Below are 57671 nucleotides of genomic sequence, written 5' to 3' on the forward strand. Positions count from 1 at the left end.
TTTAAATCACTTAGTCCAAACATAGCTTCAATTTCCTCGCGACTTTTCTGGGGGAAGTAGTAGGGTTAATTCATGAATTAACCCTACCGGCTCTTCTAGGTTCTGTGTGATAAGTTTAACTTACAATATGATCGATCTTTGTGTCCTCTGTGTCTGGAGTGGTTCCCTCCACTCCCTCGCCAGCAGGACTGTATCTCAGAATACATTTTACCCACCAAATCCAAAAGAGCCAATCTAGGGGACATGGCTCTTTTCCTGTATAATCAAGTCTTAATTTTATGACTTGCCATTATATTTGAGGAAAATCTATGAATTGGACAGAGGGATATGTATTGGAAGTTAACTACACTAGCGGCTTTTACGGCGAGTTAAGTCCCCTAAAATTAGGTTTAGCCACTCTGATTAAATCCATTCAACCCCCCGATTCTAGCCAAGAATTTACCTATTGTGAATTGGCCTGTGGTCAGGGTTTTACCACGAATATTTTAGCGGCAACCTATCCCCACGCCCAATTTTATGCCAATGATTTCAATCCTAGTCATATCGCCACGGCTAGAGATTTAGCGGCCAAGGCGGGGATGAAGAATATTCTTTTCTTTGATGATAGTTTTGAGGAATTTTTAGAGCGAGATTTACCTCAATTTGACTTCATCAGTCTGCACGGAATTTATAGCTGGATTAGTGCCATAAATCGCCAAGCAATAGTTAATTTTATTCGCCGCAATCTCAAGGTGGGGGGATTAGTTTATATCTCCTATAATGCCCTTCCGGGTTGGTCAGCAGCGATGCCGATGCAGGCTTTAATGTTGCGTCATGGTCAACACAGTTCCGAACCAATTTTAACCCGCATTGAACAGGCTCTTAATTTTACAGGAGAATTATTAGAAGCTAATGCTAGTTATTTTGCCCAAAATCCAATTTTAAAAAGTCGTTACGAGCGCCTAAAGGAACAAAATCGTTATTATTTAGCTCACGAGTATTTCAATCAGGAATGGAATTCTTTTTACTTCGATGAAGTGGCGAAAGAATTAGAGGATGCTAAACTTAAATATGTGGGTTCTGCCCATATTAATGACCATATTGATACAGTCAATCTCTCCCCAGTTGCCCAAGAAAAATTAGCCAAAATCAGCGACCCAATCTATCGGGAAGTGGTGCGAGATTTCTTTCTTAATAGCCAATTCCGTCGTGATATTTTTAGTCGAGGCTCCTTAGGTTTAACCCTCCAAGAACAGGTTAAACAACTAGAAGAAACTCGGTTTGCCATGATTGTTAATCCCGCAATTATCAAGTTCGAGCATCAGTTTCCCGTGGGAGAAGTTAAGTTACAGGAGACAGTTTATCAGCCAATTTGTGAAGTTTTGGCGGAATCTCCCCAAACTTTACTGCAACTAAAAAATCACCCCAAAACCTCAAATATTAACTTAAATGGTCTTTCCCAAGCTCTGATGATTTTAACTGGTATTGGCTATATTCATCCTGCTGTGGATGAGCAAACTTGCCAACAACGGAAACCATCTACTGATGCTTTTAATAATGCAGTGAAAGCGAAAGCAGTCTATAGTGAGGAATTAAGCTTTTTAGCTTCTCCTTTGATTGGGACTGGAGTAGTGGTCAATCGTTTAGAACAATTATTCCTCTTGGCTAAATCCTATAACCAAGATGCAGTACAATTTGTTTGGCAAAATTTGGCAAGTCAAGGCAAAAAAGTGGTTAAAGATGGGAAACCTTTGGAAACAGAGGAGGAAAATATTACGGTTCTTCCGAACTTACACTGTGGAAAATTCCCCAAGCTCCCTCTCTGTCCAGCAATGCTCTAAAGTTGATAAATATCAATCTAACAAAAACTCAAAGCCCTATTATACAAGCTTTACAAGTATGAGTTGTTGATAGTTTGACATGACAGGTTCGGTAGAGCCAATATTACTCATCTGAAAACAGTGTACGAGGAGTTTAGTCAAGGACGTTTACTAACATTGCAAAAACTGGGTATTGAGTAAATACTAAGTAAGTAATCTCATTGTAATCGGCTACTTAGATAGGTGGTGCGTTACGACGGATTGTTACTTTCAAGTCAAAGCAGTAATTTTTGCCGTTACGTTTTACTACTTAGTGGTGCGTTACGACGGTTTGTTACTTTCAAGTCAAAGCAGTAATTTTTGCCGTTACGTTTTACTACTTAGTGGTGCGTTACGACGGTTTGTTACTTTCAAGTCAAAGCAGTAATTTTTGCCGTTACGTTTTACTACTTAGTGGTGCGTTACGACGGTTTGTTACTTTCAAGTCAAAGCAGTAATTTTTGCCGTTACGTTTTACTACTTAGTGGTGCGTTACGACGGTTTGTTACTTTCAAGTCAAAGCAGTAATTTTTGCCGTTACGTTTTACTACTTAGTGGTGCGTTACGACGGATTGTTACTTTCAAGTCAAAGCAGTAATTTTTGCCGTTACGTTTTACTACTTAGTGGTGCGTTACGACGGTTTGTTACTTTCAAGTCAAAGCAGTAATTTTTGCCGTCTAACTACGTTTTACTACTTAGTTGATGATAGGTGGTGCGTTACGACGGATTGTTACTTTCAAGTCAAAGCAGTAATTTTTGCCGTCTAACGCACCCTACGTTTTGCTACTCTAAGCTGAAAAGGTCATGGACAGAGTAACATCTACTAACTGCCTTGTCTTCACTAGCGGGGAATATTTGCCTCGACAATTGCCACTTTCTGGGGTATCGGGGGAAGTCCCCACAATCTGAGCTGCTTCCCCTATCTTGACTAATCTCTGTGCCTTAACAAAACCTAGTTAAAAACCCCCACCCTAGCTAGGTTGGACGAGATTATTTAAGCCATAAACCACTTTAGCGGTGATAATCTTATCCTGATCGGTAAGTTCTTCTAACACCTCTTTTCCCTGGACTAAATAGCCAACAACCGAATAACGACCATCCATGAGATTAAACCCCGGAGGAGTTAATTCATTGGGAATAGAGCGATATTGCTTAGTTTTCGGGTCAATAAACCCCTCTTCTGCACCGACGGGATCCCCAGTTTGCACAAAGAAATTATCTTCGCTGCGAATGAAGGGTAAACCGTCATAAAAACCCCGTTGGACTAAATCCACAAAGTTACCCCCATTAATCGGAGCGCTGTAACCATCCACAACGATACCTATCTAAAATACTTGTAGGCTTTTAGGGGAACCCTTGTCAATAGGTGAGAAAACCGATCAAAGCCATTATCAGTTATCAGTTATCAGTTATCAGTTATCAGTTATCAGATGTGAGTTATCAGTTCACCCATTACTGTTTACTGAAAAAAGGCTCCCCAATTCCCCAATTCCCCACTTCCCCAATTCCCCACCTCCCCACTTCCCCACCTCCCCAATTCCCCATCTCCCCAATTCATAATTTATAATTTATAATTCCCACTCCCTTTTTCACCTTTTGACTTCTTATGACTATTATCGTCGATTATCGCTTTCCGCCCGCTATTAATGCCGAAAAACAGGCAAAAACGATCGCTATCGGTCAAACCGCCGGCACTTGGAGCGAGCGCCACAGTCATCGTCAAGAGCAGCTGCAACAACACCTAGCGGAAGTGGTGGGGATCAGGGAGGAAGCCGACGGTTATAAGGTGGCTAGGGTGCGTTTTCCCCAGATAAACGTTGAAAATGACATCGCCAGTCTTTTAACCATGATTTTCGGCAAATATTCCATGGCTGGAGCAGGAAAAGTGGTGGGGGTGTATCTCCCCGAAAGCTACGGCACAAAAGCCAAGCTGGGAATCACAGGAATTAGGCAACGTTTGGGGGTTTATGATCGACCTCTAGTCATGGCAATTTTTAAACCCGCTTTAGGACTATCGGCCCAAGATCACGCCGATATCCTGCGAGAAGTGGCTTTTGCTGGCTTAGACGTGATTAAAGATGATGAAATCATGGCGGATCTTCCCGTGGCTCCCACCCACGAGCGCCTAGATTGTTGTCGCCGAGTTTTGGAGGAAGTGCGGCAGCAAACCGGTAGAAATGTTCTCTATGCGGTCAATGTCACTGGAAAAGCGGACGAATTGCAGAGAAAAGCCCGTTTATTAGTGAAACATGGGGCTAATGCCCTATTATTAAACGTTCTTACCTACGGTTTTTCCGTTTTAGAAGCTTTAGCCAGTGATCCGGCGATCGATGTTCCTATTTTCGCCCATCCTGCCTTTGCCGGAGCGATGTGTGCCGGTAGCGATACGGGATTAGCCTATTCTGTGGTTTTGGGGACGATGATGGCCCACGCAGGAGCCGATGCGGTGCTATATCCCGCCGCCTACGGTAGTTTACCCTTCGATCCGCAGGAGGAGGGCAAAATTCGCGATATTTTGCGCGATAGAAACGTTTTTCCGGTTCCCTCGGCCGGCATTCGTCCAGGTATTGTTCCCCAGGTCCTTGGGGATTACGGACGTAATGTTATCCTCAATGCGGGAACTGGAATTATGGACCACCCATCGGGACCGGCCAGTGGTGTGAGGGCTTTTTTTGAAGCTTTAGCCAGAATAGAAGCGGGTGAGTCCTTTGATCCGGCCAATTTGCCAGAAGGAGCCTTAAAACAGGCAATTCTAGAGTGGGGTTAAGCGCAACTTTTTCAAATGCACTATAGACACATTTTGTCAAGCATTTTTAGAAAATTTAACAAATAACTTCCCGTTTTAGATAGGGTTGCAGCACTTCCGGCACTTTTACTGTCCCGTCCGGCTGTTGATAATTTTCTAGGACAGCGGCCATAGTACGACCGATCGCTAATCCCGAACCGTTGAGGGTGTGGACAAAATTAGTGCCTTTTTGTCCTTTTTCTTTAAAGCGAATATTTGCCCGTCGTGCCTGAAAGTCTCTAAAATTAGAACAACTGGAAATTTCCCGATAGGTATTAGCCGAAGGTAGCCACACTTCTAAGTCATAACATTTGGCTGCCGAAAAACCCAAGTCACCGCTACACAATTCAATCACCCGATAGGGCAACTGTAAAGCTTGCAGGATTGCCTCCGCATTAGCGACTAAACTTTCGTGTTCCCCAGCAGAAGCGTCAGGATGGACGATTTTGACCATTTCCACCTTATTAAATTGATGCAAACGGATCAAGCCCCTCGTATCTTTGCCATAGCTGCCCGCTTCTCGACGAAAACAAGGGGTATAGGCACAGTGTTTGATCGGTAATTGCTCCGATGAGAGGATTTCATCGCGATAAAGGTTAGTTACGGGTACTTCTGCCGTTGGTGCTAACCAAAGCTCATCATCTCGACATTTAAAGCTTTCTTCCGCAAATTTCGGCAGTTGTCCCGTCCCGCGCAGGGAGTCACTATTAATCAAAATTGGCGGTAAAACTTCTGTATAACCGGCGACAATATGGCGATCGAGCATAAAATTAATTAAAGCTCTTTCTAGGGCTGCCCCGAGGGCGATAAGATTAACAAAACGACTCTGGGCGATCTTTACTGCCCGTTCAAAGTCTAAAATGCCCAATTTTTCCCCAATTTCCCAGTGAGGCAAAATATTCGGGTTGGTGGGTTTATATTCCTCTCCCCAGCGTCTGACTTCGACATTTTCCCGTTCATCCTTACCGATGGGAGTGGTTTCACTGGGTAAATTGGGTAAATCTAAGATTTTTTGGTCAATGGCCGCTTTAATGGCTTTTTCCTGCGGTTCTAATTGAGCTAGTTTACTTTTAATCTCGTTTCCTTCTGTTTTCATTGCCAAAATTTCGGGACTGTTGACATCGCTGCCACTTTTCACTTTTTGTCCCACCAGTTTACCGATTTCGTTACCCCGGGCCTGTAAACTGCTGCGTTCTAACTCTAAAGCCTTTTGTTGTTGATTTAACTGGAGAATAGGGGCAATATCATAACTACCTCCCCGACTATCTAAGCGTTTCTGCACTTCCTCTGGATTTTCTCTAATTTGCTTTAGGTCTAACATGGTACGAGTCAGTAAAAAGTAAAAATTAAGTGGGGGAGTCGGAGAATCGGCAGCCCGAGGGGAAATGTTGTCAACCGCTAACCAAAGGTCAATAATAACTCAAAACTTAACTAAAATATCGGTTAAAAGCCGCCGGTAAAATTAGCGGTATATTTAATTGTGGTGTCTGGAGTTAAGTCTCATGCTAAAGTATCTGCCTGTTAAATTACTGCGTTTTTTAGCGATTAGCTGTCTTGTAACGTTAATTTCTCTAGGATTTGACCGTTTACACCCCGTTAAAGCTAATCCCACCCTCATAGCTCAAAATGCTTGGGCCGGGGCCTCCTTCCCCGTGGAAAACTTCCAAACCTACACCTCTGGTTTCGGTTATCGTTTCTCTCCCATGGATGGCAGTCAACAATTTCATGCCGGTTTAGATATGGCCGCACCCTTAGGCAGTTATATTCGCAATTGGTGGACCGGCAGAATCGTCGAATTATCCGATAATACAGGCTGTGGCACCATGATTAAGATGCAATCGGGTCAATGGACGCATATTTATTGTCATCTCATGGGTTCGGTTCAATCCGATAGCCGCGGTACTTTTTTGATTGACAGGTCAGGAGGAATCGTCCTTACTCTCGGTCAGGATATACCAGCAGGGGCCCGCATGGCTAGAGTGGGAATGACCGGACGCACCACCGGACCACACCTGCACTGGGGACTGATGTACGGCAATCAATACGTTGACCCCGCTTTGGTTTTAAATGCTATGTACGGATCTAATCCTTCCGGTAATACTTAAGAGAATCTGCGATCGCATTCTGTTGAGAAAAAACATCGCTGCCCGGATTTAGTGAATAACGAGGGACACTGCTAAAATTAAGCTGATCGATTCAGGTATATCCAGATAAAATGCGAATATTAACCCTTGTACCGGGAGGAATTAGCAATCAACTGCTGTTTTTTCCCACTCTAGAAACCCTCCGGCAAACTTACCCCCAAAGCAGCATTGATGTTTTGGTCGAACCTAGGGCAAAGGCTGCCTATCGTCTCTGTCCCCAGGTTAAGGAAGTGCTTTTATTTGACTATCGAGATCAGTACGGATTAGCGGATTATTTAAATATTTTGGGAGTAATTCGGGACCGGGAGTACGAAATCGCCATTAGTCTCACCAATCGTCCTGCTATCAATCTTTTACTCTGGTTAAATGGTGTTCCCAACCGTATAGGCTATGAAAATAATGGCAGCTGGTTCTTATCGGAACAAGTACCCCGGCCAACGGAAGGCTATCTAGCGGATAATTATCACGCACTGGTCAAAGGGTTAAAGATTGCCCCACCCTGTCCACCTTTAAAACTAACCTTGAATCGCGATGATATCGATTGGGCCGAAATGGAGCAGCAACGCCTCAACATCAAGGATAGCGGCTATATTCTCCTCTACGCCGGCGGTAGCGATCTGAGCATCAGCCAAGGACTGGAAACGCTTTATCCCCTGGAGAGTTGGCTAGAAATTATCCAAGGCATTCGCCATCAACAACCGGATTTACCAATTGTCGCGATCCAGGGAGAATTGGATGAAGCTTGGGTTTTAGCACTCAAAGCCATGGATAATAACTTAAAAGTGTCCAGAACGGCCGATATCGGTAAAATGGCCGCTATGATCGCCGGGGCTAATTTATTGTTAGCTACCGAAAGTGTCCCTTTACAGTTAGCCGTGGCCGTGGGAACCTATACCCTATCTCTGCTGGTTCCTTCGTTGTCTAAGAGAGTTTTACCGAGCGGGGGAGAGCTGCATCGATATATTGAGGCTAATACGGGAAAAGTCGCCGATATTACTCCCGAAACTGTCCTGAAAAAGATTTGGGGCAGGTAAATAATCGGGTTTCGATCGCTTTTCTTGTGGCTCGAAACCCGAAAAAAATCGGCATCAAGGCTCAATTTTGCGATTGAGATAACTGACTTTTCAAGGATTCTAGGGAGGCCCAACGACCATCGATGGCAGTATTTTCCGGAAGCAGAAAATCGGGTGGTTGACAATTGGCTCCGCAGAGTTGACGGGGGGGCAAAGTTAGACACAACTGCTCGTATAACCACATTTGCGGGTCAAAATCCCCGTTAGGATCGAGGGTTTCCGAGAGGTCTTCGTAGGCTATTTCTCGCTCTAGAGGATAGGAGCTATCGTAGTCTTTATTTTTGTCTAGCCAGATTAATTCGGAAGTGTTTAATTGCAGACGATGATTATATTGTTGTAAACAGCGATCGCAGGTTAAGGTGACGATGGTTTCTGCTTTCACCGATACTTCCAAAAAATTGCCCCCATGTCTAACCAGCAAGGTCCCCCGCACCGGTGTCAAGGTTTCTAGACCAGGGATAAAATTATCGATGATGATCACTCTTTGTCGATCAGGAGATTTGAGGAGGTGGGGGATAAAAATAGTTTCCATAGATAACTCCTGTATCATTTATCGGTTATCAACTGCGTTAGCGAGTAACGCCATCATAATTGCTCGGTGACAATCTTTCTTTTATTAGTTTATCGCAGCCCCGACCTCTAGAGACATAGACCAGTCCTAGACTGTGGGGTGTAGGGTGTATTTTCAGTGAACAGTGAACAGTAAACAGTAATCAGTGAACTGAAAACTCACATCTGATAACTGATAACTGATAACTGATAACTGATAACTGACTCCTGGATTTGACAGGCTGTCTGTTGATCGATCGAGAAAGTTTCCTCAGAATTGGGAGTATATGCACAAAGATACTCCTATGTCAACGGTTTTGAAAAATTTTCTTCCTCGCCTCGGTGGATTGGTTATTGTTGCACTGCTCTGCTCGCTTGTGCTGGGGGGATTGCCTCGGCAGGGAAAAGCAGCTCAATCAGTACATTTATCCTACTGGTTGCGATCGGGAATTGAACAACTAGAGGCGGGTAATTATCAGCAAGCTTTGCAGGATTTCAATCAGTCGGTCGAACAGGAAAATAACTTGGCCCTAGCCTACAGTAATCGCTGTTTAACTGAGATTTATTTACAGGATTATCTGCACGCGTGGCAAGACTGCACTCGCTCTTTACAACAGCAATCCGATAATTATCTAGCCTATTTCCATCGGGGTTTAGCTTTTTATCGTTTGGGAGATTATCCACAGGCGCTGACCGATTATAACCAGACTATCCGACTAAAACCCACCTATTATCAAGCCTACTATAATCGGGGTTTAGTTCAGGCGGCCATGAAAAATTATCCCCTTGCCCTAGCCGATTTTAATCAATCCTTGCGTCAAATTACTAACCAGCAACCCGACACTTTAGCCACTATTTATAATGATCGAGGTTTATCTCATTTAGCCCTCCATAATTTTACCTCAGCCAAGGCGGATTTTAATCAAGCTCTCCGGTTAAATAAAAATAACGCCTCAGCCTACTATAATCTAGCTTGTACCGCTCACCAATTAGGTGAATACGACCGATCGATCGCCGATTTAAATCGGGCGATTGCCATCGATCCTTTTTATGCCGATGCCTATATTAGAAGGGGATTACTGCGGCATCAATTGGGTTATTATCAATCGGCTTTAGCGGATTTAAATCAAGGAGCAAATCACCTCTATCACCAGGGATTGCACCAAAATTATCAGCAAATCCTCGCCCTAATTGAGCAGATTCACCAACAGTTACTTTCCCTACCATCTCCCATTGTTTAAAAGAGAGATCAATATTATAAAGGAAAGCGCTTCATGGCTGTGACGGCGAGACGGGCATTATCTTTAAGGACTTGGGAAACCCGGGGAATTTGGGGAATTTGCCAGAGAACATCAACGGTGCGCCGCAATAATCGCACTAGATCTCCCTCATCGAGGCTAGTATTTTCGCACAATTCTGGCCAGGATGTCCCCTGGGCCCAACGGGAGGCAATCCCCATCAGTTGGGTTTCTAACCAGACGGGAATAGTGATATCGTAGCGAGATTGAGCTTGATAGAGTAAACGGCGAACTTCTCGCAGACCGGGGGAATTTCCCTCTCCTTGTCGCAAAATATCGATAACTTCTGGCACAGGCGGGTAATTGCACCAAGTATCGGGGCGAGGGGGTTCCGTAATCATGGCGCTGATGGCGGCGGCTAGTTGGCTAGGAGTCAATCTGTCCAAATCTCCCGACATCATCGCTAATCCTAACCAGAGTTCATTTTCCCCGCGAATAGTGGCCGCCGCTTCTCCGAGGGGGGTGGGCAAATAACCCTCTAATGCCTGAAATTCTCGCAAAATCTCGATTAGATTCAGAAATTCTTCCCAGTAGTAGGATTTACGCGATTGTTGTTTTTGGTATTTAATCTGGGTCTTGTGTAACTTATCGCGAGCAAGCTCTCGATCGTAGTATAATTTCATCAATCGCCCCGGATTTTTGCGTTTTTGCAGGGGATGAGCGGCAATTTGACTATTGACAATTTCAAGTCTTTGTGCTTGGGTTTCCAGTTCCGCCACTGGTGGGATGCCCTGTACTTGTTGGGGGATTAAATCGGCGATCGCCTGAGTATTTTCCTCACCCTTGCGCCACCCCCCTAGGGAAACTGCTTCTAGGGAAGGGGGTATCAGTTCGCCTAATGCCGCAGGAGCGAGAAAACCTTGATCGATCTCGCTAATATCGGCATAGGCGGCTAAATACCAGCGATTATCACTGCCTAAACAAACAAGGGTTCGCACTTGACCGGCTCCGTGCAGGGTGTTGACAAAGATAGCGGGGACGGGGACGGGAACCTTAATATGTTTGCCCTTGAGATGGAGGATAGTTCCGACGGGAATATTCGGCAATTTTAGATGTATTTCCTGTCTTTTCTGGGCTTCTGACTGACTAGCGATGATTTTATACAGTCTTTCTTCTTCCCGCAGTCTTTCCCGTAGCTTTTCGTAACTAAAGACCTGCTCTCGTTCGATTCCGGCTAACTCCATATCCAACTTAGCTAATTCGGTGGTTAAGGCGGTAATCTGTTGTCGTTCGGGGCTTAACTTCAAACGAGCGAGATATTCGGCGAAACTGCGCTCTAAGAGGTCTTTTACCTCCTCTAGACTGTGTTTTTGCAGGAGATTTAAGACCATGCCGTAACTGGGCGCAAAACAGCTTTGCAGGGGTTCCGGTTGGGCGGTGGCCAGAAAAGCCGCTTCTTTTGCCCCTTCAAAGGGCGTTTGTACTGTCACCACATGGCCGACTGCGTCCATTCCCCGGCGACCGGCCCGGCCGGCAATCTGGACAAATTCCGAGGGAGTCAGCATACTATGACCATCATCGGTGCGCTTGGAGAGGGCCGAGATAACGGTGGTGCGGGCGGGCATATTAATCCCGGCCGAGAGGGTAGCGGTGGCAAAAACCACCTTAATTAAACCGGCTTCAAAAAGTTGTTCGACTAATTCTTTCCAGAGGGGTAAAATCCCAGCATGGTGAACACCACAGCCCCGGGTGAGGGGTTCCACTTGGTCGGCGCGCACCAGTTGGGAAGCACTGGCTAGGAATTCAAACAGTTGATTTTTCGTCTCGGGGTCGGCGGTTAAGAGGCTGAGGAGTTGCTCGTCAGACTGGGGGTTATTAGCGAAAAAAGCCAGTAATTTTTGCTGTAGGGGCGGATTTTCGACGGCAAAGAAGGAAAGGGCCAGTTCTTGCAGATTGGGATTATCTTCCAGAAAGAAAATGAGTAAACGGTAGTAAATGGCTCTTGCTTCTTCTTGATTAACGAGATTGAGGTTTTTTAGCTCTCGAATCGCCTGATCGCAACCTTTACGGCTGAAAATGACGTAAATGGCTGGGAGCATATCCTTGTCCCGCAGAGTGGTGACAATCGAGGCAATGGTGGGACAATCTTCTCGTTTTAAGCGTCGGGAGCTGCCCCGAGGGGCTTTAGGACGCAGTTTCGGGTTAACTTTGCTCTGTTTTGGGTCGAGCAGCGGGAATAATCCCTCTTTATTGACGAAATAAAAGCGCAGGGGGACGGGACGAAAATCGGAGTTAATTAGCTCGCAGCTGGAGGTCTGTTTATTGTCGCCGGATTGGGGCAGTTGCCGCACCCAGTTAATCCAGTCGGTGAGTTCTCCCGGGTTGCCGATGGTGGCGGAGAGGGCTACTAATTGGATACTAGGGGGACAGTAGATAATTGATTCTTCCCAAACGGTGCCGCGACCTCGATCACTGATATAGTGACATTCATCGAGAACCAGGGTTTCCACGTTTTCTAGGGAAGTGCCTACCTGACCAATCGGGGTTTGGTACAGCATATTGCGAAAAATTTCTGTAGTCATGACTACAATTAATGCTGAAGGATTGATCACCACATCGCCGGTAATTAATCCCACTTCCGCAAACAGCAGCGGGGAATCCTCATCGCCATCGGTGGGGGTACGACCGAATTTTTCTTGAAAATCCCGGAATTTTTGGTTAGAAAGAGCTTTCAGGGGAGTGGTGTAGAAAACCCGTTTGCCCCTTTCTAGGGCGCGATAGATAGCGTATTCTCCGATTAAAGTTTTGCCGGAACCCGTGGGAGCGCAGACAACCACTGATTTACCGGCAGCAAGAGCAGCGATCGCCGATTGCTGGAAGTCGTCGAGTTTAAAGGGAAAAATGGTTTTGAGATCCAAAGAAGTAGGGTTTAGGGACTCTTTCACGTCAAGTCTAAGAGGAGAAATTTTTTTAATTGTGGCTATTCTGACTGGCTTTTTTTATTCTAGTCGAAAAAAGCAGACTTCTAGAAACTAGGGATAAGCTTAACCTTTGGGGGTGATGCCCAATCCCATCATACTTCATCTGTATAAGAAATGCTGTAAGCTAAGAGGTATTTAAACCGCTTATTCTTAGATTAGCAGGATCTCTCCCAATCCCTTTGCTGTTGACTCTTGCCTCTTGCCTCTTGCCTCGTCTCAACAAAAAATTTAAATTACGAACAGCTTATCACTAATAATTGTCTCTCTATTTTGTCCTTAGCTTGATTAATTATACTTACTGATCATGATTAAGTTTCGTCCTCAAGACTGTCTAGTTTTAGTGGTTGATGATGTCAGTAAAAATCTAGAATTGGCTGTGGAGATTCTTGATTCTGCTGGTTATGAAACTGCTTGCGCTAGTAGTTTTCAACAGGCAATAGAACGAGTAAAAACTGCTAATCCTGACCTAATTCTTCTTGACTTAATAATGCCAAAAAAGCGGGGGCTAGAACTTTGCCGAAGACTAAAAAGCGATAATTTATACGCTCATATACCGATTATTTTTGTAACAGATAGTAAAGAAAAAGAAGATATTATCAATGCTTTTAATTCTGGGGCTTTGGACTATATAACTAAACCCTTTCATAGTTGGGAACTGTTAGCCAGAGTTAAAATTCATTTAGAACTAAAAAAAACTCAAGAAGAATTAAAAAATATCAATTCTCAACTAGAAAAGCTAGTCAGAACTGATAGCCTAACTGGGGTAAATAATCGTCGAGAGATTCTCGCCTTGGGCGAGAAAGAATGGCAACGATGTCATCGTTATCATCGTTATTTTTCGGTTTTAGTCATCGATATAGACCATTTTAAACATATTAACGATACCTTTGGTCATGTCCTGGGAGATAAAACTTTAATTACTATCGCTGGGGCAATTAAAAACTGTCTGCGTCAAGTGGATAGTTTTGGGCGCTTTGGGGGCGAGGAATTTGTCGCTATTCTCCCAGAAACTAATCTTGAGGATGCTGGAACCTTAGCCCGGCGCATTTGTCAAGTAATTAACCAGCTAAATCTTGAAATTGATCGACAAAAAGTGCGAGTTACTGCTAGTATTGGTGTGGCAACATTTAGCCCCCAAGATAATAATCTAGAAACGGTGATCGAGCGGGCGGATCGTGCTATGTTCGCCGCTAAAAATCAAGGTAGAAATCGAGTTAGTCTAGGTAAAACAGTATGAAAAATTTGTTATTTATTCTTGGTTTTTTGCTCTTAGGTGTAGCCCCAAGTTTTAGCGCCGATCTCGATACAATTATACGCCGGGGAAAATTAATTGTCGCTGTCAAAAATAATCTCCCTCCCCTCGCTTTCCTTGATTCCCAGGGCAATCTGCAAGGATTGGAAATCGACATCGCTAAACGTCTAGCGGCAGAAATTCTCGGTTCTGACAGTGCTATTATTCTTAAACCCGTTAGTAATCAAGAACGTTTACAGGTGGTGATTGATGATCGAGTAGATTTCGCGATCGCTCGTGTGGCGATTACTCCTGCACGTCAGCGCTTAGTGGATTTTAGCCCCTTTTATTACCTCGATAGCAGCGGTTTTGTGACAAAAAACCCGCAATTGCAGCGTTTAGAAGACTTAGCTAACTCTAGAATCGCCGTACTCAACGGCTCGACGACAATCGCCCTTGTGCGTTCCAATTTACCTAACGCTACCCTGCGCGGGGTTGCTTCCTATCAAGAAGCTTTTAATTTACTGGAAACGGGGGAAATAGACGCTTTTGCGGCTGATAATAGCCTTTTAACTGGTTGGGTGCAGCAATTCCCCAATTATCGTCAATTACCGATCCAGTTGGGGGCGATCGCTCTAGGAGTGGTTCTCCCTAAAGGTTTACAGTACCAAAGTCTCCGAGAACGCGTCAACCAAGCGATCGAGCGGCTAGAATCCTCTGGCTGGTTAGTAGAACGGGTGAACTATTGGGGACTCCCCCAGAGAATTCGCGAAATGGGGAGATAGGGTGATGGGGTGTGGGAAGTGGGGTGTGAGGAGTGGGGTGTGGGGAGAAGGGAGTTTTTTGCTGTGAATAGTGAACAGTGAACTGAAAACTCACATCTGATCACTGATTACTGATCACTGATCACTGATCACTGATAACTGACTAAATCCTGCTATAATCTGATGGAATAAGTATAAAAATATTAATTGCTCGATCGCTAATTATGGAAGATACCCTACCGCTTATTTACGTTTCTGGATTGCTAATTTTCGTGATTGGTTTAGGAATTTTTGTCATCGTGCAAATCTTTAAAACCCGTCGAGTGGAAGGAACCTTTAACAAGCTACAAAAGAAATTGCAAAAAGAAAAAGGTACAGCTAAAGAATACTATGAATTAGGGAGCCTTTATCTGGATAAAAAACTCTATGTTCAAGCCTTGAGTTTACTACAAAAGGCTTTAAAAATGTCTGAAGAAGAAAGCATCGAACCAGAAAATCAAGCCCTAATCTATAATGCGATCGGTTTTTCCTATTTTGCCCAAGAACAATTAGAATTAGCGATTCGTAACTACAAAGAGGCAATTAAACTTTATCCTCAATACTCGATCGCTCTCAATAATCTTGGCAATGTTTACGAAAAGAAACAAATGGCTAAGAAAGCTCTCGAAACCTACGAAGAAACTCTCAAATTTGATCCTAATAATACCGTAGCGAAAAAGCGCGCCGAATCCCTGCGTAAACGCTTCGCCGAATCGAAATAGTTTTGACTACTGATCAAATTCTTTTTAGAGATCGAAGAATCTTCGATCTCTTTCTTTATTTCAAGCCATAAAACACCACGATTAAAACTGGGGTTAAAATCGTCAAAATTAAATTTAGGGGCGCACCCAAACGGGTAAAATCGAGGAATTTATAGCCGCCTGGTGCATAAACCATGGTGTTAGTTTGATAGCCAATCGGTGTTAGATAACTATTAGAAGCAGCAAAGGTGACAGCATACATAAAAGCCAAAGGATTTAAACCCAAAGTTTTCGCCACTTCCACGGCGACGGGAATCATTAACACCACGGCGGCGTTATTAGAGAGGATTTCAGTTAAAACTGAGGTAATTAGATAGAAGAAAACTAATATCCAAAACCCCGAAAGATGGCCGCCGATAGCCACTAAATTATCTGCTAACCATTTAGTCGTTCCCGAGTTATCCATGGCAGTACCCAGGGGAATTAAACCCGCTAATAAAAAGATAATATCCCAACGAATGGAACCATAGACTTCCCCCGGTTTTAGACAGCCAGTAATTACCATTAAAACCACCCCAACTAAACTGGTGACGAGAATTGGTTGAATATCAAAAGCAGCAATAATAATCACCGACAAAGTAATTATTAAAGCAATCATGCCTTTATCCTTTCGCAGGGATTCGATATCTTTTTCTTCTAAGACTAATAATTCTCGCGTGGTTTGTAACCCAATAAAACTCTGTTTTGGTCCCTGAACTAAGAGCAAATCGCCAAACTTTAAAGGAATTTTCCCCAATCTTCCTTGTAGTAATTCCGAACCACGCCGAATCGCCAAAACCGTGGCATTATAACGCTGACGGAATTTTAGATCTTTTAAAGTTGTCCCAATTAAACGGGAATTAGAGAGAATCAAAACCTCGGCTAATTTTTCCTCACCTGTAGTAATTACCGATTCAATATCTCCTTTCTGAAATTTGACATCGGCAAAGATTTCTAAACCCCGTTCATCTTTGATTTTTAATAGTTCTTCCCGACTACTGTGAACGATTAAAATATCGCCAGCATTGAGAACTTTATCGGCTAAAGGTTGGGGTAAATGTACCTTATTTCTGATTAATTCCAACACATCAAAATCAAACTTTCTTTGTAGTCCACTTTGGTATAAAGTTTGACCGATAAGATTAGAACGAGGGCTAATAATTACCTCACTCAGATATACTTTAGAACCGTAATCATCGTCTAAAAATTCCCCTGTGGAAGATTTGCGATCGGGTAGTAATTTCGGGGCAAAAATTGTTAAATAAATCAACCCTGCTAAAAAAGTTACTAATCCTAAAGCAGTGAATTGAAATAAGCTAAATTCCCCATAACCCAGCTTGGCAGAAATACCACTAGCGAGAATGTTAGTAGAAGTTCCTACCACGGTAATCATCCCCGCTAAAACCGTGGCGTAGGAAAGGGGAATTAATAACTTAGAAGGAGAAATTTTTTGTTTTTTACACCAATCTTCGACGATGGGTAAAAAGATCGCCACCACTGCCGTGTTATTAATAAAAGCACTAATCGGCCCCACTAATGCTCCTAGGACAAATACCTGTTGGTGGGGACTTTTGCCACCCCAAACCAGCAAGCGATCGCGAATTACTTGAATCACTCCCGTGCGGGTAATTCCGGCACTAAGCACAAACATCGCCATCACTGTTACCGTGGCAGAATTACTAAACCCGGCGATACCTTCTTCGGGAGTAACTAAACCCAAAAGAATCAGGACAATCGCCACGCATAAAGCGGTTAAATCTACCGGTAGCCATTCCGCCACGAAAGCGACTAAAGCAACGACTAAAACCGTTAAAGTCAGAATAATTGGTGTTGGCATTGATTTATTTTTTCGTCATGAACCAGCGAATAAATAACTTCTCCAACTCGATCCAAACAAACATTAAGGCACTAAATCCAAAACAGATTAATAATTCCGTGCCACTAATCCATTGAGTGCCGAAGAAGCTTTGTAGAGGAGGAGCATAAATTAACAACAATTGTAGGATCGTTGTCAAGCCCACGGCGGCGATAATGTAAGGATTAGAGAAGGGATTCATTTGCACAGCTAACTGGGTATGGGAACGCACCGCTAAAGCGTGACCCATTTGTGCTAAACAGAGGGTAGTAAATACCATGGTTTTCCAGCGTCCGGGATCTCCGATTTCGGGGGTTGCCTGAGTATATTGGTAAGCCCAGTACATCATAATAATGGTGAGAATGGCAAAGACGATGCCGATGCGAATCATATACCAACCCAACCCGCGAGCGAAAATGCTTTCCCGGGGGCTAAAAGGTGGACGTTTCATCACATTAGGTTCGGCGGGTTCCATTGCCAGAGCAAGAGCCGGTAAACCGTCAGTAACAAGGTTCATCCAGAGGATTTGCAAGGGAGAAAGGGGTACACCGCCTAAACCGAGCAGAGGAGCCGCTGCAATGGTTAAAACCTCGCCAATATTACTGCCGAGAATGTATTTAATAAAGCGCCGAATGTTACTGTAAACCACGCGCCCTTCTTCAGTGGCAGCGACGATGGTGGCAAAATTATCATCCAGCAAAATCATATCGCTGGCTTCTTTGCTGACATCGGTTCCCGTAATGCCCATGGCGATGCCGATATCCGCTTGTTTTAGTGCCGGAGCATCATTGACTCCGTCCCCCGTCATGGCGACGAATTTGCCCCGTTTTTGCAAAGCTTGGACGATTCTCAGCTTATGTTCGGGAGAAACGCGAGCATAGACGCTCACACCATCTACCTCTGCCTCTAGGTCATTCTGAGACATTTTTTCTAATTCTTTACCCGTGATTACTCGCTCCCCGGCAGCAGCAATGCCCAATTCACTGGCGATCGCCTTGGCGGTTAATTGGTGATCCCCGGTAATCATAATCGGACGAATTCCCGCTTGACGACAGAGGGCAACCGCTTCTTTAACTTCTTTGCGGGGTGCATCGAGCATTCCCACCAATCCCAACCAAACCAAGGATTGTTCTTCACTATCTTCTCTTTCCGCTTCCGGCACTTCTGTCATCGGTTTATAGGAAAAACCTAAGACTCGTAGGCCATTACCCGCCATTTCGTCATTTTGTGCCAAAATACGGCTTCTTTGTTCAGCTGTTAAGGGTTGACTTTCCGCCCCAACTTGGATCAGAGAACAGCGTTCGAGAATTAATTCCGGTGAGCCTTTGGTAAACATTAAATAGGCAGAATCCCCCAAACCTAACTGGGCATTCTCACAGATTACTGACATTCTCTTTCGTTCGGAAGAAAAGGGAAATTCGCCTAAACGAGGGCTTTTTGGTTCCAATGCTTCCCGATATAGTCCTCCTTTACCCGCCAACGTCAGTAAAGCTCCTTCGGTGGGATCGCCTAAAATTGACCATTCTTGCGCTTTATTTTGCAAAAGTGCATCATTACACAGCACACAAGCCGTTAAAATTGCCTGTAGTTCGGGATCACTTTCACTCGCGCCACTAAACTCCCCGATGGGCGCGTAACCTTCCCCCGTGACAGTAATGACATGGTGGGAAGTATTGACTTTCTGCACCACCATTTTATTTTGAGTTAAAGTTCCAGTTTTATCGGAGCAAATCGTCGTTACCGAGCCTAAAGTTTCCACTGCCGGCAATTTACGGATTAAAGCTTGTCTTCTCACCATTCTCTGGGTTCCAATTGCCAAAGTCACCGTCACCACTGCCGGTAAACCTTCGGGAACAACGGCCACAGCCATACTGAGGGAAGTTTCGAGGAATGATTCAAAAAACTGCCAACCAAAGCGAATTACACCGCCAATGACAACTATAGCCACTAAAGCTAGGGAACTACTCACTAAAACGTTACCTAACTGCGACATTCGCTGCTGTAGGGGAGTTGGTTCACTTTCTACTCCTTGCAACAAAGCGGCGATTTTACCGATTTCCGTGTCCATTCCCGTCTTGGTAATCGCCACTTTCCCTCGCCCTTGTACTACTTCTGTACCCTGATAGACGAGGTTAATGCGATCGCCTAAAGAGGCATCTTCAGGTAAAACCTTCTGTGCTTGTTTATTCACCGATTCCGCTTCACCCGTGAGGGCAGCTTCGCGAATTTGCAGGTTTTGTGCTTCTAATAATCTGCCATCGGCGGCAATTTGTACCCCCGCTTCCAGTAACATGATATCCCCGGGGACAAGTTCCTTGGCCGCCACTTCAAAGGTGCTACCATTACGGATAACCCTGACTTTCGGCGAGGATAACTGCTTAAGGGCGGCTAATGCCTTTTCTGCCCGACTTTCCTGTAAATATCCTAAAATACCGTTTAAAATAACAATCGTAAAAATAGCGATCGCATCTTTGGGAAATTCCCCTTTTTTCAGATCCAAAACTGCCGAAACCACCGCCACGGCAATCAGCATCACTAACATGATGTTAGTAAACTGTTCCCAGAGAATCATTAACGGGCTACGTCCCCCCGTTTCTTTTAGTTCATTTAACCCGAAAATATCCTTTCTTTTAACAATTTCGTCCTCGATTAAGCCGGTTTCCCCATTGGTTCTCAGTATTTCTAGGGTTTGTTCGCCAGTTAAATTATGCCAAGCACGATTATTCTCTATTTCCGAGACTTGAGGTGACGTAGTGGGAAAAGTCATAGCGATCGATTGAAGAGGGTGTACGCGTGAACTAAAAAGGTAAGCGAATTAAGCTAATTACATATCACAATATCAGTTATCAGTTATCAGTGACCAGTAAGCAGTTATCAGTAAGCAGTCAGCAGTTATCAAGGAAGTGGGAAGATAGGGAGAAGGGGGAAAAAGCTGAAAAGCTGAAAAGCTGAAAAAAATGTAACGAAATGTGAAGTATAATAGCGAATGTGATAAAGACAAGACATTAGAGAGTAGATAGGAAACGATGCGAGTTGCGATCGCTGGTGCGGGACTAGCCGGATTATCTTGTGCGAAATACCTTGTCGATGCGGGACATACGCCCATCGTACTGGAACGTCGCGATGTATTAGGGGGAAAAATTGCCGCTTGGAAAGATGCCGATGGGGACTGGTACGAAACCGGTTTACATATCTTCTTTGGCGCTTATCCCAATATGCTGCAATTATTCAAAGAATTGGGCATAGAAGATCGCCTACAGTGGAAAGAACACTCGATGATCTTCAATCAGCCGGAAAAACCGGGGACTTATTCGCGGTTTGACTTCCCAGATATTCCCGCCCCAATTAACGGTATTGTTGCCATTCTCCGCAATAACGATATGTTAACTTGGGAGGAAAAAATTAAATTTGGACTCGGTTTAATCCCTGCCATTGTTAAAGGCCAAAGTTACGTCGAGGAGATGGATAAATATTCTTGGTCGGAATGGTTAGAGAAGCAAAACATCCCGTCTAGGGTAGAAAAAGAAGTGTTTATCGCTATGTCGAAAGCCCTAAACTTTATCGATCCTAACGAGATTTCCGCCACGATTCTACTAACAGCCCTCAACCGCTTTTTACAGGAGAAAAACGGCTCAAAAATGGCTTTTCTCGACGGTTCACCCACGGAAAGACTCTGCCAACCTTTAGTCGATTACATCACCGCTAGAGGTGGCGAAGTGCGCTTGAATGCCCCTTTAAAAGAAATTCTGTTAAATGGAGATGGCACGGTTAAAGCCTTCTTAATGCGCGGTTTAGACGGTGGGGAAGATTATCTTTTTGAAGCCGATCTTTATGTGTCGGCAATGCCTGTAGATCCTTTAAAAGTTTTACTACCTAAACCTTGGCAAGAAGATAAATTCTTTCAAAAATTAGAAGGATTAGAAGGGGTTCCCGTTATTAATTTACACCTTTGGTTTGATCGCAAACTAACCGACATCGATCATTTATTATTCTCCCGTTCACCTTTACTCAGTGTTTATGCTGACATGAGCAACACCTGTAAAGAATACGCCAACCCCGATCGCTCGATGTTAGAATTAGTTCTCGCTCCCGCTCAGGATTGGATTACTAAATCCGATGAGGAAATTATCGCCGCGACGATGAAAGAATTAGAAAAACTCTTTCCTCAACATTTTACTGGCGATAATCCCAGTCAATTGTTAAAATATCATCTGGTGAAAACTCCCCGATCAGTTTATAAAGCCACCCCCGGCCGACAAGCTTATCGACCTTCTCAGAAAACTCCGATCGAGAATTTTTATCTCGCCGGTGACTATACCATGCAAAAATATTTAGGAAGCATGGAAGGAGCGGTTTTATCAGGGAAATTAGCGGCAGCAGTGATCAGCAAAGATCACCCCGCAGCACCGCTAAACCCGAATAAAATCCAATCTACACCAGTGTCCAGCGCTCGTTAATTCTCTGGCTAGGGACTAATGACGAAAATGGCCTTGAGTGAGACAATGCTATATCATTAGCCACAGTTCGCCGTTAATCTAAGTCAATCATTCCGCCCCAGCAGAATGCTCCAATTGCCAAAACCGACCCACCCCACCAAACCCCTCGTCTCCCTTGCGGAGTCCTACGAACTCTGTCGCCAGATTACAGAGAAGTATTCCAAAACGTTTTATCTCGGTACTCTCCTGATGCCGAAAGCAAAACGTCAAGCGATCTGGGCAATTTATGTCTGGTGTCGTCGTACCGATGAACTGGTCGATGGCCCCCAAGCCCGGTTAACTACCTCTGAAACCCTCGATTTATGGGAAAAACAGCTAGAAACCGTCTTTTCTGGGGTTGCCCTCGAGGATGCCGATGTCGCTCTCGTGGATACTCTAGAAAAGTTCCCCATGGATATCCAACCCTTTCGGGATATGATCGCCGGCCAACAGATGGATCTCTATCGCAGTCGTTATCAAACCTTTGATGAACTAAAACTGTACTGCTATCGGGTGGCGGGAACGGTGGGGTTAATGTCCAGCGCGGTGTTAGGATTGGAGGATGGCGATCGCTCTGCTCCTTGGCGACGCCATCAAAGCGTCTATATTCCCCAAGAAGAAGCGATCGATCTCGGTATTGCCAATCAATTAACCAATATTTTGCGGGATGTGGGGGAAGATGTCCATCGTGGCCGGATTTATCTACCTTTAGAGGATTTAGAGCGTTTTAACTACAGCGAAGACGATTTACTCAAAGGGGTTAATGATGACCGTTGGAAGGCGTTAATGCGCTTCCAAATTGAGCGGGCCCGTTATTACTACGATTCCGCCGAAAGGGGGATCCGCGCCCTTAATCCCGATTCCCGTTGGCCGGTTTGGGCGGCTTTACTGCTTTATCAAGGCATTTTAGACGTAATTGAAGCAAATAATTATGATGTCTTCGCCCGTCGTGCCTTCGTGCCTTTACCCAAGAAAATGCTCTATCTACCCGTGGCTTGGTTGCGATCGCAGGCGTTGTAAAAATGCGACGGGTTTTGTCGCTTACCGACTCCACCCGTCAAATCTTACCTAGGGTTTGGTTTTTCAGCGCGATTTAGGAGTCACCCACCAGAAAGGTCCGGTTTCTGTGCAGGGAACATCTCGATCGGTGTCGTAAACCACAAGGCCATCTTGCCGATCCAAAACCAAGGCTTCCCCTAGACGGACGTAGGAGATAAACGGTCCAAGATAGCGGACAACAGGCTCATCGCTACAGGCCGGCAACACCCTCTCGTTAAAATACTCCCATCCCACATCCTCGACGCTTTCATAGTAGCGGATGCCGAGATCATCGATCGCTTTCCCCGGAAAACGTTCTCGGATAGCTGACCAGAGAAATTCTGGCAGCGGTCGATCGGGCGATAATAATGTGGCAGATTTCATGGCTTTTCCCCCTAAAACTAAAGGAAGCGGGAAACTCTGACAAATGCCTATCCTCTCGGGACTATTCGCTTCCGCTCCCCACCTGGCCAATTTTTTGCTCGGGATGGTATCTAAAGCAGAGAGTTCCCTTGTATTCATTGTAACAAATTTCCCCAGAAGGGTTCGTGGCGATACCCTGAGAACAGGTTCTCTTGATTTTTCGTTACAAAGATTGACAAATTTATCCTTTTATTTTGGCGATAATAATAATTACCAGGCGACAAGCCAGAACAAATAGGGACAATAGGGAAAGACGGACGAGGGTGAGACTAACTAACCGGCAATAATGATAGCGAGAAAAGAAGTGGTTTAGTAGTGCCGAATTCTCGTTCCCAATCATTTAGGAGGTAGGAAAGATGACAATTTATGTCACCCGCGAGGGAGATAAACTGGTGGCCGATTCCCCACTGGAATTGGTGGAAAAATTACAACAATGTCAGGGTAAAATGACGGAAACAAGACAGGACTTCATGACTCGGATGGCTGCACAGATGGTGGCCAGCCAAGGCGTTACCGTTCCTATCACCGATCCAGAGAATTTTATCGCCGAGCTAATCCATAACGATTTTCTCAGCGTGGTGGACAGTATTGATGGCTGAAAGTCGGCCGGCAATTGGCGGCAAAACTTAGCCCCTAGGGTCCCTAACACTCAACCCCACTACCCTAGGTCAAAAAGCAAAATTTCCGAGTCTTCTAGAGATTGAATAGCCAAAGAGGTTTCGTCTCTAATTGCCGCTCCATCCCCCGCTCGTAAATGCACGCCATTCAGGGTTATTTGCCCTCTAGCCACCTGTAACCATCCATAACGACCGGTTACTAAGAAATGGGTGAGGGACTGGCCTAGGGGCAAAATTCCCGCGTAGAGATTAACGTCTTGATGGACTTTAACCGCGTTGCCGGCACCGGTGGGAGAGGCGATTAATTGTAGGGTATGGGGAGAAAATTCGATCGCTTTTTGTTCATAACTGGGTTCTAGATTTTTTTGGTCGGGAATAATCCAAATTTGCAGAAGATGGAGGGGATTAGTGGCAGAATGATTAAATTCACTGTGTTTTATCCCTGTTCCCGCGCTCATCCGTTGAATTTCACCGTGTCGAATCAGGGAACCTGTGCCGAGACTGTCTTGGTGTTCTAGTTCTCCCTCCAAAACATAGGTTAAAATCTCCATATCCTGGTGTCCGTGGGTGTGAAATCCTTTTCCCCCAATCACTTTATCCTCGTTAATAACTCTGAGACTCCTAAAATTAATCTGTTGGGGATCATAATATTGGGCAAAAGAAAAAGTATGATAGGTATCTAACCAACCATAGTTAGCGTGGCCTCTTTCCTCCGCTTTGCGTATAGTAATCATCAGTTTTCCTTTTTTTTATCTCTATATTCCCAGTCTATAAAATATTGCCAAAGTTGCATATTCTTTAACCGCTTTTGCAGAAACCCTGAAACCGATTATTCTGCCAATGCACCAATTAGGAATTGAGAAAAATACCAGACTTTAAGGTTTTAAATTTCCTCCTCGAATAAACCAAGTAATTGTGGCGCTGGTAAAAGCAGTGATAGCGACAATAGCTATTTGTTTCCAGTTTTTTAATTCCCCAACTTTCTCGATTAAATCGGGAATTTTTTGGGTTAATACTGCTTGGGATTGAATTGTTCCTTCAATTTTAGCCGTGATAATTTTGACTTCCGTGATTTCTTTGTGTAGGTTAATAAATTGCTTGTTATTTTCTTCTCTCAGGGTTTCTATTTGTTGGCGATTATCTTCCTTTAGCGTATCAATTTGCTCGCGGGTTTCTTCTCGCAGGGAAATCATTTGCTCGCGGTTTTCTTCTCGCAGAGAAATCATTTGCTCGCGGTTTTCCTGTCGCATTGCCGAGAGTAAGTCTTTCAATTCTTGAATATCATTGCTGGTAACAGTAGTCATAGAATTAACCCCAAGAGAATCTATTTAACCGGCACTCTTTGATTTTATTATATTTCACCTACGCTAAAAAGGTCAAATTCATCAAATTTAATTACCTCGGAGTCAGGATAACGAGTATCAAAACGATAACTGCTCACGGTTCCTTTTTCTGTATCTAAAATGCTAAAAACCGTCAGATCATTACTGGCAATATAGGATAAAGGTTGATTAACCCAATCCACTAGAGGAGCAATATTCGGGATAATTGGTGGTAATCCATTGGGATTACCGATGGCCGCATAATTTCTATCGAGAGGTACAGGACGTTTTTTATCACCTAAATGAGCGCCATAACTATTACCAACGTTAGAAGATTCGAGAAAATTCATACCCTTAGAACTAAGAAAACGATTCCATAAATGGGAATGACCATAAAAAACCAAATCAACCTTGGCTGATTCTAATAAGGGAATGAGATCACGAATAATATAATCATTTTCTTGGGGATAATCATAACGTACTGATCTAACTTTTCCCGTGGCATCCCGTTCAATTGTCGGCACAGGATTGGTGTAGGGTGGCACGATATTTCCTCCTAGGGTATGGGGAGGATGATGAAACATGACTACTTTATATTTAGCCTCTTGAAATGCTGGACTATTTAACTCTTTTTCTAACCATTGATATTGAGGACTACCCTGAGCAATTGGCTCAAAAATATGCTGACCATAACCCCAGCGTTCGGGTCTATCTAAATCTCTTTGATTTTCGTAATATCTTCCCCTTGCACTGGGTTCTAAATTGGGATTTCTCCAGATATTAGTAACATATAAAACCACTAAACGAATATCGCCAAAGGTGAGAGAATAATATTTATTTTGAGGCAAAGAAAAAATTTCTTCGTAGGTTTCTGTGTTGAAAGAATTATTTTTTAACCATTTTTCATTAATTGCTGCTGTATCCTCTGCTAGTTGTTTAGCAATAAATTGAGGAATAGCATCTTCAAACTGTTCATTTAAACCTCTGGAATTAGAAAATCTGCCCATAACTTCATGATTACCAATCGCAGGAAATAAGGGGGCATTTTGAATAATTTCTCCCCCTTTATAAATAGTCTGAATACCATTCTTGGTAAGAGTATAATTAGCACGACCTTGTAAACAGGGAAAAAATGCCCCACCGCGACTATCATCAAACCATTCGGAAGCTCGATCGGGTATATTAACTAAATCTCCTGCTAAAAAAACTGCATCTACCTGTCCAATAGTTTCAATAACTTTTTGTAAATTAGCGGCAGTCATGGGCATTAATTGATGATCGGAAGTGAGCAAAATTTTGAGATTAGTTCCTTTTTTGGGTCTTGGGGTAAGAGTATAAATATCACTTCTAATCGCCCTATTTTCCTGAAAACTGGTGACTTGATAGGGAATCCTTTCCCCCGGATTTAAATCAGTAATTTCGGCCTGATGTCGCCAGATTTCTCGATCGGTTAAAGATTGATAAGCTTCAACGGTTCTCGATTGAGCATCTTCTCTGACTCTAGTTAATTTGCTAGTGCGAGCGGGGGCTATTTTCTCTAGTTTTTCCCCGTAGCGCACCTGATGACCAGTGCCAAAAAATTCCGTAAACCAAATCACTTGTATTGATGTTTCGGTGGGTAATTGTAAAAAAGGTTCGGTTAAAAGTTGATCCTTGTTCATTGTCGCTAAAAGATAACTGCTGTACTGCATTTAAACAGTCTTAAGGAGTAATTGAGATAGTCCCCAGCTTAACCGGCAATAACTAGCAGATTCCCTATTTTATCGGCTAATCTAAAACCTTAGACTCTAACTGCTGCCGTTGCCAGAGATTTTGATAGACTCCGGGGACTGCGATTAACTCCTCGTGGGTTCCCATTTGGACAATTTCTCCGCGATCCATGACAAAAATCCGATCAGCAGTGGCAGCGGCCAATAATTGATGGGAGATAAAAATCACGGTTTTTTGGCTTTCTTGGCTGAGATTTTCCAAAATAGCCGTGGCCGTTTGATTATCGACGCTAGATAGGGCATCATCAAGGATTAAAATCGGTGCTTGGATGGCTAAAGCTCGCGCTAAAGAGACCCGTTGACGTTGACCCCCGGAAAGAGTAATCCCACGTTCTCCCACTAAAGTTCCGTATTTTTGCGGGAAATTCTCGATTTCCTCCTGAATTCTCGCTTGTTTGGCTGCCGATTTCACTGCTGGAAAATTCAGCAGCGGATCGCCGTAACGGATATTATCTTCGATGGTGGTACTAAATAAAAAACTTTCTTGGGGAACATAAGCGATCGCTTTTCGCAGCTCTTCAAGGGCAATTCCCGTGACATCTTGATCATCAATAAATAACTGTCCTTCCGCAATATCCAAAAGACGGGGAATAGCGTTAGCAAGGGTAGATTTTCCCGACCTGATCGCACCGACTACCGCTACCATTTCCCCCGGATTAATGGTAAAAGAAAGAGATTTTAAGGCCGGTTCCCTAGCATCAGGATAGGAAAAAGTCAAGGCTTTGGCGGTAATTTTTCCTTGAATATTTTTTAAGTGAATACAATCGGCATTGTCTTTAATTTTAGCCTCGGCTAATAGGATAGTTTCCAGGCGATCAATACTCACTTCTCCCTGTTGGTAGGCCGTAATAGTGAAACCTAATAAAGTAGTAGGAAAAACTAATCTTTCCGCCAAAATTAACAGAGCAATAAAGTCCCCGATGGTGATATTACCCGCTATAATTTGTCTAGTACCGAGGGAAAGCAAGGCCAATAAACTTACATAGGCTAAAGCTTCGACCAGGGGAAAAAGAAAATTACGAGTCTGGACTAAATCTAAATTAGCCTGTAATAATTCGCGATTTCTTTGCTTAAATGCTAGGCGCTCGTTAACTTCTTGGGCATAGATTTTAATCAGGGTAATACCACTCATATCCTCTTGAATTAAATCGCTCAGATGCGATAGTTTTGCCTGTACTTTTTGTTGTTGCCGCTGGAGACGACCACTAAATAACTGCACGGCAATTAACATCAAAGGATAGACAGAAATAGCGGCGACTGAAAGGGGAATATGAATCGCTAACATCACGGGCAAAGTTAACCCATAGGCAAAAAAAGTATTAGCCAAACTAAGCAAAGCAAAACCCACCAGACGACGAATATTATCCACATCGCTAGTGGCACGGTTGATTAAATCTCCTGAAGTTTGCCGAGAAAAATAGGCAGGTTCAAGGGTTAATAAATGCTGAAAGATTTTTTGTTTAAGATCGAACTCTACCTGACGACCGATCCCGAATAATAACACTCTGGATATCATGCGGATAAACCACATAATCGAGGCTAAAGCGACAATGACAATCACATAGTAAATGATTTTTTGGAAGTCAAAAGATTTACTTAAATCATCGATGCTATCCCGGATTAAAAGCGGTATATAAACACCCAAAAGATTAACAATCAGCAAAGCAACTACCCCCCCAGTTACCATTTGCCAATGGGGACGTAGATAATTTGCTAGTTTTTTAATGCGAGAATAAGCCATATTCAGTTATCAGTTATCAGTTATCAGTTAGAACAGGGAACAGGTAAAAGGGGGCATAGATAATCAGTGGGTTATTTTTCTCCTTGTCCTGATTTAGTGGCGGTTTAACATTAGAACCACCCTGGGGCGGTTTACCCGGGGGTTGATCAATTTTAGCTTGATAGCCGCGCTTAAATTTATCATATCGTCTTTCTTGTTTGTCCGACATTTAAGTTACCTCTGTTTGATGCTGCCAAAATTCAATATAGCGAATTTCCTCTGCATTAATCAAAATAAGCCGCCCGCGCATCTAAATTAGTCTAGATCGATAGGGCAACACCAGAATACTGGAACACTGGAACAGCAAGGGTTATCTGCTTTTTAGCTAACTTAATAATGCCCAGTTTAAATTCGTCTTAGCTTATCTTCAATAGTTAAAACTACCCCTTCTAATTCGGCGAACTCATCTAATAAAAGGGAAGCATCGATCGATAATAATATGCTTTTGCCCTTGGCAAGTTCCAAAGCATAACAGAGATTGTCTCAAGCTGCTGGCATCGCTAATACTTGCGGGGATTTTTCCGTAATCGGTAAATAGTAACCGGTAATCAGTGAACTGCAAACTCAAACCCGATAACTGAGTCAAGATAGCTAAAAACCCCCATCGCTCTGCCATGCGTTTCAGACAAATTTTTATGCTTTTATTACATGGCTGGCAATATTTTGTAACAATCTATACGAATTTTCCTGTTGAAGACTGTAAATTTAAGTTAATTGCTTCGGTAATAACCCTGAAATAAACTGATCTTTCTAGCCCAGATGACCAAAAACCGCCCCTATCTATCTATCGACTCCTCAAAACTGTTATGCTTCTAGAAAAAATCTCTTAGACAAAAACTACTGCTAAATCTCCCCAGATGGAGAAGCAAAAGCGATCGAGAGATAAAAATAGTCAAAGCCTCCTTACTGAATCAACAGTTACTTTCCAGAAATTTTCTCGGTTATCACCGCAGTCAGTTAGGGGAAATAATGAGAATTTTTCACCGTTTCATCACCTTTGTTTAGTTTCTAATCACGATTTTTTAGTCCATGAGTAAACTTTCTAGACGTAGATTTATCTTCACTGCCGGGGCAACTGCCGTAGGAACAGCAATTCTCCACGGTTGCGCCACTCCCAATAATACCGCGACCAGTCCCTCCCCGGCCGGCAGTCCTGCCGCTTCCCCCGCTGCCGGTGGAGAAACTCCCGAAGTCACCACCGCCAAACTAGGTTTTATTGCCCTCACCGACGCTGCCCCCTTAATTATCGCCAAGGAAAAAGGTTTATTCGCTAAACACGGGATGCCCGATGTGCAAGTGATGAAACAAGCTTCTTGGGCTGCAACCCGGGATAACCTCGAATTAGGTTCGGCGGGGAATGGCATCGACGGGTCCCACATCCTCAGCCCCATGCCCTACCTAATGACCTTGGGCAAAATCACCAAACAGCCCGTACCGATGTATATTCTGGCACGTTTGAATACCAACGGTCAAGCGATATCGATCTCCAAATCCCACGCGGATTTAAAACTCGACCTCGACAGTTCTAAACTCAAAGAAACCCTCACCAAAGCGAAATCTGCCGGCAAAGAAATGAAAGCTGCCGTCACCTTTCCGGGGGGCAACCACGACCTGTTCATGCGTTACTGGCTATCTGCGGGCGGCATCGATCCCAATAATGACATCTCCCTCATCGTCGTTCCCCCGCCGCAGATGGTGGCCAATATGAAAGTCGGCACCATGGACGCGTTCTGTGTCGGCGAACCGTGGAACGCCCAAATCGTCTCCAAAGGCCTCGGGTACACTGCGCTGATCACTGGAGAATTCTGGAAGGATCACCCCGAAAAAGCTTTCGCCATGCGCGCCGATTGGGTGGATAAAAATCCCAAAGCGGCAAAAGCTTTAACTATGGCTGTTCTGGAGGCGCAGCAATGGTGCAACGATCCCGCTAATGTTAAGGAAATGTGCGAGATTATTTCAGGACGGGAATGGCTGAAAATTGACCCCGCCGATATCTTGGGAAGAATGCAGGGTAATATCGATTTCGGTGATGGTCGCAAAATCGAAAATAGCCCCGTAGCCATGAAATTCTGGGCTGATAACGCTTCCTATCCCTACAAGAGTCATGATACTTGGTTTGTGACTGAAGACATCCGTTGGGGCTATATTCCCGCCGATACGGACATCAAAGCTTTAGTTGATAAGGTTAACCGGGAAGATATCTGGAGAGAAGCCGCCACAGCCCTCAATGTTCCGGCTGATCAAATTCCCACCTCTACCTCTCGCGGTGTGGAAACTTTCTTTGATGGCGTGAAATTTGATCCCGAAAATCCCCAAGCTTACCTGAAATCTCTCAAGATTAAAAAGGTTTAAATCAGTGTTCAGTGATCAGTAACCAGTCAACAGTTAAAGATGATTTGCTCATAACTGGTAATTAATAACTGATAACTGATCACTGATGCTGATCACTGAACCACTGATAACTGATAACTGATAACTGATAACTGATAACTGATTATGGCTGTTTCTATTTCTCGTCGTTCTCAAGGTCCAAAATGGTTAAAAGACCTCAAAAAAAAATTACCCAAACTAGCAACTTCGGCGATTGCTTTATTAATTTTCCTCGTCATCTGGCAAATACTCTGTTTTAGTCCCGATGCTCCCCTCCCTAGTCCCACCAAAGTGGTTAGCGATACCTGGGAATTAATTATTAATCCCTTCTTCAATAATGGTGGCACGGATGTGGGGTTATTCTGGCAAATTTTCGCCAGTTTACAACGGGTGGCCGTCGGTTTTACCCTTGCCGCTATTGTTGGCATCGCTGCGGGTATTTTAATCGGTAGCAGCGCCCTAATTTATGATGCGATCGATCCGATTTTCCAAATCCTGCGTACCGTTCCCCCCCTAGCTTGGCTACCCATATCCCTAGCGGCTTTTCGCAATAACGAACCTAGTGCCATATTTGTAATTTTTATTACAGCAATTTGGCCAATTATTATTAACACGGCTGTGGGAGTCCAGCAGGTTCCCCAAGACTATAAAAACGTCTCTAGAGTGTTAAAATTATCCAAAGTAGAATATTTTTTTAATATTCTTTTTCCCGCCACCGTTCCCTACGTTTTCACGGGATTAAGAATCGGTATCGGTTTATCTTGGTTGGCAATTGTAGCGGCGGAAATGCTGATCGGTGGCGTGGGAATTGGCTTCTTTATCTGGGATGCTTGGAATAGTTCCATGATCAGTGAAATTATCCTCGCTCTGATTTATGTGGGTATTGTTGGTTTCCTACTCGATCGCCTCATGGCCTACATCGCTAAATTAGTTGTACCCGAAGAAAATAAATAAGGCTCTCTTGAGGTTATGGTGATCGGCAAATCTTGTCGAAAAAAGAGCCACACCAAGCGCAATGTATGGTGAACATTTTTCAGCCAATCTCCAAGAGAGCCTAAACAGTTATCAGTAAACAGTGAAAAGACAGTAGTAAACTGCTATTTAATACTGCACACTTAAAAACTCAAATCTGATAACTGATAACTAATAACTGATAACTGATAACTGATAACTGATAACTGAAAATGTCTGCATTTATTGAAGTCGATCACATTGATAAGGTTTTCCCTCTCCCCGATGGCCGTCAATATATCGCCCTAAAAAATATCGATCTCAGCGTTACTCAAGGGGAATTTATCTCTTTAATCGGTCACTCCGGTTGCGGGAAATCCACCCTCTTAAATATGGTCGCCGGACTCGATCGCCCGACGGTGGGAGGGGTGATTTTAGAGGGAAGAGAAATTAAAGGCCCCGGCCCCGATCGCATGGTGGTGTTCCAGAATTATTCGCTGCTGCCCTGGTTAACCGTCCGGGAAAATATCGCCCTAGGAGTTAACCGCGTGCTGCGTCATCTACCGGCTGCTGAACGCAAAAGTGTCATCGAACATAGTATCGATATGGTACACCTGCGCCATGCCGCCAACAAACGACCGGGAGAATTATCGGGAGGCATGAAACAACGGGTAGCGATCGCCCGCGCCTTAGCCCTACGGCCAAAAGTCCTGCTACTCGATGAACCCTTTGGGGCGCTGGATGCGTTAACCAGAGGCAATTTACAGGAACGTTTGATGGAAATCGTCGAAGAAAGCCACGTTACCTGTATCATGGTCACGCACGATGTGGATGAAGCCCTATTACTATCCGATCGAGTGGTGATGTTAACCACCGGTCCGGAGGCCCATATCGGTCAGATTCTCGATGTTCCCATTCCCCGGCCCCGGCATCGTTTAGAAGTAGTTAACCACCCCAGTTACTACTCCCTCCGTAACGAGATCGTTTATTTCCTCAACCAACAGAAGCGATCGAAGAAAGTCGGTCAACCCACCGGTCCAGTGACGGTGATCGGCCAAGCTACCCGACTGAAAACCAATCCCACCATCGGTTTTATCCCCCTCACCGATTGCGCCCCGATTATTATCGCCAAAGAGAAAGGCTTCTTCGCCGAGGAAGGATTAGAGGATGTTATCCTGCAACGGGAACCCAACTGGAAAGCACTCGCCCAAGGAGTAGCCACCGGTCGTCTCGATGCAGCCCAGATGGTGGCGGGAATGCCCCTCAGCATGACCATTGGGGCCGGCAATAAGCCCTCTGTCCCCGTCATTAGTGCTTTGGTACTCAGTCGCAACGGTAACGCCATCACCCTCAGCAATAAATACAGGGAATTGGGGGTAGAAAAACTGGAGGACTTAAAGGGGGCCCTCCTGCAAAGTCCCGACCAAATCGCCACTTTCGGCATGGTTCACCCCGCCTCCATGCACAATCTACTGTTACGCTACTGGTTAGCTAGTGGCGGCATCGATCCCGATAGTGATGTCAATTTAGCCGTAATTCCGCCGCCTCAGATGGTTTCCCTGCTAAAAGCGGGTAATATCGACGGTTATTGTGTGGGGGAACCCTGGAACTCCTACGCCGTTCAGGAAAAATTAGGCTACGTTATCGCCACCGATCTCGATATTTGGCCCGGACACCAGGAAAAAGTCCTCGGAGTCAAGGAAACTTGGGCGGCGAAACATCCCGAAACCCATATCGCCATGGTGAAAGCTTTAATTAAAGCCTGTGAATACTGCGATGATCGGCGTAATCGAGAAGAAATCGTTAATATTCTCAGTCAGTCCCAGTATGTGGGCGTGGATAGCGCAATTATTCGCCCCGGTTTCCTCGATGGTTATGATCGCGGTTTAGGAACTGCCCCCGAAGCCCTATTCCGATTTAATCAGTTTTACGTCGATCAAGCTAACTGTCCGGGCCGGAGTGAGGCCCTATGGACCCTAACTCAGCTTGCCCGTTGGGGTTACGCGCCTTTCCCCCGCAACTGGGTAGAAGTGATTGAACGCGTCCGTCGTCCCGATCTGTTTGGTGAAGCTTGCCGGTCCCTGGGTCTTCCCGATTTGGAACCCGATCGCCACAGTTTCGCCCTCTTTGATCATCTTATTTTCAATCCCGACGATCCGATCGGCTATCTGGAACGTTTCTCGATCCGTCGCGATTATCGCGTCTCGGAAGTTCTCCTCGATGATCCCGTCGCTAATTAATGGTTGTGGTGGGCTTTGCCCACCTTAAAATAAATCTAGGACGAATATGCAAACTTTTACCGATAAGACCGTGAATTCCAGCACCACCACCCAGCCTTTTTTATTAGTTAGTAATGTTGCCAAAGAATACCCCTCTCCCGAAGGGGTTTACACCGTTTTAGACGGTGTGGAGCTGCAAGTCAATGAGGGGGAATTTGTCTGCATTATCGGTCACTCCGGCTGCGGTAAATCGACCCTTTTAAATATGGTGGCGGGGTTTTCTTCTCCTAGTCGTGGGCAAGTGCTGCTACAGGATAAAGAGGTTAAGGAACCAGGACCAGACCGGATGATGGTATTCCAAAATTATTCGCTTCTGCCCTGGAAAACTGCCTTTGAGAACGTTTATATCGGGGTTAATTCCGTTTATCCCGAAAAATCTCAGGCTGAGAAGGTGAAGATCGTGGAAGAAAATCTATCCTTAGTGGGATTGACAGAAGCAGCCCAGAAAAAACCCCCCCAATTATCGGGAGGTATGAAACAACGGGTAGCGATCGCCCGCGCCCTGGCCATTCGTCCCCAAGTTCTCATCCTCGATGAACCCTTTGGGGCCTTAGATGCGATCACTAAAGAGGAATTACAGGAAGAATTGCTGAAAATCTGGCAAGAAAACCAGTTAACCGTGTTGATGATTACCCACGATATCGATGAGGCTTTGTTCTTGTGCGATCGCTTGGTGATGATGACCAACGGCCCAAGCGCCAAAATCGGTGAGGTGTTAAAGATGCCTTTTGCCCGTCCCCGGGTTCGTTCCCAAATTACCGAGGATCCCCGTTACTACGAACTTCGCAATGAAGCTCTCGATTTCCTCTACAATCGTTTTGCCCATTCGGAGGATCCCAACGAGGATGCCCCCGAACAACCCCCAACAGAAAATCTCGTGGGTAAAATTGTTACTACTATCGGTGGCATAGCTTTACTCGCTTTTGTCGGTTTTAGTCTAATACAAATGTTCACTAGCAAGACTGCCAATACTACTAATCCGGCTACCATCGAGGACTCCAGATAAGTAACAGTTATCAGTTATCAGTTATCAGTTATCAGTTATCAGTTATCAGTTATCAGTTATCAGATTTGAGTTTTAAGTGACAGTATTAAATAGAAGTTTCCTACTGTCTTTTCACTGATTACTGTTTACTGATTACTGACCAAGGATAAACCAGAAAGAGACAAAGAACAAAAAGGTGAAACCCGATCAGTTTAACTTATATAGTAGTGATCGATCTTTGTGTCTCCGTGGTTCGTTCCACTCACCCGCCCGCAAGACTGTATCTTAGAATAGATTTTAATCTCTGGAGAGTTAGTCAATGATTAAGATGTTCAAAGACGGATTTATCACCGATATCGTTGGGGATAGGTTGGCTTAACTTTCCCAGAGCAAAGATAACAAATAAAGTCGCCCAGAGAATTAATAGCCCCTTTTCCCAATTTAAGGGCAATATCCCCAAAAGATGACCGAGTAAAAGGGTGGGAACTAGAGGGGTTAAAAACTTGGTTTCTAGACGATTAAAACAAAAAGCTTCTTTGAAATAAATCCCCGTGAGACTAGCAAAAATAAAGCCCACACCCAATAAACTCACCGGATGGTTATAGACAAATTCTAGGGGAGAAAGGTGAGAATAGAGGCTGAAAATTAGGGAAGTAATCGCCCCGATTAGCCAAAAAACTTGCAGGAGACGATGGAGGGGAATTAAATAAATATGGATAGTCAATAAACTGATGCCTAACCCCAGACAAAAACCAATGTATAAAAGGTTAGTCAGGGGCAGTAATTGCGGTCGGCTGAGAACTATAATTGTAGCGACAGCGAAACTAAAAGCCGCTAAATTTAACCCCAGACGGTAGAGACGCACACCTAGGCGATCGCTATCCGTAATCGTAAACTCTCCGAATTGACCTTGATAAACTCGATCGACAGCAGGGGAAGTCATAATGCTCTAAAGAAAAAGGGAAGCTTAGAAAAGATTGACTACAAATCATCTTAATCTTGAATTATGCCAGTAGCCTCACTTCTCCCTCCTCTCGGCTGACTAATTGCGAGTTAGGATCAAGGTTACATTTCCTTTAGATTTTTAAGCCATGTCGTTGAACCAAGAATCCCTCGCTTTTAGCCATGGGAGGGTCAAGAACTCAACTAGCGAAATTTTGATCCTAGGCGGTGGTATCATCGGATTAGCGATCGCCGTCGATTTGCAATTGCGCGGGGCAAAAGTTACCCTCCTAGTTCGAGATATAGCTCAGGCCGCTAGTCGTGCGGCTGCGGGAATGTTGGCCCCCCACGCGGAGGGGATTCCCCCGGGTCCGTTTCTCGATCTTTGTCTGCGATCGCGCTGGCTATATCCGGAGTGGAGCCGCAAAATCGAGGATTTAACGGGGATAAACAGCGGTTACTATCCCTGTGGTATTCTTGCTCCCGTTTACGAGCTAGAGCAGCCCGTTACTACCGAGGAAGTTAATAAAATTTGGTTAGACAGCAATGCAGTTCACCTCTACCAACCCGGACTAGGTAAAGATGTGGTCGGTGGTTGGTGGTATCCCGACGATGGACAAGTGGACAACCGGCAGCTAGTGACTGCGCTGCAACAAGCGGCCGAAAATTTAGGGGTAGAAATTCGCCAAGGGGTAGAAGTCCACGCTATACAACAAAAGCAGGGAAAAGTCAAGAGTATTTATACCTCAATTGGGGAATTAGAAGCAAAAATTTACATTTTAGCGGCGGGATCTTGGACGAGTCAACTTTTACCCCTCCCTATCCATCCCGTCAAAGGTCAAATGGCCGCGGTAAAAATGCCCCCTAACCAGACCTTAGCTAGGGTTTTATTCGGTCCGCAAACCTATCTGGTTCCCCGTCGCCATGGTCGTTTAATTATCGGGGCCACTTCCGAAAAAGTGGCCTGGCAAACTGGCAATACACCCCAAGGACTGCAAACCCTTTTTGAACGTGCCACCCGTCTCTATCCCCCTTTAGCTGACTGGGAAATCGAGGAAATGTGGTGGGGATTCCGTCCAGGTACAGCCGATGAATTGCCCATTTTAGGCCGCAGTAGCTGTGATAACCTGATTTTAGCCACCGGTCACTATCGCAATGGCATTTTACTCGCCCCTGTCACTGCTTCCTTGATCGCTGACCTGGTGATTAATGACAAAGTTAATCCCATTTTGACCCATTTTAGCTGCGATCGCTTTAAGCGACCATCACCCCTTACTATTCCACCTATGTCCTTAACTATTATTGAGAATAAACCCCAAGCACTTTTATCGCCCCAGAATGATAGTCTCACCATTGCCGGGAAAACCTTTCACTCCCGCTTGATGACTGGGACTGGCAAATATGCCAATCTGACCACTATGCAGGAAAGTATTAGTGCCAGTGAATGTCAGATTGTCACCGTCGCCGTTAGACGAGTACAAACGAACGCACCCGGCCATGAGGGATTAGCAGAGGCGATCGATTGGTCGAAAATCTGGATGTTGCCCAACACTGCCGGTTGTCAAACGGCCGAAGAAGCGATTCGGGTGGCCCGTTTAGGGCGAGAAATGGCCAAATTATTGGGACAGGAAGACAATAACTTTATTAAACTCGAAGTTATTCCCGATCCTAAATATTTATTACCCGATCCGATCGGAACTTTGCAAGCGGCGGAACAATTAGTTAAAGAAGGTTTTGCCGTACTGCCCTATATTAACGCCGATCCTCTCTTAGCCAAACATTTAGAGGAGGCTGGCTGCGCCACGGTTATGCCCCTAGGATCGCCGATTGGGTCGGGACAGGGGCTGAAAAATGAGGCAAATATCGCGATTATCATCGAATCGGCCAAAATTCCCGTGGTGGTAGATGCCGGGATCGGTACAGCCTCAGAAGCGGCCCGGGCCATGGAAATGGGGGCCGATGCTTTATTAATTAACAGTGCGATCGCTATGGCGGCCAATCCAGCTATGATGGCGCAAGCCATGGCAATGGCGGCAAAAGCGGGACGTTTAGCCTATTTAGCGGGAAGAATGCCGATTAAGTCATCTGCTAGTCCTAGTTCCCCCTTGACGGGAACGATCGCCTAATCCAGGGATCTATCGAAACTCCTTAAAATAGGGGAGATAGGCAAATCTCCCCCCACACCACACATCAATAAATCCCACAATTAACGCACTTCAAACAAACGATTGTCCGGTAAGTTACTAATGGATCGCTGGAGACTATTCAAGGATCTATTGTAATCGACGATCGCCTGTAGATAACGGCTTCTGGCATCGGTTAAATCCCGTTGGGAGTTGATAACGTCCGTTTGGGTTCCCACACCCGCCTGAAAGCGTAAACGGGCTAATCGCAGACTTTCCGTGGCGGATTCAATGCTTTTTTGCGAAGTTTTGATGTTTTCTTGGTTAGAAATCAAACTATAGTAGGATTCCTCCACCTGAAGGCGAATTTCATTGCGACGGAGGGAGAATTCCGTATCGGCGCGATCGATATTTCTTTCCGCTTGACGAGCGCGAGCAAAAGCAGTGCCACCATCAAAAAAAGTCCAGCGAATCCGGCCGCCAACACTAAAACCATCGCCAAAACCAGCATCATCACTGAGATCGTTGAGGACATTATACTCGCCCAAAAGGTCCACTTGGGGAATCACAGCCGAAATGGCGATCGAGCGATCCTGTTGGCTAATTTCCCGTTGTAAGAGTTGTTGTTCTAATTCCGCACGATTTTTATAGGCTAAAACGATACTGTCATCAAGACTTAAGCCCCAAGTTCCCGCCTCGCGAATCTCATCAGCAGCGGTTAACTCGATGTGCTGACCGACACTCAATACCTGTGCCAGTCGCCGTCGGGAAATACGCTGGTTAGAAATCGCCTGGGTTAAGTCTTGGTTAGCGTTAGCGAGGTCAACTTCCGCCTGTAGGACAGCAAATCGGGTTCCTAGTCCCGCTTGCTCCAATAATAGAGCATCGCGTAAACTTTGACTAGCATCCTCGATCGAGGCTTGGGCGATCGCTACCTGGGCATCACCCCTCTGTAATTCATAATAGGCATCGGTGGCATCAAAACGAGTTTGTTCCGAGACTCTTTCCACCTCTAATTCCCGTTGCCGGATGACCTTTTCGGCCCTTTTGATCTGGGCTGACCGTTCACCCCCTGTATAAACCCCATAGACAATCCGAACACTACCCTGAAGGTTGGTACTATCTTCCGGTGTAGTGGCTGGGATTCCCTGTTGACGAGCCAAGTTATTCTGTCTTTGGGCAACTGCCGATTGATCTTGAGTGAGACTGGTTTCCGCTTGGGCCGTGGGTAATAAAGCCGCCTGTTGTTCCTTTAATTGGGCGCGAGCGATTTCTAAATCGACCCGGGCTGTCTGTAAGGTCTGATTATTTTTTAAAGCTAATTCGATCGCTTGATTTAAGGTGATCGGTTGTACTACCCTAATATTCACCTCATCCGGTTTGGTGGGAAAAATTAGGGGATTGCCACTAGGATTAAGATAATTGGGGGCTTTGGGATCCGCTTCCGTGGTTGCCGGTGCCGCCGATGGACCGGGTAATTGAGAAACGGGATTGGCAGTAGGTTGGGGTTTCTTCAATAAATCGGCAGCGGACTGAGTTTGTGCCTTAACCGAGGATTCAGCCAAGAAAATCAACCCAAGCACCGCACTCACGGTAATACCATAACGCAAGAGCAACATGAGTATCTCGAAAGTAAACAGTAAACGATAAGAAGTAAACAAGCTCACACCACTATGTTGGCCGATTACTAATTACTAATCAATAATCCTACTCCATCCCGACGCGGATCGCCCGTAGCGGTTAATTCCCCCCGCTCATTCACTGCCACCCCATGCACACCCCCAAAAAACATATTTTGTTCTTGCCAACGGGTTACTTGAGTATTTGCGGGTAAAACCAGATTTTCGAGCAGATTTTCCCGATCTTCTAAAGGTTCAATTCCTAATTGTTGATTTTCCCAATGTATGCGCGAGGCCCCGATCGCATCGGCTAAAGATTGCCGAAAATCGATTAAATTGCTAATAACCTGCAAAATAGCGGTGCGAATGCGATTGGAACCCCCAGAACCGAGAACAAATCGCGGCTTTCCTTCTTCTAAAATCATCGTCGGCGACATCATTGAGGATAAACGACGATCAACGGGCCAATTGTGAAAACCAAAGGGATTTAAGTCCGCTTCCCCGATCATATTATTGAGCATAATTCCCGTCCCCGGCACGGTATAAGCTGATCCTTCGCCGTTGGAAAAGGTGGCACTGGCGGCATTACCCTCCCCATCGATAATGCTAATATGGGTGGTACTGCCCCATTTATTGGCATATTTGCCTAAAAATTGCGGCGAGAGGAACTGCTCTGCGATTCCCTCCTGATGGATAAAATCATCGTAGCCTTGAGCGCGAGCTTGATTGGTTAAGGCCATCACTTCTGTTAAAATTTGCAGATGTTTGTTCCCTAGATGCTCTAAAGCCGATAAATTGACTGTTTCCAGTAATTTTAGGGCAAAAGCCAGGAGAATTCCCCCAGAACTAGGCGGCGGATTAGTCAGTATTTCGTACCCCCGATATTCGGTTTTTAGGGGTTTTCTCTCAAGGACTTGGTAATGATTTAAATCCTCTAGGGTAAGATAACCGCCCTCCTGCATATCCCTGGCGATTTGGTGGGCGATTTCTCCCTCATAAAAGTCTTTTACGCCTTTTTTGCTTAATTCCTCTAAGCTGTTGGCAAAATCCCTCATCACACAGCGATCGCCAGCTTGGAGGAGTTTTCCTTGCGGGGCATAGACTTTTAAACCCTCTCTATCTTTGAGCAGGATCGAAGCGAGTAAACCCAGGCAAAAGCCGTTATATTGGCTCAAAATGTAGCCTTGACGAGCATATTCGATCGCTGGTTCTGCTACCACGGCAAAGGGCAATTTTCCCAGTTTTTTCTGCACTGTTTCCAGTCCCCGTAATGCCCCAGTCGTAGCGATCGCACCTCGGCCAATGTGAAAATCTTGACTAGCACCACCAAAATTGATCGCCACTGGGTAAAAGTCGATCTTTGTCAAGGGTTTTTTATATTTTGGAGTTTGACAAAAAAAATCAAAAAGGGTATTGACTTTTTCTTTGGTATGTGCTAGTAAAAAACCGCCGCCCCCCGCCGAAGCGAGGGTGAATTCGACCACGAAAGCCGCTAAAATCGAGCCAACAATCCCATCGAAGGCATTGCCGCCCATTTCTAAGATTAATTGTCCAGCTTCGGCAGTTTTTGGATGTCCTGCGGCGATAGCGCCCTTGCTTTTGCCAGTCACGATGATTCAGTTATCAGTAAACAGTAAACAGTTATCAGTGGTTAGTGGGAATTATCAATTATCAATTATGAATTGGCAAGTGGGGAAGTGGGGAGATTCAGTTATCATTAAACAGTAAACAGTTATCAGTGGTTAGTGGGAATTATCAATTATCAATTATGAATTGGCAAGTGGGGAAGTGGGGAGATTCAGTTATCATTAAACAGTAAACAGTTATCAGTGGTTAGTGGGAATTATCAATTATCAATTATGAATTGGCAAGTGGGGAAGTGGGGAGAAAAAAGCTGCCTCCTGTCTCCTGTCTCCTGCCTCCTGAATAGGGCTATTTTTTCAACTGCTTAACCGCTTGATAGATTTCGGGTAAACGCTTGTAAGCGGCCGCTGCCTTGAGGAATAGTTTATGGGGGATAGCGGGAGAGCCAGAAACCACTTCTCCTGCCCCGATATCGTTGTGAATGCCAGCTTGGGCAGATGCGATCGCACCGTCACCGATTACTGCTTGATTGGCAATGCCCACCTGTCCCGCTAAAATAACGCGATTGCCCACTTTTACGCCTCCTGCCATGCCCACCTGTCCTGCTAGGGCGCAAGCTTGGCCAATTTGGCAATTATGGGCAATATGGACGAGATTATCGATCTTAGTCTGGCTACCGATGCGGGTTTCTCCCACTGCCGGACGATCCACGGCGCTATTACAGCCAATTTCTACGCCATCTTCTAAGACCACGATACCGGATTGTTCCATCTTAAACCAGCCTTCGGGAACCGGCACAAAACCGAAGCCCTCGGCACCGATAACAGCGCCACTGTGGATAACGCAATCATTGCCGATTTGTACCCGTTCATGGATGGTACAGTTAGCGTGGAGAATTGTGCGATCGCCAATATGCACCCCGGGGTAAACAACGGCGTTAGGATGAATGCACACGCCATCACCGAGGGTGACATTGGCTTCTACCACCGCATGGGCCCCGATGGCGACTTTATGGCCGATTTTAGCCGATGGATGCACCACGGCGGTGGCGTGAATGTAGGGTTGGGGCTGAAAGGGTTGATAGAATAATTTGATGGCGTGGGCGAATAAAAGTCGGGGATTGGCACTAGCTAACCAAGCGATGCCGCGTTCGTCGGCCTGTTGTTGTAGATTGCTATCCAGGGGCAGAATTAGGGCAGTAGCCTCAGTTTTGGCGACAAAGGAAGCAAATTTTCCCCCTTCGATATAGCTAATCGTATCGACTAGGGCGGTTTCGATGGGAGTTATGGCTTTAATTTGGGGATTTCTGTCGGGATAGGCAGTTAAACTGTGAGCAGAGACTAAAGGGCTTAATTTTTGGGCAATTTCACTAAATTTCATAAATATATACTGCGATCGAGATAGGGCTGATGATAGGATGGTCTAACAGTCTAAAACTATACTGATAATCTTGTCGTTATTATAGTCAAAAAAGTTGCTAGTTTTTTAGGGAATAATCCCTGTTTTCCATTTCAACAAAGCCGATCTCGATCTAGAGCGGTTTTGGAGATAAGTTGGCTCTCTCCAAAACCGATTGGTTTTAGTTTTTACTGCTCGATCGAGTTAATAAAATTGATCCGAACAGTATTAAGGCGATCAGAGTTGATGGTTCGGGAACTGTTTGAAAATCTAGGTTAAAAATTCCTGACTCTCCCCAAGAAAGGCTAAGATCTACCAGCTTAAAACTGGCTGAATATTTTCCCGGTCGAGATGCAAGAAACTTCGGTAAAAAGGAGAAGTTATCACCAGTACCGATCGCATAGATATCGCCGGCATTAGCTAAAATTGTCTGTCCTAAAGAGTTAGCTACTGTTAATCCATCACTAATCTCTAACAGTTGTAAGGATAGGTTGGCATTACCTAAAGACCGATTCCACCGTCCCCCAGAACTGTTAAAAAGAGCTTGTTCTCCCAAGTCAGAGGAATTATTAATAGTTGCCACTGATTGCATCAGTAGATTGCTATATTCCTCCCCAGTGGCAGCACTAACAAAACTATTCTGAAAAATTCCTTGTCCTGCAATTAAGGAGAGAGGAGGCAATCCTGTAGAAGTCTCAGGAATGCGATTATTGGTGTTAGTCGGATTAACTACCGGATTACCAGACGGGCCGGAATAACTGTAAGTGCCGATACCGTGAAAATGAGGGTTTCCCTCTCGGTGAGCAACCAGAAGAGTTAACCGGTTATAGTTAGGATTGGCTAATCCCTCATAGATGCCCCGAGTTAAGGTGATTTGATTATCCACCCCGATATAAAATTCGGGCAAACTCTGACCAATGGCAGGCTCTTCAGCCTTAGCCACCGTTACCAGGGCGAAAGAAAGCGATAAAATGAAGCTAACAGCGATAAATGGAGATTTATGGCTTTTTTCGCTGATTTTCTTCCCAGCACAAACTAATCCTACCCCAGAGACCTGTAGAACCATGATTTCTCTCGTTAATTAGAATGATAATCATTATCACATTAACGAAAAACCCTTGTTCTGATTCACTTTTGCCAACAAAGTTAATTTAAGTTAACATGAACCATGCTGTCGGAATAAGTTGCCCGGGCCAACAGGCAACGCCGGAACAGCAGCAGGTTATCTGGGGATGAGGCCAAATCCCGTCAAAGTTTATCTTGATCAGAAAAGATAAACAAGGCTGTACTAGATTTTGCAGTGGGGAATCTGGGTTAAAATAGACCGAGAAAGTTAACAAAAAAATTGTCTCGCTCAAGTGGGCGAAAATCAGCTTATGACCCTTGCGGTGGCGATCGAAAAGTTAAAAAAATCCTACGGTCAGACAGCAGCGGTTAAAGATATCTCCTTTACCGTGGCAGCGGCAGAAATCTTCGGTTTACTCGGTCCCAATGGTGCGGGGAAAACCACCACGATTCGCTGTCTTTGTACCCTTGCTAAACCCGATGGCGGCAAAATCGAGGTGGGGGGTGTCGATGCCCTGAATAACCCCAAATCCGCCCGTAAACGCCTGGGTTACGTTGCCCAAGAAGTCGCCCTCGATAAAATGCTCACGGGCCGGGAACTGTTGCAACTACAAGCGGCTCTCTATCACATTCCTGCTCAAAAGTCAAGAGAGCGCATCAAAGAATTAATAAATCTTTTAGGATTAGAGGAATACGCCGACAAAAAAACAGGAACCTATTCCGGCGGCATCAAAAAACGGCTGGATTTAGCGGCGGGATTACTGCATCAGCCGGAAGTTTTAGTGCTGGATGAACCGACTGTGGGCCTCGATATCGAAAGTCGTTTGATTGTCTGGGATTTTCTGCGACAATTGCGGGCGGCTGGAACCAGTGTATTAATTACCAGCCATTATCTCGAAGAAATCGACGCTTTGGCCGATAACTTAGCAATTATCGACAATGGTATCGTCATCGCTCGCGGTACCCCCTCACAACTGAAGGAGCAGCTGGGTGGCGATCGCATAACCCTAAAAGTGCGGGAATTTTCCCCAGAGGAAGAGGCCTTAAAAGCGAAAGAGTTGTTATCTCGTCTGCCTTTTGTCGAGGAAGTGATCGTTAATACCGCCCAGGGTAACTCCCTTAATCTTATCGTCACGGCCAATAGCAATCCTTTAAGCAAAATTGAACAAACCCTAGCCGAATCGGGATTACCCGTGTTTAGCATGGCCCAATCCCGTCCTAGTCTCGATGATGTCTATCTAGCGGCCACCGGACGCACCCTGATGGATGCGGAAATTGCCGCCGCCAGCAGTCGCGACCTGAAGGCGGAGAAAAAACAAGCGATGAAGGAATCCTAACCCGGCGAGAAAGGCTGTAATATTGCCCAATTGCCCGGTTAAATCGCCTATAATTGGAGCGATCGACTATCTAGGGCTTGCTGAAAAAGTTTTTCGTGGGGGTAGGGTGTGGGGTGTGGGGTGTGGGGTGTAGGGTTTTACCGATTTTGAGGGGGTCAATTACCTAATTTTCAGGGAAAAAGTCCCTGAATTTTCCACCCGATCACTCCCATATTTGGTACTTTTTGATTGACAAAAAGTCTAAAAGTCTTACCCAACAAGGTTTTTAGATTTATTCAGCAAGCTCTATCTATCAATCAATATGAAAGATAAACGGGTATTGCTGACCGGCGGTACGGGAGGACTGGGTTTAGGAGTCACTCCGGCGGTTTTACACCATGGCGGTCATCTAACCATGACCTATCGGGAGGAAAGGGAGGTAGGTCGTCTGAAATCTCGGCTGAGTGCGGCGGAATTTGAGCGTATTCGCTTTGTCAGGGTGGATTTAACCCAAGAAACTGCCGTGGCTAGATTAATTGATGATCTCGGTCGGGTCGATGTTTTAATTCATCTAGTCGAGGGGCGAAAGACTTGCGCGGAGCGGCAATTCCCGTCTATGGTTCCCTGTGAGTGGTTTTTTGTCTTCAGGCTGATACACTGATAACGGCGCTCGCTCTTGCTAAAAATTGGGGTTAATTTATGCTTATTCCGATTCTTATCAGTCTTACTATCTTACTTTTATCCTATCTGTTCGGTTCGATTCCCACGGGTTATTTAATCGGTAAATACAGCAAAGGTATCGATATTCGTGACTATGGTTCCGGTTCCACCGGGGCCACCAATGTGCTGAGAACTCTGGGAAAAACTGCCGGGGCGACGGTGTTATTAATTGATATGTTAAAAGGAATGGCGGCGGTGGCCCTGGTACGAGTACTATATTTTATGGATGTCAATCCTCTCCCAGAAAGTTGGTATTATTGGTTAATTATCGGGGCAGGATTGGGGGCAATCATTGGTCATAGTAAATCGATTTTCTTGAATTTTAGTGGTGGTAAATCCGTCGCCACCAGTTTAGGGGTTTTATTAGTGATGAATCCCCTAGTGGCTTGCGGAACTTTGGCGAGTTTTTTAGTTATTCTCGCACTTTTCCGGATTGTTTCTTTAGGTTCGATTCTCGGGGCGCTGGTGGTGAATATTTTAATGGTTATTTTAGGTCAACCTCTCCCCTATATTTTATTTAGTTTGATGGGGGGAATCTATGTGATTGTTCGTCATCAGGGTAATATTAAAAGATTGTTGGCAGGGACGGAACCAAAAATAGGTCAGAAAGTACAGCAATCATCGGAATTAGGTTACAGCGTTTCTCCTACAGATGAAGTGTAACCTAATTTGCTATCATCCCCAGACGACTGGCTAATGTTCCCTGTTGCCCGTTCCCTGTTCCCTAAAACCAGAGACTTTGTACCTCACCCTTAAGATAACTGCTATAAATCCGTTGAGTATAGGCTACATATCAGGAGAGGCAATAGGCAATAGGAGCAATAAATAATCAGTCTTTAATAACCGGATTTAGTATCACTCCTAATTATTATTTTCCTACGCCCAGTTTTCTGGTTACTTTTTGCCAAAAGGTTGGGGTCGGTGGTTGATAGGGTTTGGGACTATCGGTAAATATAGGACGTTGACTAGGTTGGTAGAGATAACGATAGTGTAAGAAAATATCTCGATAGGGAAAATCGAGATTTTCACCGCTACAAAGTCGAGTGAACAGAGAGGAAGATAAACCAATGTAGTGAAGGTATGTTAAGCGGTTGCCCTTATCGTAAAGAATATTATCTAAAGCCTGAAAATGGGGAGAGGTGACACAGCAGCCGGTGCGTTCTTCTTTCGGCAATTGAAGGGCTAGATTATATATAGAAAAATTTGAGCGCATCATCATATAATTGACGATAGTTTGATCGGGAGCCATCGGATAGAGAATTTCCGCTTCTCCTGCTCGCAATTGTTCTACTAGCCAATCTCGCTGATTTTCATCGAATAAACCAATTTTAGAAGCATAGAAACCCGCACAAAAAATCTCCTTTTCGATACGATCACGGGAAAAAACCTCGAATAATTTTGGTCGAGAAACTTCGTACACATGAGTGGGATCTTTGTGCTGAAAGTCATAAACAACACAATCGTGCCTGTCTAGGATAGCGAAGATTTTATCAACGGCATCGAGTAGCAAGGTGTCCCCATCCATGTAGATAAAACGATCAAAGGGACTATCAAAAGCAATAAAACGGTGGTGCATTCCCATACGATAATATCGGTCAGTGCAACCCGATTTCAACCAACGTTCGCGGGCTTGCGGGTGGCTATCCCAAATCGACTTGGCGAAATTTTCCCAGCGTTCGATAATTTCCTGATTATCAAACAACTGTACGTTAGGACGTTGAGCGATTTCCGCTTTGATACGTTCGGTGTTGTCATCGTAGGGATAGACACAAACAGGAAGATCTTTTCCTCCATTTACTTCGATGCTATTGAGTAGAGCGATTAATTGATCGTAAACCCGATCATTAGCTAGGGTACAGATACCGTCCATAAGTAATGCTAAGGAAAAAATCAAAACATATTATCTTTGCCGTTAGTTTAGCTTATTTTTGTCGATAAATTATGGTCTCAAGTTTCTGACAACAGAAGGACTACCCGATCGGCTATACCCAAAACCGATCGATTTAGCGTTTGCGTTTGAGTAATTTAGAAATGCGTCGATCGTATCGCAACCAACGCCAAATTTTAATGACTAATTCCTCCACCCATAAAATAATCGCGTCCAATCCCTCTAAAATCCGTTCTAAGGGGTGTTTAACGTAGCCGACGGGGGTTGATTCGGTTTCTAACCATTCTTCGTTAATTGGTTGAATTATCTCCTTGGCATAGCGGGGATCTAATTGGGTTGTGGGGGGGGATTCTCTAGGGGTAATTTCAGCGGCGGCCGGGGGGATTTTTTGTAAAGATTTATTTTGTTTTTCTTGACTAAAAGCTTTTTCTGTGCTGCGAGGACGGGCTGGGGTGACTGGGGACTGGGGAAGGGGATGAGCGGGGTTAAGGCGCGGTTTTTCGGAGTCTTGGGGAGAAATAGCCAAGATATCGGCGGATTCTAGCCATGATTGCTCGCTGACGGCGGAAAATGTCAGGGATTGGCCAGAGGCAAAGAAGTGATCGATCGCCGCTTGGATGAGTTTGCCGATCGTGAAGGGATCCGCTTGGGTTTGTTTTTCTAGCCAATCCTGGAGACGTTGCTTGAAGGTGATCAGCAGAGAATTAGGCAGACTTAGGGGATATTTTGCCGATAAAGCGGGTGAATCAGCACTATATTCTAAATTATTCTTCTCTTTTGCCCAGAAATGCTCGATCGCCGCATAAATTAACCAATAAAGTCGCCAGAGATAGGAGGAATTTTTCTCCAGAGTCGGGGACTGGTTAATGAGATCGGAAGGTAGGTTAGAGGTGTGGCTCAAACTGCTGGGGATTGCGGGGGAGATAGCGAGAAATTTAGCCTCGAAAATTGCTAATTTTTCGTCAATAACTTGTAAAATCGCTTGAGAATTTAAATTAGGCAGTGGTAAGGAGAGTGGTGTCGGGGTTTTGACGAGATGGGATTCTTGGAATAGATTTATGGCGATCGCTATTTGTCCCTGTTGTTCCCAGCGTAGTAGGTTCCAAAACCAACGGATCGGAGGCAAGACAGGATTTTTATCGGTAAAATTCGGTAATAAAGGTGGATATTGAGGATTTAATCGCTTAATTCTCCGTTTTTCGAGGGCGTAGTTAGCCAGTGCCGTCCTAATTTGTTTTTCTATTTGTCTTTGGGTTTGATTATCGGTGATTTTAACGGTCTGGTGATCGTTAGTGACGAAAACTAAAGCTTGATCCTCTAGATCGGCTGCTATGCCAATAAATGGCGTTTCTCGGTCGGATAAGCTCTGGAGAAGTTCTGCGATCGCATCGGTTCCATCCTTGCCGGGGGGTGATAATTGTTTCTGGAGGCTGTTCCCCAATTGATTAGCCGTCATCCGCAGGGATTGTACCAGCAAATAGACGGGATAGAGGGCTATTTGCAAGGCAATAGCGATCGCATTTTGACCGCGACGGGAGACGCGGCCGAGGTTATCTTTCAGACGGATCAAACGACGGTTGATCAGGTTGAACAGTCGGCTTTTATAGGGATCGGCAGCCATGGATTTTGGGCGATAACATCTTCATTTAGACTATCCTATTGTGCAAGGACGGGATAAAAAAATTTTTTGCCAAAACCCTTGACTCCCAGAAAAATTATTGTTATATTTAAAAAGGTCTGAAATCCACGCCCCCATCGTCTAGTGGCCTAGGACACCTCCCTTTCACGGAGGCGACAGGGATTCGAATTCCCTTGGGGGTATGAAAAGAAGTCAGAGGTGTCAAGCTTCTGACTTTTCGGTTTTTTTCTCCCGTTGATGGCTTTTTGGTAAGCTGACGGTGAAAATTGTTCCTCGATCGATCTGACTTTCAACGCTAATTTGTCCATGATGACTGAGGGTAATCGCTAAAGCGATCGCTAATCCTAATCCTGTTCCCCCGGAAGTGGCAGAATTTTGTCGTGCGGGATCGAGACGATAAAAGCGATCGAAAATATGGGACAAAGCAGCCTCGGGAATACCGATTCCGTTATCTTTGACGCGTACCAGTAACACCGATTGTCGATCGCGTTTACTTTTCTCCAATTCCACAGCCACATTTTTAGGCTCAGATTCGGGTAAAAAAGCGTGTTTTAGGGCATTATAGATTAAATTTGTGAATAAACGGGCTAATTGATCCCAATCTCCCTGCATAGTAAACATTTCATCGCTGTAGGAAAAATCCTCTTGGTCCGGTTCCACAATCGACAAAGAGAGGGAAATTCCCTGCTTATCGGCGATTAAACGCTGTTCTTCCACCACTTCCATCAATAAAGCATCCAAAGGTACAGCTTGCTCGATCGGTTGGACGATGCCACTATCGGAACGGGCTAAAAAAAGCAGATCATTGACTAAATTGCCCAATCTTTCCGTTAAACGCTCGATCACTTGCAAGCGTTGATGACGAGTTTGGGGATAGGCGATCGCCATTTGCACGTTAGTTTGGATAGTGGCGATCGGATTGCGTAATTCATGGGAAGCATCGGCGGTAAATTGTTTTAAACTCTGATAGGACTCTTTTACCGGTTGAATGGCTAAACCGGACAAAAACCAACCAATCCAGGCGACACTGGCAATCATCAGGCAAATTCCGACGATTAAATCCCATAATAGCTGTCTAATCGGTTTTGTCACCTCAAACCAAGGATGACTTACCCGCAGATATCCCAAAACATAATGACCGATTTCCACCCTTTCGGTTACTTGTCGCAGCAGACGATTATCGGATAAGCGAATAGTTTCCCCTTGACGGTGGGGATGGAGGGGAATATCTAAGGATTCAGCCAAAGTTGACCAAACTAGATTACCTTGGGGATCAAACCATTCCAAATCTATATGATCGTCTTCCACGGATTTACCCTGACTGGGAAAACTTGCTAGGGGATCGACGCGATAACGTCCTTGATCCGGGGGAATCGATTCGATCACGAGGGAACGATTTACCACCTCAATGATGTGTTTGAGGGTATCATCAATGCGATCTACTAGGGTATGGCGCACATAAAAATACATTCCCGTAGCGAGAAAAAGCAGTAGTATGGCAGTGACAACAGTGTACCATAAGGCTAAACGGCGGCGAGTGGCTTGGAACACCGATAATCTATGGATTGGCTAGAGATTTTTAGAGCAATGTATCTTATTTTACAGCTTATTTGAGCGATTTAATGCTGGAGAATAAATTATTTTTAGCTATAGGGAAAAACTGACGGTTGCCAAGAATAGCTAGACTTGAAGGCTCATAGTTCTTAAAAATTGCCGCTAACAAAAGTATTTTTAGATACATTCTTCTCAATAATTGTTTGAGTAGCTCTGCAAAAGCAGCCAAAGTGAATTATATTTAACCCTATGGTGATAGGGCTGACAGGAACGGCTAAAAATTTTTTTGAGCTTATTTGAATTAATAACAAGTATAAATGATGAATTTAAATTATTGGTTAATGAAATCGGAACCCGATGTCTATAGTATCGAGGATTTAAAAAAAGATGGTCAAACTATTTGGGAGGGAGTGCGAAATTATCAGGCCCGCAATTTTCTCCGTCAGATGAAACGGGGAGATTTGGCCTTTTTTTATCATTCTAATACGACCCCGCCGGGGATTGTCGGCTTAATGCGAGTAGTGCAAACCGATAGGATCGATCCCACACAATTCGATCCCGATAGTCCCTACTATGATCCTAAATCCTCTCCAGATTCCCCGCGCTGGTGGACGGTTAAAGTTGAGTTTGAGCGCCTTTTTCCCCAACTGCTGCCCCTAGGAATTTTAAAACAAAATTTTACCGCCGATGAATTATTATTAGTAAGGACAGGAAATCGTCTGTCAGTGATGCCTGTCAATCAAGCGATCGCAGTAAAAATTCTCGCTTTAGTCGCTCGTCAAGGAGTATAAACTATGAACCAAAAAGATGCTATTAATTTACTTTCCCTGATCGGGGGATTATTAGCTGCTATTGTCATTTTAGCGGCCTTTAATGCCTATGTAATTATCACCCCCGGACAAGCGGGGGTTTTAAGTGTTTTAGGAAAGGCTAAGGACGGGGTTTTATTGGAGGGATTGCACTTTAAACCTCCCTTTGTTTCTAGTGTCGATATCTACGATGTTACGGTGCAAAAATTTGAAGTTCCCGCCCAAAGTTCTACTAAAGATTTACAGGATTTATCCGCTAGTTTTGCGATTAATTTTCGTCTCGATCCGACTCAAGTAGTGGCAATCAGAAGAACCCAAGGCACCCTACAAAATATTGTCGCTAAAATTATCGCCCCTCAAACCCAAGAATCCTTTAAAATTGCCGCCGCTAAAAGAACCGTAGAGGAGGCAATTACTCGACGCAGTGAGTTAAAAGAAGACTTTGATAATGCCCTATCGACTCGATTAGAAAAGTATGGTATTCTAGTTTTAGATACCAGTGTGGTAGATTTGAATTTTTCTCCAGAATTTGCTCGGGCTGTCGAAGATAAACAAATCGCGGAACAACGCGCCCAAAGAGCCGTTTATATCACCCAAGAAGCGGAACAACAGGCCCAAGCAGAAGTTAATCGTGCTAAAGGGAAAGCTGAGGCACAAAGACTATTAGCAGAAACTTTAAAAGAACAGGGGGGAGGATTGGTTTTACAGAAAGAAGCGATCGAAGCTTGGCGCGAAGGTGGGGCGCAAATGCCCCGGGTTTTAGTCATGGATGGATCGGGAAAAAATAGCGTACCATTTTTATTTAATTATAGTGATTCTTTTCCAGAAAATACCCCCTAAATTCCTGTCCAAGCTCAGAGGCATTTTCAAAGAAACCTTGCCAACTTCTCAAAATTACCCGGTGATATTATCGACAAATGGCCTTTAAAACAATCTCTAGCTCCTTGACTCTTTGAGGATGAAGAAGTTGAACGGTGAATATTTTTGATCATCCCCTGGCGAGTCTATTTAGCGTTTTTGGACAAACTGGCGCGATGATGAAAAACAGCCTAGAGCAGTTGCTCTCGTCGGGGAGTCAATGCTATGATTAGGGATGGTTTTGCGGGTATAGTTCAGTGGTAGAACGTCACCTTCCCAAGGTGAATGTCGCGCGTTCGAGTCGCGTTACCCGCTTCTGACGACAATGGGAATCTTCCCTAACATTCCCCAACTGGGCCTACCAGAGCGGCATCGCACTACAATTGCTCCAGCAGCATATCGTACTCTGCATGGGAACCAACCCAGAACCAAATCACCGTATCATCCTCTAATTGACCGACAGCACGATAATCCCTATTGATGCGTGCAGAATAGATGGGCAGCTGTGGATGGACTTTCTTGAATCGCAAGCTGGGATAGCTTGGGTCTTCTTTGAATTGCCGATACGCTTTACGGGTCTGCTCTTGAATCGGTTTTGGAAGATCTGCAAACATCTCCCGAAAACGAGCAGTGGTACAAGACTTCACAACGTTTCTGGGTCTAATTCTTGAGTCTTGCCCAATCGATGTTCTGCCATTGCTTCGGCTGCTAGTTTAGCCAGCAAGTTTGGTGAGCGGGTAAAGGAGTCATTCCATCGCTTTTCTTCTTCGAGTTCTGCCAAAATTAGGGTTGCGATCGCGTCCTGTTGATCGGTTGACAAGGTTTGTAATTGGGCGATCGCCTGCTCAAGTCGTTCAGTCATAGACAACATCTAACGTATAGGGCTTAATATATTCTAGCCTCCACGTTGCTACAGCGATGGCGTACTGCTACCCAGTGCCTTCAGCATCGCACTTAAACTCACAGCTTTAATACATGGGCATGGTGCGTTCCCCAAAAATCGATCGGTGGATCAGTAAGACCCCCATTAGGGAACGCACCCTACAAGATCGGTGATCGCACTTATTACTTAATTACTGTTTATTTTGTAATTTTATCACTAATTCTTGGAAAGGTTGCCAATCATCTTTATAGGTAATGGCTTCCCAGACCGATTCGATTAGCGGTCTAAGTAAAGCGGTTTTAGGATTATAATGCTTTAAAGTGTCGTCAATTTCAGACAAGGAATCTAGGGGTAATTGATTTAAGATCAAACTATATAACTCTCGCCAACGTTGCCAATCAGCTTTCGGTAAATCCATATTTTCAAGAATTAGAGAACTATTTTCTCGCCAACCGTAATTAAATTGTTCACTTAATTGATAGAAAAAGTCGTGATAACCCAGGCCAGTTTCTTGGAGAACTTCCACAGTTTTGCTGACCAGTAAAGCGGATTCGGGAGTAAAAATATCCTCAAAACCTAACTTTTTGAGCATCATTTTTTGATAATAAAAATTGTAATGCTGGTCATAGTTAGCCAAAGCCATATCTAACTCTAACAAGGAGACAACCATGGCCAGGGGAGATTGTAGTAACTCTAGATTTAAACGACAGATAAAAGGCTGATTGCCATAACTATAACGGCCGCCGTAGTCGAAATAGGCCGCCGTAAATTGGGGGTTATAGGAAGGAATAAAAGCGTAGGGACCATAATCGAAACTTTCCCCAGTAATTGACATATTATCGGTATTAAGAACCCCATGACAAAAACCTGCGGCCATCCATTGGGCTGCTAATTTAGCGGTTCTTTCAATCAAAGTGGCGTAAAATTTTAAATAGCGATCGCTATCTTGGGGATTGATTTCAGGATAATAATAAATAATCACATGATCGAGGAGTCTTTTAATTAAATCGCTACGTTTAATATGAAATAAACGCTCAAAAGTCCCGAAACGAATATGAGAATTACTAACTCGAATCATCACCGAAGATCGCGTCGGGGAAGGTTCATCGCCGCGCCAGAGAGCTTCCCCCGTTTCCACCAAACTCAGACAGCGAGAGGTATTCACCCCTAAACCGCGTAAAGCTTCCGCGGCTAAGACTTCTCTGACTCCACCCTTGAGAGTTAACCTACCGTCCGCATGACGGGAATAGGGGGTCCGTCCCGATCCTTTCGTACCAAAATCGTATAATTTGCCATCAATACCCCTAACTTGACCGTAGAGAAAACCGCGACCATCTCCCAAAAAAGGATTATACTCGCCAAATTGATAACCGTGGTAACGCAGGGACAAAAAAGGGGTCAGGGATTGAAATTTACCAAAAGCCTCGATAAAATGCTCATCTAAGGTTAATTCTGGCTGAATTCCCACCAAAGGTAATAAAGCATCATTGCGAAAACGAAGGATATGACGGGGAAAATCTGCGGCTGCAACTTGATCATAGTATTGGTCCCCCAAGTCCTGCATGGCGCTTTCGTAAGGGAGACTGAGAAAGGGATTGGTGAGATGGTCTGTCATAGTGGTGGTGTCGATCGAGCTTTGAGGCGATAAAGTGATAAAGATAGCCAAAAAATTTTCCTACTGAGACTATCAAACAGCGATGCCCGATTCTATTATGTATCAAGGGGACTATTTTCTTGTCCTTGAGGCCGATCAACCTGAACAATTCCAGACTCCCGACCAGTTGCGGGATAAGTTAAAAGATTTAATCAGCGCAAAACCGGAGATTTGTCCCCGACAATTGGCGAAATTCTCTAGTTTTGAGGAAAAAGCTCTCTATCTGCGCGATAATTACTGCGAGTTGGACCTGGGTGAGGAGGGTTATTTACAATGGTATCTAGTGCGTTTGGAAAAATAAGGAAACCCATTATTAAGTAGTTAGGTGTTAAAAACTGTCAGACACCCCCCTTATCAAGGGGGGATTAAGGGGGGATCCATCTTCAATTTAATTATAACCAGCTACTTAGTTATTAAGGCAGAGGCAATCAGAGCAATTATCTTTTTAACTTTTTACTTTCTAATTTGATCATTATGGGAGAAATAGAAGATTTACTGGCACAAATGAAGGCAGAATACCAGAAACGGGATCAGGAAAAACCGATGCCGTCCCCTTCTTCTCACCAAGAAAAAGATCGTTACCCAGACGAATTTAAGGTTAATTATGCTGGCGATTCTGCTACCGATGCGCTTTTAAAAGCTTTAGCCTTAGAAAACCAAGAAAGGCAACAACAGGAGGCAGCGGAAAAAGAAAAAGCAGCGGCATTAAAACAGCAGCGTAAGCGAGAAGCTTTAACTAGAAAGGCGAAGCAATGGTTAGATAAATTGGATGCCAAATCGGAGGAAGGACGCTGGTTTGAGGAGTTTTCCTATAGCTACGATTCTCCTTTAGAAGCGGCGATCACCTATCTAGAAGCTTTGGGAGAAGTGGATATTTATAAATGATAAGGTCTAATTTAAAGTTGTGGGTAAATTGGCTGCGTCAAAAACTTGATTATGCCACCAAATATTATCACCGGCTATAATATTTGTGCCGTAACGAGGGACGATGCCATAAACAGTGCCGGGGTCATAATCCAAAGCTTGACTGATGAGATTGTAGAGACGTTGTAGATCAAAACCCCGGGGGTCACAATGGGGGTATTTTCCTTGATTAATCAGAAAACTATCCACGGCAAAATGGCTGACAATTTGCGGTAATTGTCCCGTTTGTAAGGCTGCGAGGAGATAATATTTCGCCGTTTGTTGGTATTGAAAATCGCTGTAACCGGGGAGGGGTTGCAAGCGTCCTTTGGTCAAACAGTGGGATCCGGGCGCTTGTACCAGTTCAATGTTAACACTGGAGATAACCCGACGATTTCTTTCGGCAAAAATTGGTCGCAAGCGATCGCAATTAGGGTGAGATAGCTGCTGACAAATCGCTTCTGTTGCCCATAATGCGGTGGTTTTTGCCCCATCAAAGTAATTTGTGGGATATTCTTTGACTAAACGCCTAAAGACTGCTTCTGAAGGCGTATTTAACCAAATTCTCGCTCTTTTTTCTAACTCAGGGGCCGATCGCGTACTCAAAGGAACACCCGCTAAAGCAAGTGCAAAACCCTTGACGCGGATAGTTTCTGGGGTAAGTTGCCACAGTTGACGCACTAATTGATCCCTGGTGTCTGCGGGCAGCATTTCGGCCGCTTGTTCATAAAAAGTGGCCGTGGGACGGTGACGCTCAAAAAAAGGCCGGGCGATCGAGTCTAAAATATCTCTATCCCTGGAATGCGGTTTGCGGGGGATGTAAACATTCGGACCCAATTTCATCGGACCGCGAGCATATTTTTTCTGCTCTTCGATGTTACCCGCAGTCATACTCCAAGCTGTATCGTGGAGAATAAACAAGGGAGTGCGATCGATGGTTAATTCGGTTTCTGGCGGGGCAATTTGCAAAAATTCGGCGATTTTCTGCTTTTCTAACTCATCTAGGCTCTTACCGGCTAAATTCTCCCCCACAGTGGAGGGATTAAAAATATTTATGGTGGCAGTGGAGAGACTAGAGGTATTCAGTTTTAAAATCAGTAGGGACAAGACTAAACTAATCACCAGAGAAGTCACTCCCCATCGCCATTGTTCCGGGGGAAAGATAGAATATCTAGGGAGAGAAAATTGTCTTGATTTTTGCCGTCTTTGTCGATTCATCGAACCCTTTTAACTCGCTTTCCACCCATTGTATTGACTTTCTCGAAAAAGGGAATTAACTATGGCCCGCTAAATAAGTCTAAAAACCTTGTTGGATAAGACTTTTAGACTTTTGGGAAATCGAAAAATGCCGACCATTGCAGTGGTCGGGGGGAAAATTTAGGACTCTCTTCTTCTTTGTGTGATCTCGCGTAGCGAGCGCGTTGCGACCAGTTTAACTTATATAGGAGCGATCAATCTTTGTGTCCTTT

47 protein-coding genes, 2 tRNA genes and 2 pseudogenes (1 of these 51 cut by a window edge) are annotated in these 57671 nt (G+C 44.7%); 25 read left to right on the forward strand and 26 right to left on the reverse strand.

Annotated features, from left to right (window positions below):
• On the reverse strand, positions 1-23 hold the beginning of the coding sequence (locus myaer_RS01740) for a hypothetical protein (protein WP_046660706.1). Its footprint begins 277 nt before the window's first position; the window shows 23 of its 300 coding nt (coding positions 1-23); the start codon lies at positions 21-23; its stop codon lies off the left edge, out of view.
• A 285-nt stretch (positions 24-308) separates the two neighbouring features.
• On the opposite strand from myaer_RS01740, the gene myaer_RS01745 reads away from it, so the two are divergent.
• The gene (locus myaer_RS01745; protein WP_046660707.1) at positions 309-1820 is read left to right on the forward strand and encodes a methyltransferase regulatory domain-containing protein; all 1512 of its coding nucleotides are present in this window, start codon (positions 309-311) and stop codon (positions 1818-1820) included.
• A gap of 990 nt (positions 1821-2810) precedes the next feature.
• On the opposite strand, the pseudogene myaer_RS01755 reads toward myaer_RS01745, so the two are convergent.
• Positions 2811-3158 (reverse strand): annotated as a pseudogene (locus myaer_RS01755) (peptidylprolyl isomerase); the annotation flags it as partial.
• 287 nt (positions 3159-3445) lie between these two features.
• Here myaer_RS01755 and myaer_RS01765 point away from each other — a divergent pair.
• On the forward strand, positions 3446-4606 hold the full coding sequence (locus myaer_RS01765; protein ID WP_008200686.1) for a 2,3-diketo-5-methylthiopentyl-1-phosphate enolase: 1161 nt from the start codon (positions 3446-3448) through the stop codon (positions 4604-4606).
• A 55-nt stretch (positions 4607-4661) separates the two neighbouring features.
• On the opposite strand, the gene serS is transcribed toward myaer_RS01765, so the two are convergent.
• Positions 4662-5945, reverse strand: a complete 1284-nt coding sequence (serS, locus tag myaer_RS01770; protein ID WP_046660710.1) for a serine--tRNA ligase — start codon at positions 5943-5945, stop codon at positions 4662-4664.
• Positions 5946-6126: 181 nt separating this feature from the next.
• On the opposite strand from serS, the gene myaer_RS01775 reads away from it, so the two are divergent.
• Together myaer_RS01775 and myaer_RS01780 are read left to right on the forward strand one after the other, a co-directional pair.
• Positions 6127-6729, forward strand: a complete 603-nt coding sequence (locus myaer_RS01775; RefSeq protein ID WP_046660711.1) for a M23 family metallopeptidase — start codon at positions 6127-6129, stop codon at positions 6727-6729.
• 110 nt (positions 6730-6839) lie between these two features.
• Positions 6840-7802, forward strand: coding sequence for a glycosyltransferase family 9 protein (locus myaer_RS01780; RefSeq protein WP_046660712.1), 963 nt, complete (start codon positions 6840-6842; stop codon positions 7800-7802).
• A gap of 61 nt (positions 7803-7863) precedes the next feature.
• Here the strand turns inward: myaer_RS01780 and myaer_RS01785 are convergent, their stop codons facing one another.
• Positions 7864-8373: a YceD family protein gene (locus tag myaer_RS01785; protein WP_046660713.1), complete on the reverse strand. Its 510-nt coding sequence runs from the start codon at positions 8371-8373 to the stop codon at positions 7864-7866.
• Positions 8374-8677: 304 nt separating this feature from the next.
• Here myaer_RS01785 and myaer_RS01790 point away from each other — a divergent pair, with 304 nt between their 5' ends.
• Positions 8678-9631: a tetratricopeptide repeat protein gene (locus myaer_RS01790; protein WP_046660714.1), complete on the forward strand. Its 954-nt coding sequence runs from the start codon at positions 8678-8680 to the stop codon at positions 9629-9631.
• A 14-nt stretch (positions 9632-9645) separates the two neighbouring features.
• Here the strand turns inward: myaer_RS01790 and myaer_RS01795 are convergent, their stop codons facing one another.
• The gene (locus tag myaer_RS01795) at positions 9646-12573 is read right to left on the reverse strand and encodes a DEAD/DEAH box helicase (RefSeq protein WP_046660715.1); all 2928 of its coding nucleotides are present in this window, start codon (positions 12571-12573) and stop codon (positions 9646-9648) included.
• Positions 12574-12913: 340 nt separating this feature from the next.
• On the opposite strand from myaer_RS01795, the gene myaer_RS01800 reads away from it, so the two are divergent.
• From myaer_RS01800 to myaer_RS01815, 3 genes are all read left to right on the forward strand, one after another.
• Positions 12914-13846, forward strand: coding sequence for a diguanylate cyclase (locus myaer_RS01800; RefSeq protein ID WP_046660716.1), 933 nt, complete (start codon positions 12914-12916; stop codon positions 13844-13846).
• Complete coding sequence (locus myaer_RS01805; protein WP_046660718.1) at positions 13843-14625, forward strand: transporter substrate-binding domain-containing protein; 783 nt, start codon at positions 13843-13845, stop codon at positions 14623-14625. Before myaer_RS01800 ends, myaer_RS01805 begins: the two co-directional genes overlap by 4 nt.
• Positions 14626-14828: 203 nt before the next feature.
• Complete coding sequence (locus myaer_RS01815) at positions 14829-15365, forward strand: tetratricopeptide repeat protein (protein WP_046660720.1); 537 nt, start codon at positions 14829-14831, stop codon at positions 15363-15365.
• A gap of 55 nt (positions 15366-15420) precedes the next feature.
• Here myaer_RS01815 and myaer_RS01820 read toward each other — a convergent pair whose 3' ends face one another.
• A complete protein-coding gene (locus tag myaer_RS01820; protein ID WP_046660721.1) occupies positions 15421-17220 on the reverse strand; it encodes an SLC13 family permease in 1800 nt (599 codons plus the stop codon).
• 4 nt (positions 17221-17224) lie between these two features.
• A complete protein-coding gene (locus tag myaer_RS01825; RefSeq protein ID WP_046660722.1) occupies positions 17225-20005 on the reverse strand; it encodes a cation-translocating P-type ATPase in 2781 nt (926 codons plus the stop codon).
• A 259-nt stretch (positions 20006-20264) separates the two neighbouring features.
• On the opposite strand from myaer_RS01825, the gene pds reads away from it, so the two are divergent.
• Both pds and crtB read left to right on the forward strand, forming a co-directional pair.
• Positions 20265-21695 (forward strand): 15-cis-phytoene desaturase, encoded by a 1431-nt coding sequence (gene pds / locus myaer_RS01830; RefSeq protein WP_046660723.1) that lies wholly within the window; start codon positions 20265-20267, stop codon positions 21693-21695.
• A 105-nt stretch (positions 21696-21800) separates the two neighbouring features.
• Complete coding sequence (gene crtB, locus myaer_RS01835; protein WP_046660724.1) at positions 21801-22733, forward strand: 15-cis-phytoene synthase CrtB; 933 nt, start codon at positions 21801-21803, stop codon at positions 22731-22733.
• Between the two features lie 63 nt (positions 22734-22796).
• Here crtB and myaer_RS01840 read toward each other — a convergent pair whose 3' ends face one another.
• On the reverse strand, positions 22797-23273 hold the full coding sequence (locus myaer_RS01840; protein ID WP_046660725.1) for a hypothetical protein: 477 nt from the start codon (positions 23271-23273) through the stop codon (positions 22797-22799).
• 257 nt (positions 23274-23530) lie between these two features.
• Here myaer_RS01840 and myaer_RS01845 point away from each other — a divergent pair, with 257 nt between their 5' ends.
• On the forward strand, positions 23531-23773 hold the full coding sequence (locus myaer_RS01845) for a hypothetical protein (RefSeq protein ID WP_046660726.1): 243 nt from the start codon (positions 23531-23533) through the stop codon (positions 23771-23773).
• 59 nt (positions 23774-23832) lie between these two features.
• Here myaer_RS01845 and myaer_RS01850 read toward each other — a convergent pair whose 3' ends face one another.
• The 5 genes from myaer_RS01850 to myaer_RS01870 form a co-directional block, all read right to left on the reverse strand.
• Positions 23833-24525: a pirin family protein gene (locus tag myaer_RS01850; protein ID WP_046660729.1), complete on the reverse strand. Its 693-nt coding sequence runs from the start codon at positions 24523-24525 to the stop codon at positions 23833-23835.
• Between the two features lie 141 nt (positions 24526-24666).
• A complete protein-coding gene (locus tag myaer_RS01855; protein ID WP_235614795.1) occupies positions 24667-25095 on the reverse strand; it encodes a hypothetical protein in 429 nt (142 codons plus the stop codon).
• A 47-nt stretch (positions 25096-25142) separates the two neighbouring features.
• Positions 25143-26804, reverse strand: a complete 1662-nt coding sequence (locus myaer_RS01860) for a purple acid phosphatase family protein (RefSeq protein ID WP_046660731.1) — start codon at positions 26802-26804, stop codon at positions 25143-25145.
• A 76-nt stretch (positions 26805-26880) separates the two neighbouring features.
• A complete protein-coding gene (locus myaer_RS01865; protein WP_046660733.1) occupies positions 26881-28623 on the reverse strand; it encodes an ABC transporter ATP-binding protein in 1743 nt (580 codons plus the stop codon).
• A 16-nt stretch (positions 28624-28639) separates the two neighbouring features.
• Positions 28640-28831, reverse strand: a complete 192-nt coding sequence (locus myaer_RS01870; RefSeq protein ID WP_046660734.1) for a hypothetical protein — start codon at positions 28829-28831, stop codon at positions 28640-28642.
• 860 nt (positions 28832-29691) lie between these two features.
• On the opposite strand from myaer_RS01870, the gene myaer_RS01875 reads away from it, so the two are divergent.
• From myaer_RS01875 to myaer_RS01890, 4 genes are all read left to right on the forward strand, one after another.
• Positions 29692-31014 carry a CmpA/NrtA family ABC transporter substrate-binding protein gene (locus myaer_RS01875; protein ID WP_046660735.1) on the forward strand — a complete coding sequence of 441 codons (1323 nt, stop codon included), beginning with the start codon at positions 29692-29694 and terminating at the stop codon, positions 31012-31014.
• A 144-nt stretch (positions 31015-31158) separates the two neighbouring features.
• Positions 31159-31986 carry a nitrate ABC transporter permease gene (ntrB, locus tag myaer_RS01880; protein WP_046660736.1) on the forward strand — a complete coding sequence of 276 codons (828 nt, stop codon included), beginning with the start codon at positions 31159-31161 and terminating at the stop codon, positions 31984-31986.
• Between the two features lie 230 nt (positions 31987-32216).
• Entirely contained in the window at positions 32217-34223 is a 2007-nt protein-coding gene (locus tag myaer_RS01885; protein ID WP_046660737.1) for a nitrate ABC transporter ATP-binding protein, read from the forward strand.
• A 46-nt stretch (positions 34224-34269) separates the two neighbouring features.
• Complete coding sequence (locus myaer_RS01890; RefSeq protein ID WP_046660738.1) at positions 34270-35268, forward strand: nitrate ABC transporter ATP-binding protein; 999 nt, start codon at positions 34270-34272, stop codon at positions 35266-35268.
• A 295-nt stretch (positions 35269-35563) separates the two neighbouring features.
• Here the strand turns inward: myaer_RS01890 and myaer_RS01895 are convergent, their stop codons facing one another.
• A complete protein-coding gene (locus myaer_RS01895; RefSeq protein WP_046660739.1) occupies positions 35564-36190 on the reverse strand; it encodes a DUF2301 domain-containing membrane protein in 627 nt (208 codons plus the stop codon).
• A 148-nt stretch (positions 36191-36338) separates the two neighbouring features.
• Between myaer_RS01895 and thiO the strand changes: the two genes are divergently transcribed.
• On the forward strand, positions 36339-38315 hold the full coding sequence (thiO, locus tag myaer_RS22410; protein ID WP_046660740.1) for a glycine oxidase ThiO: 1977 nt from the start codon (positions 36339-36341) through the stop codon (positions 38313-38315).
• Between the two features lie 80 nt (positions 38316-38395).
• Here thiO and myaer_RS01905 read toward each other — a convergent pair whose 3' ends face one another.
• The 4 genes from myaer_RS01905 to myaer_RS01920 form a co-directional block, all read right to left on the reverse strand.
• Entirely contained in the window at positions 38396-39931 is a 1536-nt protein-coding gene (locus tag myaer_RS01905) for a TolC family protein (RefSeq protein WP_046660741.1), read from the reverse strand.
• 68 nt (positions 39932-39999) lie between these two features.
• Positions 40000-41541 (reverse strand): gamma-glutamyltransferase, encoded by a 1542-nt coding sequence (locus myaer_RS01910; protein ID WP_046660742.1) that lies wholly within the window; start codon positions 41539-41541, stop codon positions 40000-40002.
• A 322-nt stretch (positions 41542-41863) separates the two neighbouring features.
• Complete coding sequence (gene lpxD, locus myaer_RS01915) at positions 41864-42895, reverse strand: UDP-3-O-(3-hydroxymyristoyl)glucosamine N-acyltransferase (protein WP_046660743.1); 1032 nt, start codon at positions 42893-42895, stop codon at positions 41864-41866.
• Positions 42896-43094: 199 nt separating this feature from the next.
• The gene (locus myaer_RS01920; protein ID WP_002799928.1) at positions 43095-43979 is read right to left on the reverse strand and encodes an all3515 family Zur-repressed PEP-CTERM protein; all 885 of its coding nucleotides are present in this window, start codon (positions 43977-43979) and stop codon (positions 43095-43097) included.
• 310 nt (positions 43980-44289) lie between these two features.
• On the opposite strand from myaer_RS01920, the gene myaer_RS01925 reads away from it, so the two are divergent.
• From myaer_RS01925 to plsY, 3 genes and pseudogenes are all read left to right on the forward strand, one after another.
• Positions 44290-45315 carry an ABC transporter ATP-binding protein gene (locus tag myaer_RS01925; RefSeq protein WP_046663573.1) on the forward strand — a complete coding sequence of 342 codons (1026 nt, stop codon included), beginning with the start codon at positions 44290-44292 and terminating at the stop codon, positions 45313-45315.
• A gap of 301 nt (positions 45316-45616) precedes the next feature.
• A pseudogene (locus myaer_RS01930) lies at positions 45617-45904 on the forward strand (SDR family NAD(P)-dependent oxidoreductase); the annotation flags it as partial.
• A gap of 89 nt (positions 45905-45993) precedes the next feature.
• Positions 45994-46677, forward strand: a complete 684-nt coding sequence (plsY, locus tag myaer_RS01935) for a glycerol-3-phosphate 1-O-acyltransferase PlsY (RefSeq protein WP_046660744.1) — start codon at positions 45994-45996, stop codon at positions 46675-46677.
• A 205-nt stretch (positions 46678-46882) separates the two neighbouring features.
• Here the strand turns inward: plsY and myaer_RS01940 are convergent, their stop codons facing one another.
• Together myaer_RS01940 and myaer_RS01945 are read right to left on the reverse strand one after the other, a co-directional pair.
• Positions 46883-47884: an Npun_R2821/Npun_R2822 family protein gene (locus tag myaer_RS01940; protein WP_046660745.1), complete on the reverse strand. Its 1002-nt coding sequence runs from the start codon at positions 47882-47884 to the stop codon at positions 46883-46885.
• A gap of 133 nt (positions 47885-48017) precedes the next feature.
• Complete coding sequence (locus myaer_RS01945) at positions 48018-49523, reverse strand: hypothetical protein (RefSeq protein ID WP_046660746.1); 1506 nt, start codon at positions 49521-49523, stop codon at positions 48018-48020.
• 127 nt (positions 49524-49650) lie between these two features.
• Between myaer_RS01945 and myaer_RS01950 the strand changes: the two genes are divergently transcribed.
• Positions 49651-49723 (forward strand) — tRNA-Glu (locus tag myaer_RS01950).
• A 19-nt stretch (positions 49724-49742) separates the two neighbouring features.
• Here myaer_RS01950 and myaer_RS01955 read toward each other — a convergent pair.
• On the reverse strand, positions 49743-51092 hold the full coding sequence (locus myaer_RS01955) for a sensor histidine kinase (protein WP_046660747.1): 1350 nt from the start codon (positions 51090-51092) through the stop codon (positions 49743-49745).
• 55 nt (positions 51093-51147) lie between these two features.
• Positions 51148-51324 (reverse strand): hypothetical protein, encoded by a 177-nt coding sequence (locus myaer_RS21490; protein ID WP_172968157.1) that lies wholly within the window; start codon positions 51322-51324, stop codon positions 51148-51150.
• Positions 51325-51412: 88 nt separating this feature from the next.
• On the opposite strand from myaer_RS21490, the gene myaer_RS01960 reads away from it, so the two are divergent.
• The 3 genes from myaer_RS01960 to myaer_RS01970 all read left to right on the forward strand — a co-directional run bounded on the left by myaer_RS01960 (position 51413) and on the right by myaer_RS01970 (position 53077).
• A complete protein-coding gene (locus myaer_RS01960) occupies positions 51413-51886 on the forward strand; it encodes an EVE domain-containing protein (protein WP_046660748.1) in 474 nt (157 codons plus the stop codon).
• 3 nt (positions 51887-51889) lie between these two features.
• A complete protein-coding gene (locus myaer_RS01965; RefSeq protein ID WP_046660750.1) occupies positions 51890-52744 on the forward strand; it encodes a prohibitin family protein in 855 nt (284 codons plus the stop codon).
• A gap of 261 nt (positions 52745-53005) precedes the next feature.
• Positions 53006-53077: transfer RNA gene (locus myaer_RS01970), tRNA-Gly, on the forward strand.
• Positions 53078-53139: 62 nt separating this feature from the next.
• On the opposite strand, the gene myaer_RS01975 is transcribed toward myaer_RS01970, so the two are convergent.
• From myaer_RS01975 to myaer_RS01985, 3 genes are all read right to left on the reverse strand, one after another.
• Positions 53140-53409 (reverse strand): type II toxin-antitoxin system RelE family toxin, encoded by a 270-nt coding sequence (locus myaer_RS01975; RefSeq protein WP_046660751.1) that lies wholly within the window; start codon positions 53407-53409, stop codon positions 53140-53142.
• Positions 53406-53624 (reverse strand): hypothetical protein, encoded by a 219-nt coding sequence (locus myaer_RS01980; protein WP_043997602.1) that lies wholly within the window; start codon positions 53622-53624, stop codon positions 53406-53408. The genes myaer_RS01975 and myaer_RS01980 overlap by 4 nt, the downstream gene beginning before the upstream one ends.
• 211 nt (positions 53625-53835) lie before the next feature.
• A complete protein-coding gene (locus myaer_RS01985) occupies positions 53836-55260 on the reverse strand; it encodes a protein adenylyltransferase SelO (RefSeq protein WP_046660752.1) in 1425 nt (474 codons plus the stop codon).
• A gap of 82 nt (positions 55261-55342) precedes the next feature.
• Here myaer_RS01985 and myaer_RS01990 point away from each other — a divergent pair, with 82 nt between their 5' ends.
• Both myaer_RS01990 and myaer_RS01995 read left to right on the forward strand, forming a co-directional pair.
• The gene (locus myaer_RS01990) at positions 55343-55600 is read left to right on the forward strand and encodes a chlororespiratory reduction protein 7 (RefSeq protein ID WP_046660753.1); all 258 of its coding nucleotides are present in this window, start codon (positions 55343-55345) and stop codon (positions 55598-55600) included.
• Positions 55601-55773: 173 nt separating this feature from the next.
• Complete coding sequence (locus myaer_RS01995; protein WP_046663575.1) at positions 55774-56184, forward strand: salt stress protein, Slr1339 family; 411 nt, start codon at positions 55774-55776, stop codon at positions 56182-56184.
• Between the two features lie 6 nt (positions 56185-56190).
• Here myaer_RS01995 and myaer_RS02000 read toward each other — a convergent pair whose 3' ends face one another.
• On the reverse strand, positions 56191-57420 hold the full coding sequence (locus myaer_RS02000) for a hypothetical protein (RefSeq protein ID WP_046660754.1): 1230 nt from the start codon (positions 57418-57420) through the stop codon (positions 56191-56193).
• Between the last annotated feature and the right edge of the window lie 251 nt (positions 57421-57671).

Source organism: Microcystis aeruginosa NIES-2549 (assembly GCF_000981785.2).
GTDB classification, from domain to species: Bacteria; Cyanobacteriota; Cyanobacteriia; order Cyanobacteriales; family Microcystaceae; genus Microcystis; species Microcystis aeruginosa_C.

Bases quoted from the DNA above. Each gene is read 5' to 3' on its own strand.
- myaer_RS01985 (WP_046660752.1), bottom strand. From the start codon at position 55,260: ATGACAGACCATCTCACCAATCCCTTTCTCAGTCTCCCTTACGAAAGC.
- myaer_RS01885 (WP_046660737.1), top strand. From the start codon at position 32,217: ATGTCTGCATTTATTGAAGTCGATCACATTGATAAGGTTTTCCCTCTC.
- myaer_RS01925 (WP_046663573.1), top strand. From the start codon at position 44,290: ATGACCCTTGCGGTGGCGATCGAAAAGTTAAAAAAATCCTACGGTCAG.
- myaer_RS01990 (WP_046660753.1), top strand. From the start codon at position 55,343: ATGCCCGATTCTATTATGTATCAAGGGGACTATTTTCTTGTCCTTGAG.
- myaer_RS01965 (WP_046660750.1), top strand. From the start codon at position 51,890: ATGAACCAAAAAGATGCTATTAATTTACTTTCCCTGATCGGGGGATTA.
- myaer_RS01780 (WP_046660712.1), top strand. From the start codon at position 6,840: ATGCGAATATTAACCCTTGTACCGGGAGGAATTAGCAATCAACTGCTG.
- myaer_RS01860 (WP_046660731.1), bottom strand. From the start codon at position 26,804: ATGCAGTACAGCAGTTATCTTTTAGCGACAATGAACAAGGATCAACTT.
- myaer_RS01825 (WP_046660722.1), bottom strand. From the start codon at position 20,005: ATGACTTTTCCCACTACGTCACCTCAAGTCTCGGAAATAGAGAATAAT.
- myaer_RS01775 (WP_046660711.1), top strand. From the start codon at position 6,127: ATGCTAAAGTATCTGCCTGTTAAATTACTGCGTTTTTTAGCGATTAGC.
- myaer_RS01805 (WP_046660718.1), top strand. From the start codon at position 13,843: ATGAAAAATTTGTTATTTATTCTTGGTTTTTTGCTCTTAGGTGTAGCC.
- myaer_RS01920 (WP_002799928.1), bottom strand. From the start codon at position 43,979: ATGGTTCTACAGGTCTCTGGGGTAGGATTAGTTTGTGCTGGGAAGAAA.
- myaer_RS01800 (WP_046660716.1), top strand. From the start codon at position 12,914: ATGATTAAGTTTCGTCCTCAAGACTGTCTAGTTTTAGTGGTTGATGAT.
- myaer_RS01785 (WP_046660713.1), bottom strand. From the start codon at position 8,373: ATGGAAACTATTTTTATCCCCCACCTCCTCAAATCTCCTGATCGACAA.
- myaer_RS01945 (WP_046660746.1), bottom strand. From the start codon at position 49,523: ATGGCTGCCGATCCCTATAAAAGCCGACTGTTCAACCTGATCAACCGT.
- thiO (WP_046660740.1), top strand. From the start codon at position 36,339: ATGTCGTTGAACCAAGAATCCCTCGCTTTTAGCCATGGGAGGGTCAAG.
- myaer_RS02000 (WP_046660754.1), bottom strand. From the start codon at position 57,420: ATGAATCGACAAAGACGGCAAAAATCAAGACAATTTTCTCTCCCTAGA.
- myaer_RS01960 (WP_046660748.1), top strand. From the start codon at position 51,413: ATGATGAATTTAAATTATTGGTTAATGAAATCGGAACCCGATGTCTAT.
- lpxD (WP_046660743.1), bottom strand. From the start codon at position 42,895: ATGAAATTTAGTGAAATTGCCCAAAAATTAAGCCCTTTAGTCTCTGCT.
- crtB (WP_046660724.1), top strand. From the start codon at position 21,801: ATGCTCCAATTGCCAAAACCGACCCACCCCACCAAACCCCTCGTCTCC.
- myaer_RS01820 (WP_046660721.1), bottom strand. From the start codon at position 17,220: ATGCCAACACCAATTATTCTGACTTTAACGGTTTTAGTCGTTGCTTTA.
- myaer_RS01840 (WP_046660725.1), bottom strand. From the start codon at position 23,273: ATGAATACAAGGGAACTCTCTGCTTTAGATACCATCCCGAGCAAAAAA.
- myaer_RS01815 (WP_046660720.1), top strand. From the start codon at position 14,829: ATGGAAGATACCCTACCGCTTATTTACGTTTCTGGATTGCTAATTTTC.
- myaer_RS01905 (WP_046660741.1), bottom strand. From the start codon at position 39,931: ATGTTGCTCTTGCGTTATGGTATTACCGTGAGTGCGGTGCTTGGGTTG.
- myaer_RS01875 (WP_046660735.1), top strand. From the start codon at position 29,692: ATGAGTAAACTTTCTAGACGTAGATTTATCTTCACTGCCGGGGCAACT.
- myaer_RS01845 (WP_046660726.1), top strand. From the start codon at position 23,531: ATGACAATTTATGTCACCCGCGAGGGAGATAAACTGGTGGCCGATTCC.
- myaer_RS01850 (WP_046660729.1), bottom strand. From the start codon at position 24,525: ATGATTACTATACGCAAAGCGGAGGAAAGAGGCCACGCTAACTATGGT.
- myaer_RS01745 (WP_046660707.1), top strand. From the start codon at position 309: ATGAATTGGACAGAGGGATATGTATTGGAAGTTAACTACACTAGCGGC.
- myaer_RS01890 (WP_046660738.1), top strand. From the start codon at position 34,270: ATGCAAACTTTTACCGATAAGACCGTGAATTCCAGCACCACCACCCAG.
- myaer_RS01870 (WP_046660734.1), bottom strand. From the start codon at position 28,831: ATGTCGGACAAACAAGAAAGACGATATGATAAATTTAAGCGCGGCTAT.
- pds (WP_046660723.1), top strand. From the start codon at position 20,265: ATGCGAGTTGCGATCGCTGGTGCGGGACTAGCCGGATTATCTTGTGCG.
- myaer_RS01895 (WP_046660739.1), bottom strand. From the start codon at position 36,190: ATGACTTCCCCTGCTGTCGATCGAGTTTATCAAGGTCAATTCGGAGAG.
- myaer_RS01940 (WP_046660745.1), bottom strand. From the start codon at position 47,884: ATGGACGGTATCTGTACCCTAGCTAATGATCGGGTTTACGATCAATTA.
- ntrB (WP_046660736.1), top strand. From the start codon at position 31,159: ATGGCTGTTTCTATTTCTCGTCGTTCTCAAGGTCCAAAATGGTTAAAA.
- plsY (WP_046660744.1), top strand. From the start codon at position 45,994: ATGCTTATTCCGATTCTTATCAGTCTTACTATCTTACTTTTATCCTAT.
- myaer_RS01790 (WP_046660714.1), top strand. From the start codon at position 8,678: ATGCACAAAGATACTCCTATGTCAACGGTTTTGAAAAATTTTCTTCCT.
- myaer_RS01855 (WP_235614795.1), bottom strand. From the start codon at position 25,095: ATGACTACTGTTACCAGCAATGATATTCAAGAATTGAAAGACTTACTC.
- myaer_RS01980 (WP_043997602.1), bottom strand. From the start codon at position 53,624: ATGACTGAACGACTTGAGCAGGCGATCGCCCAATTACAAACCTTGTCA.
- myaer_RS01765 (WP_008200686.1), top strand. From the start codon at position 3,446: ATGACTATTATCGTCGATTATCGCTTTCCGCCCGCTATTAATGCCGAA.
- serS (WP_046660710.1), bottom strand. From the start codon at position 5,945: ATGTTAGACCTAAAGCAAATTAGAGAAAATCCAGAGGAAGTGCAGAAA.
- myaer_RS01865 (WP_046660733.1), bottom strand. From the start codon at position 28,623: ATGGCTTATTCTCGCATTAAAAAACTAGCAAATTATCTACGTCCCCAT.
- myaer_RS01995 (WP_046663575.1), top strand. From the start codon at position 55,774: ATGGGAGAAATAGAAGATTTACTGGCACAAATGAAGGCAGAATACCAG.